Genomic DNA, 57,171 nt, shown 5'->3' with positions numbered 1-57,171 from the left:
CCGTTCAAGGCGGACGCCGCACAACTCGGCGGGCTGGCCGTGGGCGATGCGGTGGAGTTCCGCTTCAGCAACGGCGAAATGGACCCGCAGATCGTCTTCATTCGGCGGCAGTAGCCTCAGCGTCGCTGCTCATGGCAGCAGCCAGCGGGCTCGGAGCGACCGCTCGGGGCAACGCGATCGTCGCTGTCGTAACGGTCATGCAGGCGTACCCAGTCGGTGAGGTTGTGTTGGGGCCCGGTTTCGTTGCGCCCGTTGGGCGTCATGTCCAGCAGCACATAGGTTCCGAGCAGTTCTTCCGCGCCGCGGCCATAGGTCGAGAAGGTGTGGAAGATCTCGCCCTGCGGGTCGCGGTAGAAAACGCTGAAGCCCGACAGCTCCTCGCAGACGAAGGGTTGCCAGGCGTAGTTGTAGAAGACCTTGCCCTCGACGATGTCCTCGGCATCGAAGGACACGTGGAAGTCGCGGTTGAACCTGCTGCCGGCCGACGACAGCCAGCGGAACTGCCAGCCCATGCGCTGGCGAAACGCCTCCAGCCGGTCGAACGGCGCGCGGGAAATGGCGGCGAAGCTGACGTCATGCTGCAGCAGGTGCAGCAGCGCGCCGCCGATATGATCGGCCTCGAACGAACAGCCGACGCAGCCCTCGGTCCAGTCCGGGCCGAACATGAAGTGCTTGATCACCAGCTGGCTGCGACCCTCGAACAGCTCGCTCAGGCGAACCGCGCCACTGGCGTCGTGAAAGCGGTAGTCCTGCGCGAGGCGCCGCCAGGGCAGTCGCCGGCGCTTTTCGCTGAGCGCATCGCGTTGGCGGGTGAGCTGTTTTTCTTCCTGCAGATGGGTGCTGTGGGCGGCCAGCCATTCCTGATCGGATACGACCTTGTGCGTTGCCATGTAGACCTCCGGGGCGCGGATTGGGGAGCGGGATCGGAGCCACCGCCGCGTGGCGATGGCCCTGTGACAGAGTCGATTGGCGCCAGGCGAAATCGACATCGGGCCTGTGAACGCACGGCGGCCGGCGGCGCGGCGGTTGAACTTAGCGACCGCCGCTGGGCTCGTAATTCAGGTAGGGCCAACCGTATGGCCCGATCTGATCCCGTTCGCAGAAGGAATAAACGAGATGTACAACAAGACACTGACCGCCGCCCTCGCCGTTGCCATCCTCGGGTCTGGTGCTGCCTTCGCCGCCGACAAGCCCGGCGCCGACTGGATCAGCCTTGAGCAGGCCGTAGAGAAAGCCAAGGCCGCCGGCTACACCGAACTGCATGGCATCGAAGCCGATGATAATGGCTGGGAAGGCGAGGGCATGAAACAGGACGGCAAGAAGTACGAGTTCAGCATCGACGGCCGCACCGGCGAAGTGACCAAGGAAAAGGCCGACTGAGCGCGGCCAACCGTGCCTGACAGCTGAGCGCAGCACCGGTTCGAACGCGGTGCCGCGCTTGGCGGTTACCTGCCGCGACACGCCCGCAACGGGAGGCAGCGGCCGGTAGAGCGAGTATCATCGACGGCTTTCGTCGCTCCCGTGTCCACGCGCATGTCCGCTTCCAACCCCCGTCCCAGCACCCTGCATCTGCCCCAAGGCGATTGGCCCACGGTACTCGATTGCCTGTGCGCGCACTTCCCGGCGATCAGCCGCGCTACCTGGCTCGACCGTATGGCCCGCGGCCGCGTGCTGGATGCGCAGATGCAGCCGATCGATGCCGCGCAGGCCTATCGGGTCGGCATGCGCATCCATTACTTTCGCGAAGTGCCGAACGAGACCCCGGTGCCGTTCGAAGAACGCATCCTGCACGTCGACGAGCATCTGGTGGTGGCGGACAAGCCGCACTTTCTCTCGGTGATGCCGGCCGGCGAATACGTCAACGAAACCCTGCTGGCGCGGCTCGGCAAACGGCTGGGTAACGCCGATCTGGTGCCGATTCATCGCATCGATCGGCTCACCGCCGGGCTGGTATTGTTCTCGGCCAACCGGGAAAGCCGTGGCGCCTACCAGGCGTTATTCCGTGAGCGGGAGATCAGCAAGCGCTACGAGGCAATCTGCCCGGCGCTGCCGCATCTCGAATTTCCCTTGCACCGGCGCCTGTGCATGGTGCCGGGTGACCCTTTCTTCCTCATGCGCGAAGGGAAGGGCGAGCCGAACAGCGAAACCCTGATCGAGGTGCTCGAGCGGCGCGGCGACTTCTGGCGCTACGGGCTTTCCCCCATCAGCGGCAAAAAGCACCAGCTGCGCCTGCACATGGCTACCCTCGGCGCCGGTATCTGCAACGACCCGTTTTACCCCGAGCTGCTCGAGCGCAGCGAGCGTGAGGCCGATGACTACGCGCGGCCACTTAAGCTGCTGGCGCGTGGATTACGCTTCAGCGATCCGCTGAGCGGAGCGCTGCGCGAATTCGAGAGCACGTTGCAGCTGGACTGGTAACGGCGTTAGGGGCGCTGATGGTCGTGCGATGCAGAGTGTTTTTGTGAGCGGGCTAAGGCAGCGCCACCGCCTCAGCGCAGCAGCGGCCTGAGCGCCTCGGCCAGTTGCGGGGCCATGCTCAGCGCATTGCTTTCATGGGCGATGCAGTCGGTGCTCCAGATATGACCGACGCCGGCGGCGCGGATCACCGCCAGGGCATCGTCGGCGAACAGCGCGTGGGTCACCGCGACGTCCACCGAGGCGGCGCCGGCGGCCAGCAGTTTCTCCGCGGCGTTGGCAAGGGTGCGACCGGAACTGGCGACGTCATCGAGCAGCACCACGTGGCGTCCGGCAAACGCCAGCGCCGGCAGTGCGATGTCGACCTGGCGATCGCCGTGGCGCACCTTGTTGCACACGCCGTGTTCGAAGCCATGTTCGACGGCGGCGGCTTCGATCCATTGCAACGCCTCGGCATCCGGGCCGATCAGCAGGGCGTCGGGATGCCGCTCGGCGATCAGCCGTGCCAGCGTCGGTGCCGCGCATAGCGTGACGGCATCTTCCAGCGGCACGGCTTCCTGCAGGGTGGCGACACGGTGCAAGTGCGGATCGACCGTGATCAGCCCGTCGAACTGGCTGGCCAGCAGCTGGCCGAGCACCCGCTGGCTGACCACTTCACCGGGATTGAAGGCGATGTCCTGGCGCATGTAGGCCAGATAAGGCGTGACCAGGATCAGTCGCCTGGCGCCCAGGCGGCGCGCCTCGCCGGCGATCAGCAGCAGCTCGACCAGCTTCTCGTTGGGATGGTCGAGGCCGCGGTAGATCACCAGTTGCTCGGCGATGGCCTCGCCTTCGCTCAATGGCAGACGCAGGCGCAGTTCGTCATCGGGAAAACGGTGGCGCTCGACTGCCGCGGCGGCCAGCCCAGAGGCTTCGGCCAGTCGCAGGGCGGCGGCGCGCTCGTCATCGAAATACAGCAGCTGGTTTTGCATCGGCACTCCCGAAACGGTTTTGGGCTGTCCGGCGCTGCCGACCTGATCCTCCGGTGATCTCGGCGCGGCAGTCCGCCTGAATGGGATACAGACAGCCTGCGACGCACCGCCGTTCGCCGTGGGTGGCCAGTGGTCGTCAGCGCGCTGCCCAGCCGCCGTCCATGTTCCATGCCGCGCCGCGTACCTGATCGCCGGCCTCGCTGCACAGGAACAGCGCCATGGCACCCAGTTGCGCGGGGGTGACGAAGTCCAGCGAGGGCTGCTTCTCGGCCAGCAGGTCGTGGCGGGCGCGTTGCTCGTCACCGCTCTCCCGCGCGCGCTCGTCGATCTGCTGCTGCACCAAGGGGGTCAGCACCCAGCCGGGGCAGATGGCATTGCAGGTGATCGGCGTGGTGGCGGTTTCCAGCGCGACGACCTTGGTCAGCCCGACCAGTCCGTGCTTGGCGGCGACGTAGGCGGCCTTCTGCTCGGAGCCGACCAGCCCGTGCACCGAGGCGACGTTGATGATCCGTCCCCAGTTGCGCTCGCGCATGCCGGGCAGGGCCAGGCGTGTGGTGTGGAACGCCGAGGACAGGTTGATGGCGATGATGGCGTCCCAGCGCTCCACCGGAAACTGCTCCACCGGCGCGACATGCTGGATGCCGGCGTTGTTGACCAGAATGTCGACGCCGCCGAAGTCGCGCTCGGCATAGGCGAACAGCTCGGCGATCTGTGCCGGATCGGACACGTCCGCCCCGTGGTGCCCGACCTTGCGGCCGTGTCTGCCGACCTCCGCCAGCGCTGCCGAGGCATCGCCGAAACCGTTGAGAATCAGATCGGCGCCGGCCTCGGCCAGCTTCAGCGCAATGCCCAGCCCGATGCCGCTGGTGGAGCCGGTGACCAGTGCGGTCTTGCCTGTGAGGTTCATGGTTTCTCCCGCTTGGTGGCGACCGCACTGGGCGGCGCCTCGTTTTTCTTGTTGTCGGAAGGCAATCGCAGATGTCGTGATGCTCGCCGAAATCGGCGAAGCGCCGCGATCAGACGATGCCGGTAGCGTAGTACACGCCGATCACGAAGAAGGCCGCGGTCGTGGCGATCAGGGTAATGGCGAAGATGTCCTTGTAGGATTCGCGGTGGGTCAGCCCGGTGACCGCCAGCAGGGTGATCACCGCGCCGTTGTGCGGCAGCGTGTCGAGGCCGCCGGAGGCCATCGAGGCGACCCGGTGCAGCACTTCCAGCGGGATCTGCGCGGCGTTGGCGGCGGCGACGAAGCTGTCGGCCATGGCGGCCAGGGCGATACTCATGCCGCCGGAAGCCGACCCGGTGATGCCGGCCAGCAGGTTGACGGTGATCGCTTCGTTGATCAGCGGATTGGGAATCGCCGAGAGGGCATCGGCGACCACGATGAAGCCCGGCAGCGAGGCGATCACCGCGCCGAAGCCGAATTCCGACGCGGTGTTCATCGCCGCCAGCAGCGAACCGCCGACCGCCGTGCGGCTGCCCTCGGCGAGCTTGCCGCGCAGGGTGCCGAAGCTGGCCGCCAGCACCAGCGCGATGCCCAGCAACAGTGCCGCTTCCACCGCCCAGATGGCGGTGAGCTTGCCCACTTCGGTGACCAGCGGGGCGCTCATGCCCGGCAGCTGCAGGCTGTGGCTGGTGCCGTAGAACTCGGGAATCCAGCGGGTGAACAAGAGATTGGCGACCAGCACCAGAATCAGCGGCGACAGCGCCAGCCAGGGGTTGGGCAGGGCGATGTCGGTCGGCGTTTCCGGCTCGTTGCGCAGGTTGGTGCCGTAGCCTTCTCCGGCGGCGATGGCCTTGCCGAGCTGCCACTTGAGATAGAGCATGCCCAGGCCGAACACGAATATCGTGCCGATCAGGCCCAGCCAGGGTGCGGCCCAGGTGGTGGTGTTGAAGAAGGTGGTGGGGATGATGTTCTGGATCTGCGGTGTGCCGGGAATGGCGGTCATGGTGAAGGTGAACGCGCCGAGGGCGATGGTCGCCGGGATCAGCCGCTTGGGCATGTTGCTCTGGCGGAACATCTCGGCGGCGAACGGGTACACCGCGAACACCACGACGAACAGCGACACGCCGCCGTAGGTCAGCAGCGCGCAGACCAGCACGATCACCAGCATCGCCTGGCTGGTGCCGAGCAGGCGGATCGCCGCGGCGACGATGGAGCGCGAGAAGCCGGACATCTCGATCAGCTTGCCGAACACCGCGCCGAGCAGGAACACCGGGAAATAGAGTTTGATGAAGCCGACCATCTTCTCCATGAAGATGCCGGTGAAGGCCGGCGCCACGGCGGACGGGTCGGTCAGCAGTACCGCGCCCATGGCGGCGATGGGGGCGAAGAGGATGACGCTGTAGCCGCGGTAGGCGGCGAGCATCAGCAGGGCCAATGCAGCAAGGGCGATGACGACGCTCATCGGGGATGATCTCCTGGCCCCGTGCGGCACGACCGAACGCTGCCGAAGGCATTCGGGGACTCGCTGCTGCACGGCAGGCGCATTGTTTTTCTTGTTTCGGCTGCGGACAGTGCCGCACAGTGATTTAGCGAGTTCCGTGCCAGATACGCAACTCGCTGATTTCGATAGGGTTTGTCGAGTATGTCCAGAATGGTGGACGGCTTTTGTGTCTGGAGGGCTGGACAGTGCGGTCCAGCATTCCGGACAGCAAGACCGTCCGGAATGACCCTGTGTCTCAGGTCAGGAAATAGAGCCCGCCGGCGATCACCACGCCGGAGAACACCAGGCAGAGCAGGCAGTAGCCCATGATGTCGCGGGCACCTAGCCCGGCGATGCCCAGCAGCGGCAGGGCCCAGAACGGCTGGACCATGTTGGTCCAGGCATCGCCCCAGGCGATCGCCATGGCCGTCACTTCCGGCGCCACGCCCAGCGCCGCGCCGGCCGGCAGCATGATCGGACCCTGCACCGCCCACTGGCCGCCGCCGGAGGGCACGAAGACGTTGACCAGCCCGGCGCTGAGAAAGGCCAGTACCGGGAAGCTCTCGGCCGACGACCAGGCGATGAAGGTATCGGTGACCTGGCGCCCGAGCGATACGCCAGCGGCGTTGGCACCGACCATCATGCCCATGATCCCGGCGTAGAAGGGGAATTGCACGACGATGCCAGCGATGCCGCGAATGCTCTCCTCGATGGCGCGCATGTAGCGCTCCGGTGTGCCATGCATCAGCAGGCCGGCGAAGAGGAAGATCGAGATCACGATGTTCAGGCTCAGCGCCAGGCCGTTCTCGCTGAAGTGCCGGTAGAAGAACAGCACCGCCAGCGCGACCATGATCAGGCCGAGGACGCGGCTGTCGTCCAGGCGCTGGGTGCCGGTCTCGCGCGGGATGTCGCTCGGCTGGGGTTCCTCCAGCAGCGCCGGGTCGACCACTTTCGGTGTCTTCGGCTGCATGGCCCAGTTCAGCAGCGGCAGGCCCACCACCAGCACGGCGATGATGATCAGGTTGTAGGAAGCGAACAGCGTTTGGCCGACGCCGATGGCCTCGGTCAGCGCGCCGCCGGTCATCTTCTCAAGATCGGCGCCGCCGCTGGCCAGCGACAGCGGAATCGAGCCGGAAAAGCCGCCATGCCAGATCAGGAAGCCGGAATAGGCCGAGGCCACCAGCAACGGGTAGTCGACGCCGCGCACCTGGCGTGCCAGCGCGCGGGCGAACACCGCGCCGATCACCAGGCCGAAGCCCCAGTTGATCCAGGAACCGGCTAGCGCTACCAGCGTTACAAGGATGATGGCCTGTCCCGGTGACTGCGGGATACGCGCCATGCGGTCGAGCAGACGATTGATCGCCGGCGCCCGTGCCAGGGCATGGCCGGTGACCAGGATCAGCGACATCTGCATGGTGAAGGCCAGCAGGTTCCAGAAGCCGTTGCCCCAGTGCTGTGCCATCGCCGGCAGGCCCTGGCCGGTGCTGAGCATGGCCGCAATCAGCACGATCAGCGTGAGCAGGATGGCGAAGACGAAGGGCGAGGGGAGGAAGCGTTGCACCAGATAGACGCTGGCGGCGGTTATTCTGTTGAGCACGATGGGGTTCCCCCTTGTTGTCGTTATGTCGCCGCGCAGGTGCGGCACTTCGCTTATGAGTGCAGCGGCGGCCGGCTGTTCCCGCTGCGCTCCGCTTCAGGAGGTTGGTCGATGCGTGTTGCGCTTTTGCTGTCACTGCTGGTGCTTATGGGCGCCGTTGAGGCGGACGAGCCGTTGCGGCTGCGCCTGGATGGACATGAGCTGCACGCCGAATACGCGCAGACCGTCGCCCGGCGCGAACGCGGGCTGATGGGGCGCAGCGAGCTGGCCCGCGACAGCGGCATGCTGTTTCGTTTCGACGAGGTGCGCCGGCACTGCCTGTGGATGAAGGACACGCCGCTGCCGTTGTCGGCGGCGTTCTTCGATGAGGACGGGGCGGTGGTCGATGTGATCGATCTGCAGCCGTTGAACCTGGAAATTCGCTGCTCGAAGCGGCCGGCACGGTATGCGCTGGAGATGGATCAGGGCTGGTTCGCCGAGCGGGGAATCGGTCGGGGTGCGCGGCTGGAAGGGATTCCGGAGGAGTAGGAGTCCAAGCGGTGCGTCGGTGCGTCGGTGCGTAGGGTGGATAACGACGAAGCCTTATCCACCGTAACCAGGCCCGACGCATGCGGATGCTTGGGACGGTGTCGGAGGCGATCTTGGTGGACGCGTGGAAAAGGCTCTGGCCGTTTTCCACCCTACGCTTTCATTCCCTCGTGGCGGCTGCTTCGCCCGTCGGGTGGATAACGGCTCCGCCTTATCCACCGCCTGCTGCGAACCCGGTCTGAAGCCTCAATCCAACGGCAACTCCGTGGTCCGCTTCACCTCGCTCATGGCGATGTGCGAGTGCGCTTCCTGCACGTGTGGGCGCTGCAGCAGCTGGTCACGCAGGAAGCGCTCGTAGCTGTCGATGTCCCGAGCCACCACCTTGAGCAGGTAATCCGATTCACCGGCCATGGTGTGGCACTCCAGCACCTCGGGGTAACCCACCACAGCCCGCTCGAACTCGTCGAGGTTGCTGCGCCCGTGGGCGGAGAGCTTGATGTTGACGAACACCGTCATGTTCAGCCCGAGCTTCTTCGGGTTGAGCAGGGCGACCTTGCGCTCGATCAGCCCTTCCTCCTGCATACGATGGATGCGTCGCCAGCAGGGCGATTGCGACAGCTCAACCTTCTCGGCGATTTCCGCGGCGGAGAGGTCGGCGTTGTGTTGCAGCAGCAGGAGGATCTTGCGATCGATGCTGCTCAATGGCGAAGTCTGCATGGTCGTGCCTGTTTTCTTGTTGTAAGCGAATGGGTCATGCACAGAAGCGCTGTTCTACCGCAAAAGTAGAAAGAAAATCTCTCCGCGTCACGGCCAGACTGTTAATCGACACGCGACGGTGGGGTGATCCCCTGCCGATTGCCGGCGTGAAGAAACAACCGTGCGGTTTCTTCATGACTGCGTCAGGCGGGTAGCGAACAACGCTGCCCTGACTCCGATAACAACAAATTAGGAGCGCCCCATGTCTCTGGCCGAGATCCGTCTGGACGACAAGTACCGGCTTGCAACCGGTCATCTGTACCTCACCGGCACCCAGGCGCTGACCCGCTTGCCGATGCTGCAGCATCAGCGTGATCAGGCCCGTGGTTTGAATACCGGTGGCTTCATCTCCGGCTATCGCGGCTCGCCACTGGGCGGGCTGGACAAGAGCCTCTGGGAAGCCCGCGACTACCTCAAGCAACACGCCATCCATTTCCAGCCGGGCGTCAACGAAGAGCTGGCCGCCACCGCGGTGTGGGGCAGCCAGCAGACCAACCTGTTCCCCGGCGCCAGATACGATGGCGTGTTCGCCATGTGGTACGGCAAGGGCCCGGGCGTCGACCGTGCCGGAGACGTGTTCAAGCATGCCAACGCGGCGGGTGTGTCGCCCCAGGGCGGCGTGCTGCTGCTGGCGGGTGACGACCACGGCTGCAAATCCTCGACGCTGCCGCACCAGAGCGAGCATGCCTTTATCGCCGCTTCCATACCCGTGTTGAATCCGGCCAATGTCCAGGAAATCCTCGACTACGGCATCATCGGCTGGGAGCTGTCGCGCTATTCCGGCTGCTGGGTGGCGCTGAAGACCATCGCCGAGAACGTCGATTCCTCCGCCGTGGTGGAAGTCGATCCGCTGCGCGTGCAGACGCGTATTCCGGAAGATTTCGAGCTGCCCGAGGACGGCGTGCACATTCGCTGGCCGGACCCGCCGCTGGCTCAGGAAAAGCGCCTCAACCTGTTCAAGATCTACGCCGCTCGGGCCTTCGCCCGGGCCAACAGCCTGAACCAGGTGATGCTCGATTCGCCGAATCCGCGCTTAGGCATCATCACCACCGGCAAGTCCTATCTCGACGTGCGTCAGGCGCTGGATGACCTGGGCCTCGACGAAGCGCTGTGCGCCTCGGTCGGCCTGCGCGTGCTGAAGGTCGGCATGAGCTGGCCGCTGGAGCCGGTCTCCGTGCACGAATTCGCCCAGGGGCTGGACGAGATTCTGGTGGTCGAGGAAAAGCGCAGCATCCTCGAGGACCAGCTCACCGGGCAGCTCTACAACTGGCCCGTCAGCAAGCGTCCGCGGGTGGTCGGCGAGTTCGACGAACAGGGCAACTCGCTGCTGCCGAACCTCAGCGAGCTGACCCCGGCGATGATTGCCCGGGTGATCGCCAAGCGCCTCGCGCCGATCTACACCAGCGACAGCATCCAGGCGCGCCTGGCCTTCCTTGCTGCCAAGGAAAAAGCCCTGGCCGCGCGCAGCTACAGCACCGTGCGCACGCCGCACTACTGTTCCGGCTGCCCGCACAACAGCTCGACCAAGGTGCCGGAAGGCAGCCGCGCCTCGGCCGGTATCGGCTGTCACTACATGGTGCAGTGGATGGACCGGCGCACCGAGACCTTTACCCAGATGGGCGGCGAGGGCGTCAACTGGATCGGCCAGGCGCCGTTCACCGACACCCCGCACATGTTCCAGAACCTCGGCGACGGCACCTACTTCCACTCCGGCAGCCTCGCGGTGCGTGCGGCAGTGGCAGCCGGCGTCAACATCACCTTCAAGATTCTCTACAACGATGCCGTGGCCATGACCGGCGGCCAGCCCATCGACGGCGAGCTGCGCGTCGACCAGCTCAGCCGGCAGATCTTCCACGAGGGCGTCAAGCGCATTGCCCTGGTCAGCGACGAGCCGGACAAGTACCCGACCCGCGATACCTTCGCGCCGATCACCAGCTTCCACCATCGCCGCGAACTGGATGCGGTGCAGCGTGAGCTGCGTGAATTCAAGGGCGTCTCGGTGATCATCTACGACCAGACCTGTGCCACCGAGAAGCGTCGTCGGCGCAAGCGCGGCAAGCTGGAAGACCCGGCCAAGCGCGTGTTCATCAATCCCGCCGTGTGCGAGGGTTGCGGCGACTGCGGCGAGAAGTCCAACTGCCTGTCGGTGCTGCCGAAGGAAACCGAGCTGGGCCGCAAGCGCGAGATCGACCAGAACGCCTGCAACAAGGACTACTCCTGCGTCGAGGGCTTCTGTCCGAGCTTCGTCACCGTGCATGGCGGCGGGTTGCGCAAGCCCGAAGCCGTGGCTGGCGGTATCGAGGCGGCGACCTTGCCCGAGCCGCAGCATCCGTCGCTGGAGCGGCCATGGAATGTGCTGATCCCCGGCGTCGGCGGCAGCGGCGTGACCACCCTCGGCGCGCTGCTCGGCATGGCCGCGCACCTGGAAGGCAAGGGCTGCACCGTGCTCGACCAGGCCGGTCTGGCGCAGAAATTCGGCCCGGTGACCACTCACGTGCGCATCGCCGCTAAGCAGAGCGACATCTACGCGGTGCGTATCGCCGCCGGTGAAGCCGACCTGCTGCTGGGCTGCGACCTGATCGTCGCGGCGGGCGATGAATCGCTGACCCGCCTCAACGAGCAGATCAGCAATGCCGTGGTGAACAGCCACGAGTCCGCCACCGCCGAGTTCACTCGCAACCCGGACGCCCAGGTGCCCGGCGCGGCCATGCGCCAGGCGATCAGCGACGCGGTCGGCGCCGAAAAGACCCACTTCGTCGATGCCACCCGCCTGGCCACGCGGCTCTTGGGCGATAGCATCGCCACCAACCTGTTCCTGCTCGGCTTCGCCTATCAGCAGGGGCTGCTGCCGATCAGCGCCGAGGCCATCGAGAAGGCCATCGAGCTCAATGGCGTTGCCGCCAAGCTGAATCTGCAGGCCTTCCGCTGGGGCCGCCGTGCGGTGCTGGAACGCGAGGCCGTGGAGGGGCTGGCGCGCCCAGTCGAGGTCGCCGAACCACTCTGCAAAACCCTGGAAGAGATCGTCGAGTGGCGCGTGGATTTCCTTACCCGCTACCAGAACGCCGGGCTGGCGCGCCGCTATCGCCAGCTGGTCGAGCGCGTGCGCGATGCCGATACGGCGGACGATCTGGCGCTGTCCAAGGCCGTCGCCCGCTACTACTTCAAGCTCCTGGCCTACAAGGACGAGTACGAGGTGGCGCGGCTGTACAGCGAGCCGGAGTTCCGCCAGCAGCTCGAGGCGCAGTTCGAGGGCGACTACCGGCTGCAGTTCCACCTCGCTCCGGCCTGGCTGACCAAGCGTGACCCCGTCACCGGTGAGCCGCGCAAGCGCGAGCTGGGGCCATGGATGCTCAATGTGTTCGGTGTGCTGGCCAAGTTCCGCTTCCTGCGTGGCACGCCCCTGGACCCGTTCGGCTATGGCCACGACCGCCGCGTCGAACGCCAGTTGATCAGCGAGTACGAGAAGACCGTGGACGAGCTGCTGGTCCAGCTCAAGCCGACCAACTACCGCACCGCCGTGGCCATCGCCGCGCTGCCGGAGCAGATCCGCGGCTACGGCCCGGTGAAGGAGCGTTCCATCGCCAAAGCCCGCCAGCAGGAAAAGTTGCTCCGCGAGCAGCTGGCCAAAGGCGACGAGGTGCAGAGCGTACGGCTGTTCCAGCCGGCGGCGTAGCTCGCAGTGCGCTAGCGGGGTGAAATCGGTCGCCCCGCGTGAGCACACCGCCGCAGGCGATACCCGCTAACGAGGCCCTGTCCGTGACAGGCCACCAGACAAACAAGAACGAGGTAACCCAATGTCCGTCTTCGCTCATCCTGACTTCGACCGCCACGAGCAGGTGGTCTTCTGCCATGACCAGGCGTCGGGTCTGAAAGCCATCATCGCCATCCACGACACGCGCCTCGGGCCGGCGCTGGGTGGCTGCCGGATGTTCCCCTATGCCAGTGACGACGAGGCCCTGCGCGATGTGCTGCGGCTGTCGCGCGGGATGACGCTGAAATCCTCGCTGGCCGGGCTCAAGCTCGGCGGCGGCAAGGCGGTGATCATCGGCGACCCGCACACCGGCAAGAGCCAGGCGCTGCTGCACGCCATGGGCGACTTCGTCGACAGCCTCGGCGGGCGCTACATCACCGCCGCCGACTCCGGCACCGGCGATGCCGAAATGCAGGCCTTCGCCCAGCGCACCCGCCATGTGGTCGGCGCCACGCCGCGCACGCTGCTCGACGGCAGCGTCGCCAGCGGCGACCCGTCGCCGTCTACCGCCTACGGCGTCTTCGTCGGCCTCAAGGAAGCGGTGCGCCAGCGCCTCGGTCGCGACGAGCTGACCGGGCTGAAGGTGGCGATCCAGGGCGTCGGCCATGTCGGCCTGGGGCTGGCGCGGCACCTGAAAGCGGCGGGCGCCGAACTGTGGGTGGCGGACATCTTCGATGCCAACGTCAAGCAGGCAATGGACGAGCTGGGAGCCAACGTGGTGCGCCCGCAGGACATCTACGGTCTCGATGTTGACGTCTTCGCGCCCTGCGCCATGGGCGGCATCCTCAACGAGCAGACTCTGGAAGTGCTGCGTGCCCCGGTGATCGCCGGTGCGGCCAACAACCAGCTGGCCAGCGCCGAGATCGGCGTCGAGCTGCAGCGGCGCAGCCAGCTCTACGCGCCGGACTACGCAATCAACGCCGGCGGCATCATCGACGTCTACTACCAGCGCAACGGCGGCAGCGCCGCACAGATCGATGCCCATGTGAACGCCATCGCCGGCACGCTGCGCGAGATTTTCGAGCGGGCCGCCGCCAGTGGCGAGTGCACCTCGGTGATCGCTGACCGCCTGGCGCTCGAGCGTTTGCAGGCCGGCGGCGCGCCTCAGGTCGCGACGCTGCAGCGGCAGGCTTCATGACGGCACATGGCCGGTCGCCCGAGCGCGCCGGCCTTCGCTGAGCGGGGCGGCGGGCTCTGATCGCCAGCGCCGTGCCCGCTCCGTTCGTTCGCACCATCCCTGACAAAAACAACAAGCAGGAATCCGCAATGACCGATAAAACCAGCCTCGCGGCCGGCACCTTCGCCGGCGCACGCGCACGCATCCAAGACAATGCCAGCCGAGGCCTGTGGTCTTCGCGCTGGGTGTTCTTCCTCGCCGCCACCGGTTCGGCGGTGGGCCTGGGCAATATCTGGAAATTCCCCTACGTGACCGGGCAGAACGGCGGCGGCGCCTTCGTGCTGGTCTACCTCGCCTGCATCCTCCTGATCGGCATTCCGCTGCTGATGGCCGAAGTGATGATCGGCCGTCGCGGCCGGGCGAACCCCGATGGCGCCGTGGTGCGGTTGGCGCGCGAAGCCGGGGCCAGTTCACGCTGGCGCGTGGTGGGCTGGCTCGGCGGGCTGACCGGCTTTCTTATCCTGAGTTTCTATCTGGTGGTGGCCGGCTGGGCGCTGGCCTACGTGCCGGCGACCTTCAGCGGCGGTTTCGCCGGGGTCAGCGGCGAGGCCAGTGGCGAGCTGTTCGGCGCGCTATTGGCGGACCCGCTACGCCTGGTGGTCTGTGCCACGCTGGTGCTAGCGGCGACCATGCTGATCGTCGGCTTCGGCGTGCGCGGCGGGCTGGAGCGATCGCTGCGCTTTCTGATGCCCGGGCTGTTCGTGCTGATGCTGGTGCTGGTGGTCTACGCCGCCATCGAAGGCGAGTTCGCCCAGGCGCTGCAGTTCCTCTTCGTGCCGGACTTTTCCGCGCTCACTGCGCAGAGCGTGCTGGTCGCCCTCGGCCATGCCTTCTTCACCCTGAGCCTGGGCTGCGGCGCGATGATGGTTTACGGCTCCTATCTGCCGGAAGGCACCTCGATCGCCAAGACCTCGATTCTGGTGGCGCTGGCCGATACCGCGGTGGCGCTGCTGGCCGGCCTGGCGATCTTCCCGCTGGTGTTCGGCAACGCGCTGGAGCCGGGGGCCGGGCCGGGGTTGATCTTCGTCACCCTGCCGATCGCCTTTGGCCAGATGCCGCTGGGGCAGGTCGTCGGCGGGTTGTTCTTCGTGATGCTGGTGATCGCCGCGCTGACCTCGGCCATCTCGCTCTCGGAGCCGAGCATCGCCTGGCTCACCGAGCGCTTCCGCATCAGCCGGACCAAAGCGGTGCTGGGCAGCGGCCTGGTGCTCTGGCTGCTGAGCCTGGGCAGCGTGTTCTCGTTCAACCACTGGGCGGACTACCAGCTGTTCGGCAAGACCTTCTTCGACACCCTGGACTACCTCACCACCAATTGGCTGATGCCGCTGGGCGGGCTGGGCACGGTGCTGTTCACCGGCTGGGTGCTGCAGCGTCACGTGGTCAGCGAGGCCATCGGCATTCGCAACCCCGGGCTGTTCCAGGCCTGGTGGAAGCTGCTGCGCTACGGCACGCCGGTCGCCATCGTGCTGGTGTTCCTCAACCTGATCGGGTTGATCTGAGCGGTCGATGCAGGCCGCGTGAGCCGCGTGGACAAGGCTGCGCCGTTGTCCACCCTACGCCGCCCTGCACCTGGCCGTAGGGTGGAAAACGCGCAAAGCGCTTTTCCACCATTCCACAGCATGTGTGGCACCAAGACTGCGGCAGCTTGTCGCACCGGATTGTCAGCTTTTCGTTACGCCTGGCAAGCCGCCGGGCCAGGTTTTCCGTCACTGACGGCACTGTAAGGAAATACTGACAGCCGACCCGCCAGCAGCAGCCTTCCGCGCTCGTAAAGCGGGATTGTCCACGGCCACCCGCTGGGGTGTGATGGGCCCAGCCAAGCCGTGCGACGGCAATCCTCACAACAATAATCAGGAGGCGATATGAACGCCGTGAACAAGATCGAGCAGCACAATCCCATCGGCACCGACGGTTTCGAGTTCGTCGAATTCACCGCGCCGAATGCCGAGGGCATCGAGCAGCTGCGCACGCTGTTCACCCAGATGGGCTTTACCGAAACCGCCAAGCACCGCTCCAAGGAGGTCTGGCTGTTCCAGCAGCACGACATCAATATCGTGCTCAATGGCAGTCCTACCGGGCATGTGCGCGAGTTCGGCAAGAAGCACGGCCCGAGCGCCTGCGCCATGGCCTTCCGGGTGAAGAATGCGGCGCAGGCCGCCGCCTACGTCGAATCCCAGGGCGCCAAGCTGGTCGGCAGCCACGCCAACTTCGGCGAGCTGAACATCCCCTGCGTCGAAGGCATCGGTGGCTCGCTGCTGTATCTGGTCGACCGCTATGGCGACAAGAGCATCTACGACGTCGACTTCGAGTACATCGAAGGGCGCACGCCGAACGACAATGCCGTCGGCCTGATGTGCATCGACCACCTGACCCACAACGTCAAGCGCGGGCAGATGGACGTCTGGTCCGGTTTCTACGAGCGCATCGCCAACTTCCGCGAGATTCGCTATTTCGACATCGAGGGCAAGCTCACCGGGCTGTTCTCCCGCGCCATGACCGCGCCCTGCGGCAAGATCCGCATCCCGATCAATGAGTCGGCCGACGACAAGTCGCAAATCGAGGAATTCATCCGCGAGTATCACGGCGAGGGCATCCAGCACATCGCGCTGTCCACCGACGACATCTATGAGACCGTGCGCCGCCTGCGTGCCAACGGCGTGGACTTCATGACCACCCCGGACACCTACTACGAGAAGGTCGATACCCGCGTCGCCGGCCACGGCGAGCCGCTCGACCAGCTGCGCGAGCTGAACCTGCTGATCGACGGCGCGCCGGGCGTCGCTACGTCGGGCGTCGCTACGCCGGGTGATGACGGCATCCTCCTGCAAATATTCACCAACACGGTGATCGGCCCGATCTTCTTCGAAATCATCCAGCGCAAGGGCAACCAAGGCTTCGGCGAAGGCAACTTCAAGGCGCTGTTCGAATCCATCGAGGAAGACCAGGTGCGCCGCGGCGTGATCAAGGCGGGCGAGTAAGTCGAGAGTCAGGGTGGGCTGCGTAGGGTGGATGTCGCGAAGCACATCCACGCGTTCGGTTGGCCCGACACAGGCGCGTGGAACCCGACACAGACGCGTGGAAGATGCTTCGCAGTCTTCCACCCTACGCACCGGCACCCACGGCATTGCCATTGAGATCACGCGGTATCACGAGGAGAGGCACATGAGCCGCAAATGGATCAGTTTCCCCATCCGCGAGGGTGAGAGTTCGCGTCAGGCGCACTGCGATTTTCCGCAGGGCACCTACGAGCGCGAAATGGGCCGCGAAGGCTTCTTCGGCCCGGCTTCGCACCTGCATCACAAGCATCCGCCGACCGGCTGGATCGACTGGGAAGGCCCGCTGCGCCCGCACGCCTTCAACTTCAATCACATCCCCAGCGAAGGTGACTGCCCGCTGCAGGCGCCGTTGGCGCTGCACAACGCCGACGTCAAGTTGCGCCTGTGGAAGACCAACGGCGCCATGCGCCACCTGGTGCGCAACGGTGACGGTGACGAACTGCTATTCATCCACGAGGGCGCCGGGCATTTCTACTGCGACTTCGGCCACCTGGAATTCCGCGACGGCGACTACCTGATGATCCCGCGCGGCACCGCCTGGCGCATCGAGGCGACGCAGCCGGTGTTCATGCTGCTGATCGAGAACACCGATGGCGCCTACCAGCTGCCGGAAAAAGGCCTGGTCGGCCCGCATGCCATCTTCGACGCCGCCGTGCTCGACCATCCGCGGCTGGACGACGCCTTCCGCGCGCAGCAGGACGAGAACCCCTGGCAGATCCGCATCAAGCGGCGCGGCCAGATCACCACCGTGACCTACCCGTACAACCCGCTGGACGTGGTCGGCTGGCACGGCGACAACACCGTGGTACGGCTCAACTGGCGTGACATCCGCCCGCTGATGAGCCATCGCTACCACCTGCCGCCGTCGGCGCACACCACCTTCGTCGCCAACGGTTTCGTGGTCTGCACCTTCACGCCGCGGCCGGTGGAATCCGACCCGGGTGCGCTGAAGGTGCCGTTCTTCCACAACAACGATGACTACGACGAGGTGCTGTTCTACCACCGCGGCAACTTCTTCAGTCGTGACAACATCGAGCAGGGCATGGTGACCTTCCACCCCTGCGGCTTCCCCCACGGGCCGCACCCGAAGGCGCTGAAGAAGGCCAGCACCGACCCGGCGACCTTCGCCGACGAGGTGGCGGTGATGATCGACACCCGTCGTGCGCTGGAAGTCGGCGAGGCTGCCGCAGCCGTCGATGTCCCCGAATACGTCAACTCCTGGCGTGCGCCGGGCAAGGAATCCTGATGAAACTCGCAACCCTCAACCAGGGCCGCGACGGTGTGCTCGTCGTGGTCTCCCGTGATCTCGCCCAGGCGGTGAAAGTGCCGCAGGTCGCCGCCACGCTGCAGGCCGCGCTGGATGACTGGCAGTACTGCAAGCCGAAGCTGGAAGCGGTCTATCAGCGCCTCAACGACGGGCTGGAGGAGGGCGCCTTCGCCTTCGACCAGGCCGCCTGCCACAGCCCGCTGCCACGCGCCTACCACTGGGCCGACGGCAGCGCCTACGTCAATCACGTCGAGTTGGTGCGCAAGGCGCGCGGCGCCGAGATGCCGGAATCCTTCTGGCACGACCCGCTGATGTACCAGGGCGGCGCCGACGCCTTTATCCCGCCGCACAGCCCGATCCGCCTGGCCGACGAGGCCTGGGGCATCGATATGGAAGGCGAACTGGCGGTGATCACCGACGACGTGCCGATGGGCGCGACGCCGGCCGAGGCGGCCTCGCACATCCAGCTGCTGATGCTGGTCAACGACGTCTCGCTGCGCAACCTGATCCCCGGCGAGCTGGCCAAGGGCTTCGGCTTCTACCAGAGCAAGCCGTCATCGAGCTTCTCGCCGGTGGCGGTGACGCCGGACGAGCTGGGCGAGAGCTGGCGTGACGGCAAGGTGCATCGGCCGCTGGTTTCGCAGATCAACGGCGAGCTGTTCGGCCAGCCGGATGCCGGCACTGACATGACCTTCAACTTCCCGACCCTGGTCGCCCACGCCGCGCGCACCCGTCCGCTGGGCGCCGGCAGCATCATCGGCTCGGGCACGGTGTCGAACTACGACCGCAGCGCCGGCTCGTCCTGCCTGGCCGAGAAGCGCATGCTCGAGGTCATCGAGCACGGCGAGGCGAAGACGCCGTTCCTCAAGTTCGGCGACCGGGTGCGCATCGAGATGTTCGACGCCGCCGGGCAGAGCATCTTCGGCGCCATCGATCAGCAGGTCGAGCGCTATGAGCACTGAGCTGACGCTCTACGGCTACTGGCGCTCCAGTGCCGCCTACCGGGTGCGCATCGCGCTGAATCTGAAGGGCCTGGCCTACCGGCAGGTGCCGGTGCATCTGGTCAAGGATGGCGGCCAGCAGCGTGCGGCCGATTACCGCGCCCTCAACCCGCAGCAGCTGGTGCCGTTGCTGGTCGATGAAGCCAACGGTGGCGCGCGCATCAGCCAGTCGCTGGCGATTCTGGAGTACCTCGACGAGGTGTTTCCGGTGCCGGCGCTGCTGCCGGCCGATCCGGTCGAGCGCGCCCGGGTGCGCGCCCTGGCGATGCACATCGCCTGCGAGATTCATCCGCTGAACAACCTGCGCGTGCTGCAGTACCTCAGTGCCGAACTGGGCGTCGACGACGAGGCGAAGAACGCCTGGTACCGGCACTGGGTCGATCAGGGCCTCGCCGCCGTGGAAGCGGGCCTGGAATGTTTCGATGGCAGGCTTTCCCTGAACGATCGGCCAGGTTATCTGGAGGCATGCCTGGTGCCGCAGGTATACAATGCGCGCCGTTTTGCCTGTGACCTCGCGGCGTATCCACGCATTCTCGAGATCGTCGCACGCTGCGAGACGCTTCCGGCCTTCCAGCAGGCCGCGCCGGAGGTGCAGCCCGACGCTCAATGAAAGACTGAATCCGCCTTGCACGCCGCCGCGCCCTGCGCGACGGTCCCGATCCCGTCACAGATAACAACAAACAGGTGACGTATGACTCGTGAAAAACCGAAGAACCTCTGGCTCTCGCGCTGGGGTTTCATCCTCGCGGCAACCGGCTCGGCCGTGGGCCTGGGCAACATCTGGAAATTCCCCTACATCACCGGCGAATTCGGCGGTGGTGCCTTCGTATTGATGTACCTGCTGTGCATCCTCGCCATCGGCGTGCCGGTGATGATGTGCGAGATCGCCATCGGTCGCCGCGGCCGTGGCAGCCCGATCGACGCCATCGGCCGGGTGGTCCGCGAGAACAACGGCAATCCGCTGTGGAAGGCGGTGGGCGGCATGGCCATGACCGCCGGCTTCCTGATCCTCTGCTTCTATGTCGTGGTCGCTGGCTGGGCCTTCGCCTACACGGTGAAGATGCTCGACGGCTCGCTGACCGCGACCAGCGTCGAGGCGCTCGGCGGGGTGTTCGAGGCGCACAACGCCAACCCGTGGGAGCTCGGTGGCTGGAGCCTGCTGGTGGCATTGCTGACGCTGTGGATCGTCGCCAAGGGCGTGCAGAAGGGCATCGAGAATGCGGTGCGCTGGATGATGCCGGGCCTGGCCGTGCTGCTGCTGATCCTCGTGGGTTACGCGGTCACCAGCGGCGGCTTCGATCAGGGCTTCGCCTTCCTGTTCAGCTTCGACACCTCGAAGATCACCGGCGAAGCGCTGCTGGCCGCGCTCGGCCACGCGTTCTTCACCCTCAGCCTGGCGTCCGGCGCGATCCTCACCTACGGCTCGTATATTCCGGATGACCAGTCCATCGCCCGCACCACCTTCATGGTCGCCATCGCCGATACCTGCGTGGCGCTGCTGGCGGGCCTGGCGATCTTCCCGATCATCTTCGCCAATGGTATGGACCCGACCGCCGGCCCCGGCCTGATCTTCATGAGCCTGCCGCTGGCCTTCCAGCAGATGCCGTTCGGTACCGCCTTCGGCGTGCTGTTCTTCGCCATGGTGTCGATCGCCGCGCTGACTTCGGCGATCTCCATGATCGAGGCCACCGTCGCCTACCTCAACGAGAAGCACGGCATTTCGCGGATGAAGGCGGCAATGGGTTCCGGCGTGGTGCTGCTGGTGATCAGCCTGCTGGCGATGCTCTCGTTCAACCTGCTGTCGGGCTGGACGCCGATGGGCAAGAACTTCTTCGACTGGCTGGATTACCTGACCTCGCGCTGGATGATGCCGCTGGGCGGGATCTTCACCGTGCTGCTGGCCGGCTACGCGCTGCGCAGCGAAATCATGCGCGACGAGCTGAACCTGCCGCCGCTGGGCTACGCGTTGTGGCTGTTCATGGTGCGCTACGTCTGCCCGGTGCTGATCCTCATGGTCTTCCTGCATGCCCTTGGCTGGCTGGGCTTCGACCCGCTGCAGCGCTGGTACTGGATCGCCGGAGCGATCGGTGCGCTGGCGGTGCTGGGCGAGATGTTGCGCCCGCGGGTGATGCCGGCGCTGGCCGGGCGCTGAGGCCGCGTCAAGGCCGTGCGTGGTGCTCCGTTGGGGTGCCACGCAAGCCGCTGGTCGGAAAGACGGTCCCCCGCTTGATCGTCGTCAACTGGTCGTAAAGTTCCGCTGGACGAGGCCGACAATCCTGAATGACAGCCAGGGAGGCGCACGGGACAAGGATGCTCGCCCGCCCGAACCGTTCCGGACTCGCTGCCATGACCAACAGCCTCAAATTCAGCCACAAGATCCTGCTGGCCGCCTCCCTGGTGGTGATCGCGACCTTCGCGCTTTTCACGCTCTACAACGACTATCTGCAGCGCAACGCCATCCGCACCAACCTCGAGAGCTACCTCGACGAGATGGGTGAGGTCACCGCGCACAACATTCAGAACTGGCTGTCTGGCCGCATCCTGCTGGTGGAAAGCGCTGCGCAGAGCATCGGTAGCGACAGTGCCGAAGCGCGCGTGGCCACGCTGCTCGAGCAAAAGGCGCTGGCCTCGACCTTCATGTTCAGCTACCTCGGTGGGCAGGATGGCAGCTTCCTCATGCGTCCTGCCGAAGAGATGCCTGCCGACTACGATCCGCGCGCGCGTCCCTGGTACAAGGACGCCATCGCCGCGGGCGGCTCGACGCTGACCGAGCCCTATGTGGATGCGGCGAGCGGCGAGCTGGTCATCTCCATCGCGACCCCTGCGCAGCAGAGCGGCCGAAACATTGGTGTCGTTGGCGGCGATCTGGGGCTCAAGGCGCTGGTGGAAATCATCAACGCGCTGGACTTCAACGGCATGGGCTATGCCTTCCTGGTCAGCGGCGACGGCAAGATCCTGGTGCACCCGGACAGCTCCAGGGTGATGAAGTCGCTCGGTGAGCTGTTCCCCGGTCACGCGCCGTCGCTCGACGCCAACTATGCCGAAGTCGATCTCGACGGCCAGACCCGCATCCTCAGCTTCAGCCGCGTTCAGGGCCTGCCATCGGTGACCTGGTACGTCGGCATCTCGCTGGACAAGGATGCGGCCTATGCCAGCCTCGCCAGTTTTCGCACCACCGCGCTGGTCGCCACGGTTGCCGCCGTGGCGTTCATCCTGGTGTTGCTGGGCATGCTGATTCGGGTACTGATGCGTCCGCTCACCGACATGGGCCGCGCCATGGCCAATATCGCCGAAGGCGAGGGTGATCTGACCCGGCGCCTGGCCGTGCAGTCGCGGGACGAATTCGGCGAGCTGGCGACCGCCTTCAACCGTTTCGTCGAGCGTATTCACGAGTCGATCCGCGAGGTGTCTTCGGCCACGTTGCAGGTCAACGAAGTGGCGCAACGCGTGCTCAGCGCTTCGAACGCCTTGATGGCCAATTCCGACGAGCAGGCCAGCCGCACCAACAGCGTGGCCGCGGCGATCAACGAGCTGGGCGCCGCCGCCCAGGAGATCGCCCGCAACGCGGCGGACGCCTCGCAGCAGGCCAGCGGCGCCCGCCATCAGGCCGAGGATGGTCGTCAGGTGGTGGAGCAGAACATCGCCGCGATGCGCGAACTGTCGGCGAAGATCAGCGCGTCCTGCGGGCAGATCGAGGCGCTCAATGCCAAGACCGTGGACATCGGCCAGATTCTCGAGGTGATCAAAGGCATTTCCGAGCAGACCAACCTGCTCGCGCTCAACGCCGCCATCGAGGCGGCGCGGGCCGGCGAGGCGGGCCGCGGCTTTGCCGTGGTCGCCGACGAGGTGCGCAACCTGGCGCATCGCACGCAGAGCTCGGCGCAGGAAATCCAGCAGATGATCGAGCAGCTGCAGGTCGGTGCCAGCGCTTCGGTGCAGACCATGACCGAAAGCCAGCGGCAGAGCGAATCCAGCGTTTCCATCGCCGACCGCGCCGGCGAGCGCCTTGGTGAGGTGACCCAGCGCATCGGCGAGATCGACGGCATGAACCAGTCGGTAGCCACCGCCACCGAGGAACAGACCGCGGTGATCGAGTCGCTGAACATGGACATCACCGAGATCAACACGCTGAACCAGCAAGGTGTGGAGAACCTGCAGTCGACGCTGCGGGCCTGCGGCGACCTGGATCAGCAGGCGCGCCGGCTTAAGCAACTGGTGGACAGCTTCCGTATCTGACCGGAACGGGTTTTTAGAGGGCGCTTCGGCGCCCTTTTTCATGGATGTGATCTGGCAGCGGAGCAATGTGCCCGCGGCGGCAGTCTCACTTGTTCACGTCGCGCTTCAACCAGGAGGCTCCATGAAAATTCTCATCGTGCTCACTTCCCACGAGCAGTTGGGCGACACCGGCAAAAAGACCGGCTTCTGGCTGGAGGAATTCGCCGCGCCGTACTACGTGTTCATGGATGCCGGGGTGCAGGTGGTGCTCGCGTCGCCCGAGGGTGGCGAGCCGCCGCTCGACCCGAAGAGCGACCAGCCCGACGCCCAGACCGAGGCCACCGAGCGTTTCAACGGTGATGGCGAGGCACAAACCTTATTGGCCAACACCTACCGTCTGGATCAGGTCTCGGCCGAGGATTTCGACGCGGTGTTCTATCCCGGTGGCCACGGTCCGCTGTGGGATTTGGTGAACAACCCCACGTCCATCGCCCTGATCGAGTCCTTCGTCAAGGCCGACAAGCCGATAGGCGCGGTCTGCCATGCACCGGCGGCGTTGACCGAGGTGCGCGGCAAGGATGGCGAGTATCTGGTCAAGGGCAAGCGCGTCACCGGTTTCACCAATGGCGAGGAAGCCGCGGTGGATTTGACCGAGGTGGTGCCGTTCCTGCTCGAGGATCGCCTGCGCGAGCGTGGCGGCCAGTACAGCAAGGGCGCCGATTGGACGGCTTATATCCAAGTCGACGGGCTACTGGTGACCGGGCAGAACCCGGCGTCATCCGAGGCGGCGGCGCAGGAACTGCTCAAGCTGCTGCGCGGCTGATACTCACTGCGGCCAGGCGAGTTGTTCCGCCTGGCCACAGGCCTCGAACAGCGGTCGGCTGAACAGGTAGCCCTGCATCAGATGGATGCCCAGATCGAAGAGGGCGCTGCATTCGTCGGCGGTCTCGACGCCTTCGCCGATCACCCGGATGCCCAGTTCTTCGCACATCGACACGGTGCCGCGGACGATGGCTTGGCGCGTGCGGCTCTGGTCGATGCCGCGGATCAGGTCCATATCCAGCTTGATGATGTCCGGCTGGAAATCGGCCAGCAGGTTGAGTCCGGCGAAGCCCGCACCGAAGTCGTCGATGGCGGTGAGAAAGCCGATGCGTTGGTACTCGCGGAACACTTCGGTCAGCCACTTGCCGTCGCTGACGCGCTCGCCCTCGACGGTCTCGAAGATGATCTGCTCGACCGGAAAGCCGTGAACGCGCGCCGCTTCCAGCGTCGAGCGGATGCACAGCTCGGGACGGTAGATGGCATTGGGCATGAAGTTGATCGACAGCTTGCTCTGCATGCCGAGTTTGGCGGCGGTCTTGATCGCCTTGACCCGGCCGGCCTGGTCGAAGCGAAAACGGTTCTGCTCGGTGACTTGCGACAGCACGGTGGGTGCCGGCTCGCCGCCGACGCCGCGAACCAGCGCCTCATGGGCGAAGATCTGCCGGTCGTGCAGGTCGATGATTGGCTGGAAGGCGTAGCTGAAGCCGAAGCCCAGGCGTTCGCCGCTGGCGCAGCTGGGGCACGCGCCGTGCTCGCTGGCGCCGTGGCAGGAATAGGCGTCAGGTGCCGGATTGAAGCTGGCGTTGCTCGAATACATGGACGCGCTCTTCTGCAGGTTGAGACAGGTTAGCGGCCGAGCAGCGCCTGACTGAAGGTCACCCGTCCGCGGCCGGCCCCACTGCAGTCTTGGCGCGGTGGTGCGATGGGGCGCCCAGTTCGTCGATCAGACTGCGCGCGGCGAAGTCCGCCGCATCCGTGAAGGGGTTCAATACGCGGGCGACGCCCGCCGCGTCCAGCGCCTTGCCATGCTGATCGTCACGCACGACGCCGGCGATCTTGCCCTCGAAACCGGCATGCTTGAGCGCATGCAGAAAGGCACGATTGGCCTCCCATTGCGGAAAGCTGGTGACCACCCATTCGGCATGCTGCAGCGGCAGCGACTCGAGAAAGCTTGGGTCCTCGCCATCGCCGAAGCGCACCGGCAGCCGGCTGCGGCGCAACGTGCGCACCGCCTCGGGGTCGAAATCCACGCCGAGCACCGGCAATCGCGCGGCGGCCAGTTGCTGCAGCAGCCGCGAACCATAACGGCCCAGACCGAAGATGATGACGCGTGGTTGGCCCTGCGGTCTGCTCTGGGCCTCTACTGCCAGCTCGCGGTAGGGACGCTTGCGTTCGAACAGGCCGAGCCAGGGTGCCAGGCGTTCATAGAGCGGCTGCGAGAACAGGATCATGTAGGTCGAGAGCATGATGGTCGCCAAGCCGACCAGCGTGGTGAGGCCCAGCGCCTCCGGCCCGACATGGCCGAGGGTGATGCCCATGGCGACGAAGACGATGGAGAACTCGCTGATCTGCGCCACGGTCAGCCCGGCGAGAAAGCCGGTGCGCTTGCGATAGCCCATGTAGCCCATGATCGCCATGACGATCAGCGGGTTGCCGATCAGCACGAACAGCGCCAGCACGATGGCCGGCAGGATCTCGTTGCCGAGCGTGGAGAAGTCCAGCCTGCCACCGAGGTCGATGAAGAAGAACAGCAGCATGAAGTCGCGAATGCCGGTCAGACGCGCGTTCATCGCCTCGCGGTAGACCGTCGAGGCCAGTGAGAAACCGGCGACGAAGGCCCCGGCCTCCTTGCTGAAGCCGATGTAGTCGCCCAGCGCGGCGAGCCCGGTGCCCCAGGAAATGGCGAAGATCAGCAGCAGCTCCTGCGAGCGCGCCATGCGGCTGACCAGCGGCGGCAGCACGTAGCGCATCAGCACGTACATCAGGATGGCCGCACCAGCCAGACGCAGCAGCAGCGAGCCGGAGACCTCGGCCCAGCCGGCATCGCCGGCACCACGCAGGGCGCTCATGGTCATCATCGCCAGCACCACGGCGAGGTCCTGGACGATCAGGAAGCCAACGGCGATGCGCCCGTGCAGCGAGTCCAGTTCGTGTTTGTCCGAGAGCAGCTTGACGATGATGATGGTGCTGGAAAAGGTCAGCGCCACGGCGATGTAGAGCGCTTCCATCGCGCTCTTGCCCATCAGCAGGGTGAGCGCGAAGCCGAAGACGATGGTGAAGGTCAGCTGCCCGAGCCCCGTGGCCAGCGCCACCGGGCCGATATTGCGGATATGCGCGAGGTCCAGCTTGAGCCCGACCACGAACAGCAGCACGGCGACGCCGATCTCGGCCAGCAGGTGGATCTGCTCGGCGGCGTTGACCGGGCCGAATGCCGCCGGGCCAAGCAGGATGCCGACCACGATGTAGGAAATCAGCAGCGGCTGGCGCAGGCTCACGGCAATCGCCCCGACCACCGCGGAAACGATCAGCAGCAGGGCGAATTCGGCGAAGGGGCCGTGGGCGAGCAGCGCTTCCATCAGAGTCTCCGTGCGGTTGATGTGCCGGCGCCGCGGCGCTGTGCCTATCCTGCGGCAGACCCTGGCCCGCCGCCAGCGCGGCAGCGTATGAAACTGTGACAGCAAAGCATCCCGGCGTGCGTCTGCAATCGGCTGGCGAGCCGATAGGCTCGGCCTGCTGCTAGAATTCGCCCTTTTTTCACCCCGCCGAATCGGCGCTGCGAGCCTGCCATGACCTTCGCCTCCCTGGGCCTGATCGAACCGCTGCTGCGGACCCTGGACACCCTCGACTACCGCACGCCGACGCCGGTCCAGGCCAAGGCCATTCCTGTCGTGCTCAAGGGCCGCGACCTGATGGCGGCGGCGCAGACCGGCACTGGCAAGACTGCCGGTTTCGCCCTGCCATTGCTGCAACGCCTGACCATGGAGGGTGCCAAGGTGGCGAGCAATTCGGTGCGCGCGCTGGTGCTGGTGCCGACCCGCGAGCTGGCCGAGCAGGTCCACGAGAGCTTTCGTGTCTATGGTCAGAACCTGCCGCTGCGTACCTACGCGGTATACGGCGGGGTCAGCATCAATCCGCAGATGATGGCGCTGCGCAAGGGCATCGACGTGCTGGTGGCGACCCCCGGTCGCCTGCTCGATCTCTACCGGCAGAACGCCGTGGGCTTCGCCCAGCTGCAGGCGCTGGTGCTCGACGAGGCCGACCGCATGCTCGACCTTGGCTTCGCCGACGAGCTGGACCAGCTGTTCGCGGCCCTGCCGAAGAAGCGCCAGACCCTGCTGTTCTCCGCGACCTTTTCCGAGCCGATCCGGCAGATGGCCCGCGAGCTGCTGCGTGACCCGCTGTCGGTCGAGGTCAGCCCGCGCAACGCCGCGGCGAAGACGGTCAAGCAGTGGCTGGTGCCGGTGGACAAGAAGCGCAAGGGTGAGCTGTTCCTGCATCTGTTGGCGGAGCGGCGCTGGGGCCAGGTGCTGGTGTTCGTCAAGACACGCAAGGGTGTCGATCAGCTGGTGGACGAGCTGCAGGCGCAGGGTATCGCCAGCGACGCAATCCATGGCGACAAGCCGCAGGCCTCGCGCCTGCGTGCGCTGGAACGCTTCAAGGCCGGCGAGGTGCAGGTGCTGGTGGCGACCGATGTCGCCGCGCGCGGGCTGGATATCCACGACCTGCCGCAGGTGGTCAACTTCGACCTGCCGATCGTCGCCGAGGACTACGTGCACCGCATCGGTCGTACCGGCCGCGCCGGCGCTACGGGTGAGGCGGTTTCGCTGGTCAGTGCCGATGAGGTCGATCAGCTCGCCGCCATCGAAACCCTGATCAACCAGGTGCTGCCGCGCCACGACGAACTGGGTTTCGTGCCGGACCATCGCGTGCCGACCACCACCCTGGGCGGGCAGATCATCAAGAAGCCGAAGAAACCCAAGAAGCCCAAGGACGCTGGCAAGGGCAAGATCCACCTCGGCAACTGGTTCGACGAGAACGAGAAACCCAACGCCAGGCCGATCCGCAAGGTGCCGAGCCTGGGCGGTGGCAAACCGGCGAAGAAGCGCTGATCGCTGCGGAGGTGGAAAGCGGCGCAGCCTTTTCCACCCTTGCGCCTCTCACAGGCTCGCTAGTGCCGACACCACCAAGAGCAGCGCCATGGCGTAGTTGAACCGGCGCATATGCGCTGCCGAGTGCAGCAGCTTCGCAGCCCCGGCACCGAGCAGTGCCCAGGCTGCCAGGCAGGGCAGGGCGATCAGAAAGAACAGCAGGGCGTGAATGGCGTAACGCCCGGCGTCGGCAGCGGCGCCGCTGAACACGCCGACCACCGCCAGCGCCATCATCCACACCTTCGGGTTGACCAGTTGCAGGCCGGCGGCGCCCAGCGCGCCGAGCCGACGCGGCGCGGCGGCGGCCTCGACCGGTTCGGCCGGGCTGCGGGCGATCTGCCAGGCCAGGTAGAGCAGCCAGGTCAGGCCGAACCAGGTCATGAGCTGCTGCAGTTGCGGATGGCGCAGCAACCATTCGCCGGCGCCCAGGCCCACCAGCAGCACGATGAGGGCTGCCGCCGAGCAGGCGCCGAGAATGATCGGCACGGCTGCGCCCAGGCCGAAGCGCGTGCTGTTGCTGAGCAGCAGAATGTTGGTCGGCCCGGGGGTGATCGAGGCGACGAAGGCGAACAGCATGAAGGGAAGCAGCTGGCTCATGACGGCTGCTCCGCGATGTGCGTGGCGAGTGCTCCGGGGGTGGCGGTGAGGTGAGGCATGGTTTTCGGCTCCGGGGTGGCGGACGACCGAATACTCGCGCCTGTCGGCTCAGTGGTCTGGAAGATTCGAGCAGCGTTTGCGGTAGTGCGCCGGTGTCAGCCCGTAGGCGCGGCGGAACCAGCGGCCCATGTGGCTCTGGTCGGCGAAACCGAGGCTCATCGCCACCAGCGCCGGTGGCTGGCCCGCTGCGAGCAGGCGCCGGGCCTTGGCCAGGCGCAGCTGGACCAGATAGGCATGCGGCGCCAGGCCGAACGCCGCCTTGAACGCCCGTGACAGCCTGAAGCGATCGACGCCGGTGGCCCGCGCCAGATCATCCAGCCCGAGATCCTGATCCATGTGTGCATGCAGATAGTCCCGCGCCCGCAGCGCCACGGCCGGCAGGCGCGGGTCGGCAGTCAGCCGCGGTCGCCATGACAGGTGCCGCGCCAGTTTGCCCAGCAGGGCGTCCAGCGCGGCCTGGCGAACGATGCGCAGGTCCTGGCTTTGCAAGGCCTGGCAGGCATCGGCAATCACCGTCACCAGCGCCGGCTCGTTTTCCAGCGTCTTGGCGAACGCCGGCTGGCACTGGTTGGGCGCATCCTCGAACAGTGCGCGCAGTTCGCGCTCGAGCCAGTGCGGGTCGAGGTACAGCATCGAATAGGTGAAGCCGCCGGCCGTCGGCGCGTGGCCGTCGTGCAGCTCGCCGGGTTCGAGCAGAAACACCTGCCCCGGCGTGCTGCTGTGCAGCGTCCGGCGGCAGTGAAACTGCTGAACGCCCTGTTCGGTGAAGCCGATCAGGTAGCTGTCATGGAAATGCGGGTCGTAGGCGTGCCCTTCGAAATGCGCACGGATCGTCTCGATGCCGGTTTCGGCATCCTTCTTCAGATCGATCCAGTCATCGGTACCCATGGTGGCTCCATGAACTCGGCGTCGCGGCTTGGCCCGGCTCAGTATCGCTCGCTGCCGGCAGGCCGTCTGGAACATTCGTGCAGCGCCGCTCACGGCCGGACGAACGCGATGCGCGCGACGGACGGTCTCTGACTGCCTGCTGTAATTGATCTGGGTCTAGGCTTGATCCGGTCCATGTTGTGCAGACTCGAATGTCCCGACTCAAGGAGCAAGTCCATGACCCAGACCATGAAAGCGGCAGTGGTACACGCCTTCGGCGAGCCGCTGCGCCTCGAGGAAGTCAAGGTGCCAATGCCCGGCCCTGGCCAGATCCTGGTGAAGATCGCCGCCTCCGGCGTCTGCCACACCGACCTGCATGCGGCCGAGGGCGACTGGCCGGTGAAACCGTCCCTGCCGTTCATTCCCGGTCACGAAGGCGTCGGCCACGTCGCTGCGGTGGGTGCCGGCGTGACCCGGGTGAAGGAGGGCGATCGGGTCGGCGTACCCTGGCTGTACACCGCCTGCGGCTGCTGCGAGCACTGCCTGACCGGCTGGGAAACCCTCTGCGAAGGCCAGCAGAACACCGGCTACTCGGTCAACGGTGCCTATGCCGAGTACGTGCTGGCGGACCCGAATTACGTGGGCATCCTGCCGAAGAACGTCGAGTTCGACGAGATCGCGCCGATCCTCTGTGCCGGGGTCACCGTCTACAAGGGTCTCAAGGTCACCGAAGCGCGGCCCGGTCAGTGGGTGGCGATCTCCGGTATTGGCGGCCTCGGCCACGTCGCGGTGCAGTACGCCAAGGCGATGGGCCTGCACGTGGTGGCGGTGGATGTGGATGACGCCAAGCTGGAACTGGCCAAGCGCCTGGGCGCCGACCTGACCGTCAATGCGCGCACGGAGAGCCCCGTGGAAGTGGTGCAGCGCGATATCGGTGGCGCTCACGGCGTGCTGGTGACGGCGGTGTCCAACAGCGCCTTCGGTCAGGCCATCGGCATGGCCCGGCGGCGCGGTACCGTGGCGCTGGTCGGTCTGCCGCCGGGAGATTTCCCGACGCCGATCTTCGATGTGGTGCTCAAGGCGATCAGCATCACCGGCTCCATCGTCGGTACCCGTGCCGACCTGCAGGAGGCGCTGGACTTCGCTGGCGAGGGGCTGGTCAAGGCGACCATCCATACCGACAAGCTCGACAACATCAACCATATACTCGACGACATGCGTGCCGGGCGCATCGAGGGCCGTATCGTGATGAAGATGTAGAACGCTGGGTGCGGCCGGCTCATCCGGCCGCTGCTCACCCGTCGATCAGGCCTGTGCGATTGTGGGCCGTTCGGTCCGCAGCCAGCGCAGCATTCCCTCGGCCGCCGCCCGGCCACTGGCAAAGCAGGCGGTCAGCAGATAACCGCCGGTCGCTGCCTCCCAGTCGAGCATCTCCCCGGCGCAGAACACACCGGGCAGCTGTCGCAGCATCAGGTTGGCATCCAGCGCTTCGAACGGCACGCCGCCGGCACTGCTGATGGCTTCGTCCAGCGGACGCGGGCGGACCAGGCGGATGGGTAGCGCCTTGATCGCCGTGGCCAGGGCTTGCGGCTCCTGAAAGATCGCGGCATCGGTCAGCTCGCGCAGCAGCGCCGCCTTGACTCCATCGAGCTTCAGCTGGCGGTGCAGGTGCTTGGCCATCGACTGCGCGCCCCGTGGTCTGGCCAGGGCGCTGGCGACCTGCGCCAGGGTGCGATCCGGCAGCAGGTCGAGCAGCACGGTGGCGGCGCCGTCACGGTTGATCGTGTTGCGGATCGGCGCCGAGAGCGCGTAGACCAGGCTGCCCTCGATGCCGGTCGCGGTAAGTACGAACTCGCCCTTGCGCGGCGCGGTGTCGGGAAGGGCGAGGCTGACCGTCTTCAGCGGCGCGCCGGCGAACTTGTCCCGCAGGTGCTCGCTCCAGGCTTGCACCTCGAAGCCGCAGTTGGCCGGCTGCAACGGTGCGATGGCAATGCCGCGAGCTGTGAGCAGCGGCACCCAGGCGCCATCCGAGCCCAGTCGCGCCCAGCTGCCGCCGCCGAGGGCGAGCAGGGTGGCGTCGGCCTCGATCAGGCTTTCGCCGTCCGCCCCGGCGATGCGCAGCACACCCTGTGCGTCCCAGCCCAGCCAGCGCTGGCGGGTATGAATGCGCACGCCACTCTCGCGCAGGCGCTTGAGCCAGGCGCGCAGCAATGGCGCGGCTTTCATGTCGGTGGGAAATACCCGGCCGGAACTGCCGACGAAGGTGTCGATGCCCAGCCCGTGAATCCAGTCACGCAGCGCGCTCGGAGTAAAGGCGTCCAGCAGCGGGCGCAGCTGCTCTGAGCGTGCGCCGTAGCGGCTGACGAAGGTGGAGTAGTGCTCGGCATGGGTGATGTTCATGCCACCGACCCCGGCCAGCAGGAATTTGCGGCCCACCGACGGCATGGCGTCGTACAGATCGACGCTGATGCCCGCCTGGCCGAGTACTTCGGCGGCCATCAGGCCGGCAGGGCCGCCGCCGATGATGGCGACACGAGAGGAGGGGGCGGGCGGGGTCATGGCAGAAGCCTGAAGAACATCACGGGGCGGGCATTGTAGCCGCTGACGGATGCTCAGCCGAGTCCGTGGCGCTGCCAGGCGGCTGCCGCGCTGACATGCAAGGTGGCGTGGCGCCGTGCGAGCAGGGCGCGGTCCTTGTCGTAGCCGCCGCCGATCAGGCCGACCACCGGAATGTCGCGGCCCAGGCAGTGGTCGAGCACGGCGCTGTCGCGGGCGGCGAGCCCGGCGTCGGTCAGCGAGAGCAGGCCCAGGGCGTCGTCGCGATGAACATCCACGCCGGCGTCATAGAGCACCAGGTCCGGCTGATAGATCGGCAGCAGGTAGTTCAGGGTGTCGTGTACCACCTTCAGATACGCGTCATCGCCCATGCCGGGTGGCAGCGGGATATCCCAGTCGCTATGGGCCTTGCGCGCGGGGAAGTTCTTTTCGCAGTGCAGCGAGACGGTTACCGCGTCCGCCACGTTTTCCAGGATGCGCGCGGTGCCGTCGCCCTGATGCACGTCGCAATCGAAGATCAGCACGCGGCCGACACGTCCGCTCTCCAGCAGGTACAGGGCGATTACCGCCAGGTCATTGAAAATGCAGAAGCCGGAAGCGTGGTCGTGATGGGCATGGTGGGTACCGCCGGCCAGGTGACAGGCCAGGCCATGTTGCAGTGCCTGCTCGGCGGCCAGTAGCGAGCCGCCCACCGCGCGCACGGTGCGCTGCGCGAGCTCCGGGCTCCAGGGCAGGCCGAGGCGGCGCAGTTCGTCGCGACCCATCGCGCCGCTGCAGTAACGCTCGACGTAGTTGCGGTCGTGCGCCAGCGTCAGAATGTCATGACTGCACAGCGCGGGGCGCAATAGCGCTGCCTCTGTGGTCAAACCCAAGGCGACCAGATGGTCGCGCAGCAGACGAAACTTCTCCATGGGAAAACGATGGCCCGGCGGCAATGGCGGGCTGTAATCGTCGTGAAATACCAGGGGAAGCGACATGAACCACGCGTGTTCGATGGATGTGCACCGCAGTATGCAGGCTGGCCGTCGGAGCGCTCAAGGAGCAGGGATGGTCGAACGACTCGCACTCGAAAGCACGCGCCTACGGCTGCGCAACTGGCATGACGAAGACCTCGATCCGCTGGCGCGGCTCTGCGCCGACCCGGAGGTGATGCGCTACAACCCGGCGCTGTGGTCCCGCGACGAATGCGCTGCGCTGATGGTGCGCAGCAGGCTGCATCTGCTGCGCAATGGTTTCGGCCTGTGGGCACTGGAGCGTAAGGACAATGGTGCCTTCATCGGCTATTGCGGACTGGTCTGGTCCGCCTCTCTGCTGCCGAACCCGGCCGTCGAACTGCGCTGGGCGGTGGCCTGCGAGCATTGGGGGCAGGGCCTGGCCCACGAGGCTGCTGAAACGGTGCTGAAATGTGCGTTTGGCGCGCTGGGGCTGGATGAGGTCGTGGCCTGGGCGTCGCGGATAAACGAGCCGGGCAGGCAACTGCTGGAAGGGCTCGGCATGCGCCCTGAGCAGACCACCGCGTACGGCCATCCGGACGTTTCGCCCGAACATCCGTTGCACGCCCAGCTGCTCTACCGGCTGCGGCGGGACGATTGGCGACAATAAGCCCTGTTGCTGGAGCGATGCCGGCGAAATCCGTAACATGGCGTGCCTGTCCGCCTGCCCTTATCAAGGATGCCGAAATGACCCAGATACTCGACGCCCTGGTCAACCTGCTGACCCTGGAACGCATCGAGGAAAACCTGTTCCGTGGCGCGAGCCAGGACCTCGGCTTTCCCCAGCTGTTCGGCGGGCAGGTGCTCGGCCAGGTGATCTCCGCCGCCAGTCAGACGGTGTCGCCGGAGCGCCATGTGCATTCGCTGCACGGCTATTTCCTGCGCCCCGGCGATTCGCACCAACCGGTGGTCTACGACGTCGATCGCGTACGCGACGGCGGCAGTTTCACCACGCGGCGGGTCAGTGCGATCCAGAAGGGCCAGACCATCTTCACCGGCATCGCCTCGTTCCAGGCCGCGGAAACGGGCTACGAGCATCAGCTGCCGATGCCGGACGTGGTCGGGCCGGACGATCTGCCCAACGAGTGGGAGCTGTTGCACAAGCTGTCACCGATGGTGCCTGAGCGGGTGATGGAAAAGCTGCGCCGACCCAAACCCATCGAGATCCGCCCGGTCACGCTGGTCGACCCGGCCAACCCGCAGCCCATCGAGCCGGTCCGCCACCTTTGGTTCCGTGCCGACGGCTCGCTGCCCGACAGCCCGGCACTGCACAAGTACCTGCTGGCCTACGCCTCGGACTTCAGCTTTATCGGCACGGCGTTGCAGCCGCACGGCGTCAGCTCGTGGAGCAAGTTCATCCAGCTGGCCAGCCTCGACCACGCCATCTGGTTCCATCGCGAGGTGAAGCTGGACGACTGGCTGCTGTATTCCATCGACAGCCCCTGGGCCGGCAATGCCCGCGGCTTCGCCCGCGGCAGCATCTTCAACCGCCAGGGCCAACTGGTCGCTTCCGTGGCGCAGGAAGGGCTGATCCGCGTGCGTGAGGACTGGATGTGAAGATTGCCGACGTTCGTCACTGGGTGTTCGACATGGACGGCACCCTGACGATCGCCGTGCACGATTTCGCCGCCATCCGCCGCGCGCTGGCGATTCCCGAGGAGGACGACATCCTCCATCATCTGGCGGCGCTACCTGCCGAGGAGGCCGCCGCCAAACACGCCTGGCTGCTGGAGCACGAGCGCGAGCTGGCCTACGCTGCGCGTCCGGCAGAAGGCGCGCGCGAGCTGTTGCACGCCTTGCGCGAGCGCGGCTGCCGGCTCGGCGTGCTGACCCGCAATGCCCAGGAACTGGCCAGGGTGACGCTGGAAGCGGTCGGCATGGGGGACTGCTTTCTGCCCGAGGACATCCTCGGCCGCGACGAAGCGCCGCCCAAGCCGCATCCGGGAGGGCTGCTGCACCTGGCGGAGCGCTGGCGCGTGGCGCCGGCGTCGATGCTGATGGTCGGCGACTACCGCTTCGACCTGGAATGCGCCCGGGCCGCCGGCGCGCGCGGCGTACTGGTCAACGTGCCGCACAACGAATGGCCGGAGCTGGCCGATCTCTATGCCCCGGATTGCCGGATGCTGCACGGGCTGCTGTCTTCGGGCGAGGTCTGAGCGCGGTGTGTGCACAAAACCGGCTGTTATCTGGTGTTGCCCAGCACCACTGCCCGCACTACGGTTTGAACCCCGCATGACCCTGCAAGCGGCCTGCCCGCGAAGCTCCACTTCCCGCCATTGCCCATCTGTTAAAGCCGCGTCGCCTTGAAAGTGTCGCAGCGCACCGGATCGCCATGCTCGAAGCCATCGCGGAACCAGCGTACCCGTTGCGCCGAGGTGCCGTGGGTGAAGGCATCGGGCACCACGCGGCCCTGACTGCGTTGCTGCAGGTTGTCGTCGCCGATGGCATTGGCGGCGTTCAGGGCTTCTTCCAGATCGCCTTCTTCCAGCCAGTCGTGACGTCGCTGCGCGTGGTAGGCCCAGACCCCGGCGAAGCAATCGGCCTGTAGCTCCTGACGGACCAGCAGGCCATTGTCACCTTCCATCTTCGCACCGCGCTGACGGGCGCTCTGTATCTGCTGGGAAACGCCGAGCAAAGTCTGCACATGATGGCCGACCTCATGGGCGATCACATAGGCCTGGGCGAAGTCGCCAGCGGCGGAGAAGCGCCGGGCCATCTCGTCGAAGAACTGCAGATCGAGATAGACCTGCTGATCGCCCGGGCAGTAGAACGGGCCCACCGCCGAACTGGCGAAGCCGCAGGCCGAGTTCACACCGCCGCGAAACAGCACCAGGGTCGGATCGCGGTATTCGGCGCCGGCTTGCCGAAACAGCGCGCGCCAGGTGTCCTCGGTGTCGCCGAGGATCGCCCGGACGAATTCCGTCTGCGGGTCATCGCCGGCCGGCCGCTGGCTTTGCTGGGAGACGGCCGGCCCGCCCTGGTTGGCCAGCTGGCCGAGGATCTGCAGCGGGTCCTGGCCGGAGAGCAGGCCAATGATCACCACGATGGCGATGCCGCCCAGGCCCAGTCCGCCGCCAAGGCGCATGCCGCTGCGGCCTCTGGCGTCCACTACGTTGTCGCTGCGTCGGGCTCGATTCCAGCGCATGGGGTGTCCCTCTGAACGGTTGACGGGTTGAGCGCGCAGCACCGAAGCGGTTACTGCCTCCCGTTAAGACCCGCCTGGCGCGAAAAAGCTGCAGCGGGGACCGCACTGCATTCGCCGATGCACGATGGCTCAGTCGCCGGGGTATTCGGAGAGCACGCGTTCCTCGCCGTGCTTGCTGACGCCGATCACCTTGAAGGCGTCCTTGTGCTCGCCCATCTCCATGCCTGGCGAGCCGATCGGCATGCCGGGTACGGCCGCGCCAATCAGGTCCGGTTGCTCACGCAGCTTGAGGATGTCGGCGACAGGAACGTGGCCTTCGACGAACTTGCCGTCGATCACGGCGGTATGACAGGAACCGAGGCGGTGCGGGATGCCGTGTTCCATCTTTACCGAGGTCATGTCGTTGACCACGTGATCGGCCACGGTAAAACCGTTGTCCTGCAGGTGATCGATCCAGGCCTCGCAACAGCCGCAGCTCGGGTCGCGATAGACGTCGATGGCGAGGGGCTCGGCGGCCTGGGCGAACCCGGCGAGCAGGACGGGAAGCGGCAACAGAAGACGGCGCATGGGAACCTCCTACGAGCGAGAGGCCCAGAATACGCCGGGTTGCGCCCATACCCAAGGTGCCGCGGGCGGGTAATCGTCACCACCGACGTCGCGCGGGAGTGTCGCCCTAAGTACCGGGCGCAGAACAAACGGCCGCCTGACAGTCCCATGCCAATCGGAATAGCGAGTCGCACATCAGGAGAGTTTTCGATGCGTTTTGCCCGTTTCGTTCTGCTCGCGCAGGCGCTGGTGATGGCCAGTCTGAGCCTGGCCTACTGGTTCCGCCCCTACGAGATGGCCAATCTGAACGGCATGCTGCTGATGGAGGGCGCCTCGGTCAGCCACATGCGGGTCTACTACGGGGGCCTGCAACTGGGGTTGGCGCTGTTCCTGATCTGGGCCGCGCGTGCCCCCGAGCGAGCGCGCCCGGCCTTGATGATGCTGATGATCACCATGACCGCGCTGGTGCTCGGTCGCCTGGTGTCGCTGTGGCTGGATGGCGGCGAGCTGGTCGGTTTCGACCTGGCATCGCTGTTCTATCGTGTGCTGGCCGTCGCCCTTGCCGCAGCTGCCTGGCAGCTTATCCGCGAGCGTCCGGAGCCTGAGCCGGAGCGCCTCGAACCGGCCACGCGGAGGCTGGCCAGCGAGCCGCCGAAACCTTTCAAGCTTGGCGATGGTCCGCCGCCGGTCGAGCCGGCACCGGTTGAAGTCGCCCCACAGCCGTTCCGCCGCGGTGATCCCGGCGCCCAGGGCTGATCAGGCCGCCGCTTCGAGGTAGGCCGAGAGGCTATGTTGGTCGAGGATTTCGATGCGCCGCCGCTGCACGGCGATCAACCCTGCGTCGGTCAGACGATGCAGGATGCGCGACAGCGTTTCCGGTTGGATACCCAGTTGCGAGGCGATCAGGCGCTTGGGTAGGTCGAGGTCGATCACACCGCTGCGCGCTGCCTGCAGCTCCTGGAACAGATAGCGCACCACGCGCTGGCAGACGTTGGATGAGGTCAGGTTGTCGATCTGGTGCAGACGTTGGTTGAGTCGGTCGCTGAGGCTGCTGAGCAGCTGCATGCATAGCTGTGGCTGGGTCTCGAGCAAGCGCAGGTAGTGGGCGTTCTGCACGTTGAGCACCAGGCTCTCCTTGAGCGTGGTGGCGCTCAGCGGATGCTCGGGCAGCTTGTTGAAGAGCAGCGTCTCGGCAAAGGCCTCGCCCGGTCGGACCACCTCGATGACCTTCTCCTGACCATCGCAGGTGACCCGGTGCAGCTTGACCTGGCCGTTGATCAGCACATGAAAGTGCTCGGCGGCATCGCCCTGATGGAACAGCGTGCAACCGACTGGTAGACGCTTGACGGTGGTATGCGTGGCTATGTCCTGCAAGGCCGTTTCGGCCAGCCCACTGAACAGATGATGACGGCGCAACGTATTGAGCACTGCAGAGCCGGTCAGCATGGCCATCTCCCTTCCTTTCGATTGAAGGCATGCTAGGTCGCGTATTGCGAGCAGGCCATACCTCTTTCTGGGCAGGGGAGGTAGTCGATCAGCGGCTGCTGCCGGCCAGGCGCTCGTAATCCAGCGTCAGCTGTTCGATCTTGCGCAGCAGCGAATCGCTGGTGGTGACGATCACCGTCGGGACGAAACGCGAGTCGTCGGCGAGGCTGAAACCCGCCCGGGCGAAACGCCATTGCGCGCCGATCTGATCGAGTTGGCGGTTGATCTGCTCGGTGTTCTGCGGCGCCTTGTTCAGCTCGTCCAGGCCGCGTTCGAACTCCACCACTGCCGCGTCGAAGTCACCACGCAGGCGCTGCTCCGGCAGTTTCCAGGTCATCGCCAGGTAGAGCATGGCAATGCGCTGGCTGAGCATGCGCTGGCGCCCGCTGCGGTTGACCAGGCGCGCCGCCTGACTGCCGCTGTGGCGTTCGATCTCCTGCACCAGCGCTTCGCTCTGACCGAGGAAGCGTTCGGCCAGGCGCAGCAGCTCGGCGGACTGTTCGCGATCCGGCTGGGTCAGGGCCAGCTGGCGATACTGATGCCAGGTCTGCGTGGCGTCTTCGAGCGCCTTGCGGATGGCCTCGTTGGCGGCGTATTCGTCGAGCAGCTGGGCGTTCTCCTCGACACTGGCGATGCTGCTGTCGAGCTGGCTGGCGGCAAGATCGACGCGGGTGTCGGTGCCGATCATCAGATAACTCTTGGCGATGCGCTGGCCAAGCATGCGCTGCATGCCGGCGCGGTTGACCGCCTCGGCGTCGCTGATGGCGGCTTGGCAGGGAAGGCTGGCGGCCAACAGGCCGAGCAGCAGGGAAGTGGGCAGCAGAATCTTGAACATGGAGCGCTCCTTACGTCCGGATGGGCGCGATGCTGACCACTCGGTCAGGTCGGTTGGGGACGAAAAGATAGAGCGCTTGGCAGTGATGGCATTGATGATCGTCAAGGGGGCGGCAGCGATTTCGCGAGTTGAGCGATCACGCACAAAACTGCCGCCGGCATCGGTCAGCCCTTCGCTTCGTTCTCCAGCACCCAGACGGCCGCCTCGACCCGCGAACGCAGGCCCAGCTTGTGCAGCAGGTTCTTCACGTGGACTTTCACGGTGCCTTCGGTGATGCCGAGCTTGCGCGCGATCATCTTGTTGCTCTGGCCCTTGGCGATCAGTCGCAGGACTTCCTTCTCGCGCTTGGTCAGGCTGGAAAACTGCACCTGGCCGGTGGGCTTGGGACGCACCCGGATGGCCTCGGCGAGCACCTGGGTCAGCTCGGGGCTGAGGGCCATGCGACCGGTGGCAGCGATGCGGATCTGCTCGATCAGCTGTTCGGCGTCCATGTCCTTGAGCAGGTAGCCGTCGGCGCCGTTGCGCAGCGCCTCGAGGACATGGCTCTGCTCGTCGGAAACGGTGAACATGATGATCCGTGCATCGATGTCCGCGTCGCGCATGCGCCGCGTGGTCTCCAGCCCGTCGATGCCCGGCATGTTCAGGTCCATCAGGATCAGATCGGGCTCGACCGCCTGGGCCAGGCGGATGGCGTCCTCGCCGTTGCCGGCCTCGCCGACCATCTCCAGGTCGTCTTCCAGCTCCAGCAGGTCACGCAGGCCCCGACGCATCATGGGATGGTCGTCGACCAGCAGGATTCGTGTGGTTGTCCCTTCGTTCATGCGTGACAGGCTCCTGTGTAAGGGGGATGTGGCGATAGGCGGGCGGGAAGCGCAGGTGGACCAGGGTGCCGCCGCCGGGACGCAGGCCGATGCTGATGCTGCCGTTCAGGCTGCTGGCGCGTTCGTGCAGGATGATCAGGCCGTAGTGGCCGGCGCGTTGCTCTTCGGGGCGGATGCCGATGCCGTCGTCCTCGATCCTGACGCGAATGGTGCCGTTGCCGTCCTGGGTCAGGCTCAGCCAGCAGCGGTCGGCCTCGGCGTGCTTGACCACGTTGCTCAGCGCCTCGCGGATGATCTGCAGGCAGTGCACTTCCTCGTTGGGCGTTAGCGGGCAGTGGTCGAGACGGTAGTCGCTCAGGATCTGCAGGCCGGAGTTGGCGCCGAACTCCTCGATGGTCGCCTGCACCGCCGGTCGTAGCCCGGGTTCGTTGACCTTGATGCGGAAGGTCGTCAGCAGTTCGCGCAGCTGGCGGTAGGCCGCGTTCAGGCCCTGGTCGATCTGCTGCACGCTGTCGTCCAACTGCGCCTGGCTGCTTTCCTTCTGCATCAGGCGTTTTAGACGGGCCAGCTGCAGCTTCTGCGCGGACAACGCCTGCGCCAGGGAATCGTGCAGCTCGCGGGCGATCACCGCGCGCTCCTCCATGAGCGCCAGGCGCGCCTGTTTCTGGCCCAGCTGCGCGAGGCTCAGCGAGGCGGCGAAGAGGTCGGCCAAGGTGGTCAGCAGCAGGGTCTGCCAGGAGGCCAGCGTATCGCCGGCGGGATAGGCGACGCGTAGCGAGCCGAGATCGTCATGGCCGGAGCGCAACTCGAAGGTCATCAGTTCTTCGCCACTGGGTAGCCGCCCCGACTGGTTGACCGGACAGCTGCCGCATTGCGGCAGCTGGCAGTACTCCGGCGGTTGCAGGCTGCGGGAAGTCATGGCGGTGTGGCTGCCGGCGGCTGCCGAGCGGTTCAGGCACAGCGTGATGGAGCCGGTGCCGAGGATCTGCTGCACCTTGTTCAGCAGCGAGCCCATCATCTGGCTCGGGTCGTCGGGTTGGCTGTAGAGCATGCGCGCGCTGTTGAACAGCAGTTGCAAGGTGGCATTGCTGCGGGTCAGCGCGGCGGTCTTGTCATCGACCTTCTGCTCCATTTCCGCGTAGAGGCTGGCCAGTTCCTGGCTCATCTGGTTGAGCGTGCGGGCCAGCAGACTCAGTTCGGTGTCGCCGGGAATCTGCACCTGGCCGCTGAAGTCGCCCTTGCCGATGTCGCGGGCCATCTTGGTCAGGCTGCGCAGCGGTGTCGCCAGGTTGTTGTGCAGGCCGTAGATCAGCACGAAGGCGATCAGCACGATGACGAACAGCGTCCCGGCCTGTAGCGCGCGGATCACGCCGAGCTTGCCTTCGGAGGCCTCCTGCAGCGTCCGCACGAAGACATTCAGCTCGCTGACGAACTCCGGGGCTTCCTGGCGATACTCCTCCAGCCGCGGCGGCTGCGTGTCCAGCAGTGGGCGCATGCGCTGCTGCCAGTGGCGCAGCACACCGGCATGCAGCGCGGGCAGTTCGGTCGCGCCGTGGCGGTGCAGGGCCGAGCGCAGGGAGGCGGAAAGCAGGGTGCGTTCGAGCGTGACGATGCGTTCTTCGAGCACGGCCTGCGGGCCCTGCTCGGCGGTGAACGCCAGGCGATAGGCCTGCATGCGCAGGCTGCCGGCCTGGTTGATCGCTTCGGCGTCGCCTTCCAGGGCATCGGCCAGGTACAGGCTGGCGAGCATGCTGATCAGCGAAAAACCGATGATGACCACGAACGCCACCAGGGTGTTGAACACGATCGAATGGCGGGTGGAGAGCTGCTCGCTTTCGGTTGGGGACATGGTCGGATCATCGCTCTGGCGGTGGCTCATTCTGCGCTCTGTCATCGGCGCTGGCCATGGTGTGGGAAGTACTCCCATTGCATTCGGGCCCAATCGACGCTTCCTGGTCGAGGGCGATGGCTAAAGTTAACCAATTGATATTGTTGAATTTATTTCAATGAATACGGAGTACCCCGTTGGAGGTAGAAACGGCGCGTCAAGCAAAATGCCATTAGAAGTGTATTGATCTCAGTCAAATTCCGATCGATCCGTCCCGCTTAGCGTGCGAGCCATTCCTGATCCCGCTGCGTATGCCAGCGGGGCCCTGGCGCCAAGAGGATCGACCATGAGCAATATCGAAAAGTGGGACGTGGAGGACCAGATCTTCTGGGACACCACTGGCAAGCGGGTCGCCAATCGCAATCTGTGGATATCCATCCCGAGCCTGCTGATGGGCTTCGCCATCTGGCTGATGTGGGGCATCGTCACGGTGCAGATGCTCAACCTGGGCTTTCCCTTCGCGCCGGCCGAGCTGTTCACCCTGACCGCCATCGCCGGTCTCACCGGCGCCACCCTGCGCATCCCGGCATCGTTCATGATTCGCATCGCCGGTGGGCGCAACACCATCTTCCTCACCACCGCGCTGCTGATGATCCCGGCGGCCGGTGCCGGCTTCGCCCTGCAGAGCCAGGACACGCCGCTGTGGGTATTCCAGCTGCTGGCCTTTCTCTCCGGCATCGGCGGCGGCAATTTCGCCTGCTCGATGAGCAACATCAGCACCTTCTTCCCGAAGAACCAGCAAGGCCTGGCACTGGGCCTGAACGCGGGCCTGGGCAACTTCGGCGTGACCACCATGCAGATCCTGATTCCGCTGGTGATGACCGCCGGGGTGTTCGGTGCGGCGGCTGGCGCGCCGATGGAGCTGATCAAGGACAGCGGCACGCTGATCGGCAAGATCGCTGCCGGCACCGACACCTGGATCCAGAACGCCGGTTGGGTCTGGCTGTTGTTCCTGGTGCCGCTGGCCTTTGCCGGCTGGTTCGGCATGAACAACCTGCTGGTGATCTCGCCGACCCCAGGCTACCCGCTGAACGCCTTCGGCAAGATCCTCGGCCTCTATGCCGTGGCCTTCGCCGCCGCCGCGGTCGGTCTGTACCTCTACCTGCCTGCGCCGACCGGCCTCGGTGTGCTGAACATGTGGGGCGTGATGCTGCTGACCATCGGCGCGACGCTCGGCATGCTGCGCCTGCTGCCGGGCAGCATCAGCCCGAACATCAAGCGCCAGTTCGCGATCTTCCGCGACAAGCACACCTGGTCGATGAGCATTCTCTACATCCTGACCTTCGGCTCCTTCATCGGCTTCTCCATGGCACTGCCGCTGTCGATCACGGTGATCTTCGGCTTCATCAACGAAGTCGGTGCCGACGGTGTGGTGACCCGCGTCGCCAACCCCAACGCGCCGAGTGCGCTGACCTACGCCTGGATCGGCCCCTTCATCGGCGCCCTGATCCGTCCGCTGGGCGGCTGGATCTCCGACAAGGTCGGCGGCTCCATCGTCACCCAGGTGATCTCGGTGGTGATGGTCATCGCCTCGGTCGCCGCCGGCTATGTGATGCACCAGGCCTACGGCTCGGCCCAGCCCGAGGAGTACTTCTTCCTCTTCCTGGTGCTGTTCCTGGTGCTGTTCGCCGCCAGCGGCATCGGCAACGGCTCGACCTTCCGCACCATCGGCGTGATCTACGACCGCGAGAAGGCCGGCCCGGTACTCGGCTGGACCTCCGCTGTCGCCGCCTACGGCTCCTTCGTCGCGCCGATCGTGATCGGCGAACAGGTCAAGGCCGGCACCCCGGAAGTGGCCATGTACGGCTTCGCGGTGTTCTACGCGCTGTGCCTGATCCTCAACTGGTGGTTCTACCTGCGCCCCAACGCCTACGTGAAGAACCCCTGAGTCCGGAGAGCTGCCATGAACATCATGATTGCCTACGACAACTCGCGTAACGCCCGCAAAGCCCTGGACGCCACGCTCGAGATGTTCGGTCTGTTGAAGCCGCTGATCATGCTGATCGGCGTGGTGGAAGAAACCCGCGACACCAGCGATTCGGCGGTCGAGCTGTACGAGCGCGAGCGTCGCGAATTCCAGGCCTTCCTGCAGGAGGCGGCGGCCAAGGTCAGCGCCTTCGGCCTCGATGTCGACGTGATGCTCGCCGAAGGCGACGCCCGCAAGATGATTCTCAAGGCCGCCGAGCACAAGAAGCCCGACCTGCTGGTCATCGCGCGGCATTCCAACGAACCGGACGGCGGCTTCATCTCCCGCTCGCTGAATCTCCTGGTCGACGAACTCGACTACATGACCTTCGGCAGCGTCAGCGCCTTCCTGGCCCGCCGGGCGCCTTGCCCGGTCCTGATTCAAGCCTGCCCCTGAGTGAGGAGCTCATCATGAGAGTTTCTACGCTGTTCGAATGGAAGCGCCCCGAGATCCGGGCCCTGCACCTGACCTGGATCGCCTTCTACATCTGTTTCTTCGTCTGGTTCGGCATGGCGCCGCTGGCCTCGAGCATGCTGAAAAGCGTGAACTGGCTGACGCCCGAAGACCTCAAGCTGTTCGCCATCGCCAACGTGGCGCTGACCATCCCGGCGCGCATCCTGGTCGGCATGGCACTCGACCACTGGGGCCCGCGCCGGGTGTTCTCGGTACTGCTGGTGGTGATGGCGGCGCCCGCGCTGTTCTTCGCCTTTGGTGACAGCCGCACCCAGCTGCTGGTGTCGCGGCTGATCCTCAGCTCCATCGGCGCCAGCTTCGTGGTCGGCATCCACATGACCGCCATGTGGTTCAAGCCCAAGGACATCGGTTTCGCCGAAGGCTTCTACGCCGGTTGGGGCAACTTCGGTTCCGCCGCCGCCGCCATGAGCCTGCCGGCCATCGCCATCCATGCCTTCGGTGGTCCGGAAGGCTGGCGCTGGGCGATCGCCAGCTCGGCGATCATCATGGCCGTCTACGGTGTGTACTACTGGTTCGCCCTCACCGACGGTCCGGCCGGCACCGTGCACCGCAAGCCACACAAGGCCAGCGCGCTGGAAGTCAGCACCTGGGCCGACATGATCAAGCTGATCATCTGGACCATTCCCATGGTCGGCGTGCTCGGCATCCTGGTCTGGCGCATCGAGGGGCTGGGCTACCTGGGCGCCACCGGCGCGCTGATCTGCTACGCGGTGATCGCCCTGGTGGTGATCTTCCAGGTGGTACAGATCCTGCGGGTCAACGTGCCGATCCTGAAAAAGGGCGTACCGGAAGACGACAAGTACCCCTTCAACACCGTGGCCGCGTTGAACTCCACCTACTTCGCCAACTTCGGGGCGGAGCTGGCCGTGGTCTCGATGCTGCCGATGTTCTTCGAGCAGACCTGGGGCCTGACCCCGACCACCGCCGGCATCATCGCCGCCTCGTTCGCCTTCGTGAATCTGGTGGCGCGGCCCATGGGCGGGCTGGTCTCCGATCGCTTCGGCAACCGCCGCTTCGTCATGCTGGCCTACATGCTGGGCATCGCCATCGGCTTCCTGCTGATGGGCCTGATGAACTCCAAGTGGCCGCTGATCGTGGCCGTGGCGATCACCGTGCTCTGCTCGGTGTTCGTCCAGGGCGCGGAGGGCGCGACCTTCGGGATCATCCCGTCGATCAAGCGCCGCGTCACCGGGCAGATCTCCGGCATGGCCGGGGCCTACGGCAACGTCGGCGCCGTCTGCTACCTGACCCTGTTCACCTTCGTGACCCCCTCGCAGTTCTTCATGGTGATCGCCGCCGGTGCCTTCGTCAGCTTCGGGCTCTGCCTGCTCTGGCTGAAGGAGCCCGAGGGCGCGTTCTCCGACGAGTACTACGTATCCAGCGTCGACCGCGAGCTGGAGGCCCGCCAGAAGCTCGCGTCCTGACGTTGCACCGAATGAATGCGCCAGCCATCCCGGCTGGCGCAAGCCGAGATTGATAAGCCGACCGGTCGGGCCAGTGGTTCGCAACCGGAGTGAGGAGAGAAACCAATGAGCCACTTGCTCGATCAACTGCGCTTCTTCAACAGGAAGCAAGGCGAGTTCGCCGATGGTCATGGCGAAACCCGCATCGAATCCCGCGACTGGGAGAACGTCTACCGCTCGCGCTGGCAGTACGACAAGATCGTGCGCTCGACCCACGGGGTGAACTGCACCGGTTCCTGCTCCTGGAAGATCTACGTGAAGAACGGCCTGATCACCTGGGAAACCCAGCAGACCGACTACCCGCGCACCCGCAACGACCTGCCCAACCACGAGCCACGCGGCTGCCCGCGCGGCGCCAGCTACAGCTGGTACATCTATAGCGCCAACCGCCTGAAGTACCCCAAGGTGCGCAAGCCGCTGCTGAAACTCTGGCGTGAAGCGCGGCGCAACATGACCCCGGTGGACGCCTGGGCCAGCATCGTCGAGGACAAGGCCAAGGCCGAGTCCTACAAGAGCAAGCGCGGCATGGGCGGCTTCATCCGCTCCAGCTGGGACGAAGTCAACGAGATCATCGCCGCGGCCAACGTCTATACCGTGAAGCAGTACGGCCCGGACCGCGTCATCGGCTTCTCGCCGATCCCGGCCATGTCGATGGTTTCCTACGCGGCCGGTAGCCGCTACCTGTCGCTGATCGGCGGCGTCTGCCTGAGCTTCTACGACTGGTACTGCGACCTGCCGCCGGCCTCGCCGCAGATCTGGGGCGAGCAGACCGACGTTCCGGAATCGGCCGACTGGTACAACTCCAACTACATCATCGCCTGGGGCTCCAACGTCCCGCAGACCCGTACGCCGGATGCGCACTTCTTCACCGAGGTCCGCTACAAGGGCACCAAGACCGTCGCCATCACCCCGGACTACGCCGAAGTCGCCAAGCTCACCGACCTCTGGCTCAACCCGAAGCAGGGTACCGACGCCGCGCTGGCCCAGGCCTTCGCCCACGTCATCTTCAAGGAATTCCACCTCGAGAAGCCGAGCGAGTACTTCCGCGACTACGCCAAGCGCTACACCGACCTGCCGGTGCTGGTGCGCCTGAACGAGAAGGACGGCAGCTACATCGCCGATCGCTTCCTGCGCGCGTCGGACCTGGCCGACAACCTCGGCCAGGAAAACAACCCCGAGTGGAAGACCATCGCCGTCGACGGCAGCACCGGCGAGCTGGTCTCGCCGCTGGGCTCCATCGGCTACCGCTGGGGCGAGAAGGGCAAGTGGAACATCGAGGCCCGCGAAGGCAAGGACGGTCGTGATGTCGACCTGTCGCTGACCCAGATCGAGGGCGGCGAGACGGCCGAGGTCGCCTTCCCATACTTCGGCGGCATCCTCCACGAGCACTTCCAGCACGCCGAAGGCGAAAGCATCCAGCTGCGCCGCGTGCCGGTCCGCAGCATCACCCTGGCCGACGGCAGCACCACCAAGGTCGCCACCGTGTTCGACCTGATGGCCGCCAACCTGGGTATCGACCGTGGTCTGGGCGGCGCCAATGTCGCGTCGAGCTACGACGATGCCAGCGTGCCCGGCACTCCGGCCTGGCAGGAAGTCATCACTGGCGTATCCCGTGAGAAGGCCATCCAGATCGCCCGCGAGTTCGCCGACAACGCCGACAAGACCCATGGCCGTTCCATGATCATCGTCGGCGCGGCGATGAACCACTGGTACCACATGGACATGAACTACCGCGGCCTGATCAACATGCTGATGTTGTGCGGTTGCGTCGGTCAGACCGGTGGCGGCTGGGCGCACTACGTGGGTCAGGAGAAGCTGCGTCCGCAGTGCGGCTGGCTGCCGCTGGCCTTCGGCCTCGACTGGAGCCGTCCGCCGCGCCAGATGAACGGCACCAGCTTCTTCTACAACCACTCATCCCAATGGCGTCATGAAAAAATGAGCATCCACGAGGTGCTCTCGCCGCTGGCGGACAAATCCGCGTATCCCGAGCATATGCTCGACTACAACATCCGCGCCGAACGCGCCGGCTGGCTGCCGAGCGCACCGCAGCTCAACCGCAACCCGCTGCAGATCTGCCGTGATGCCGAAGCGGCCGGCATGTCGCCGGTGGATTACGTCACCCAGTCGCTGAAGGACGGCTCGCTGAAGTTCGCCTGCGAACAGCCGGACAATCCGGATAACTTCCCGCGCAACATGTTCGTCTGGCGCTCCAACCTCCTGGGCAGCTCGGGCAAGGGCCACGAGTACATGCTCAAGTACCTCCTGGGCACCAAGAACGGCGTGATGAACGAGGACCTCGGCAAGCGCGACGGCTTCAAGCCGCTCGAGGCCGAATGGCAGGACGAGGGCGCCATCGGCAAGCTCGACCTGGTCACCACCCTCGACTTCCGCATGTCCTCGACCTGCGTGTACTCCGACATCGTCCTGCCGACCGCGACCTGGTACGAGAAGGACGACATGAACACCTCGGACATGCACCCCTTCATCCACCCGCTGTCGGCAGCGATCGATCCGGCCTGGGAAGCCAAGTCCGACTGGGAGATCTACAAGGGCATCGCCAAGGCGTTCTCGAAGATGGCCGAAGGTCAGCTGGGCGTGGAAAAGGACCTGGTCACCGTGCCGCTCCTGCACGACAGCCCCGGCGAACTGGCGCAGCCGTTCGGCGGTACCGACTGGAAGACCGCTGGCGTCGATCCGCAGCCTGGCAAGAACTGCCCGAACATGGCGGTGGTCGAGCGCGACTATCCGAACACCTACAAGAAGTTCACCTCTCTCGGCCCGCTGCTGGACAAGCTCGGCAACGGCGGCAAGGGCATCAACTGGAACACCCAGCATGAGGTCGATTTCCTCGGCGAGCTGAACTACAAGGTGCGCGATGAGGGCGTCAGCCAGGGCCGGCCGCAGATCGAGTCGGCCATCGATGCCGCCGAGGTCATCCTCAGCCTGGCACCTGAAACCAACGGTCACGTGGCCGTGAAGGCCTGGGCTGCGCTGTCGGAATTCACCGGCCGCGACCACAGCCACCTGGCGCTGCCCAAGGAGCACGAGGCGATCCGCTTCCGTGACATCCAGGCGCAGCCGCGCAAGATCATCTCCAGTCCGACCTGGTCGGGTCTCGAAGACGAGCACGTGAGCTACAACGCCGGCTACACCAACGTCCACGAGTACATCCCGTGGCGCACCATCACCGGTCGCCAGCAGTTCTTCCAGGATCACCCCTGGATGCAGGCCTTCGGCGAACAGCTGATGAGCTACCGGCCGCCGATCAACACCCGCACCATCGATTACGTGAAGGGCAAGAAGAGCAACGGCAACCCCGAGATCGTCCTGAACTGGATCACCCCGCACCAGAAGTGGGGCATCCACAGCACCTACTCGGACAACCTGATCATGCTCACCTTGAGCCGCGGCGGCCCGATCGTGTGGATGTCCGAAATCGACGCCAAGAAGGCCGGCATCGAGGACAACGACTGGATCGAGTGCTTCAACGCCAACGGCGCCCTGACCGCCCGTGCGGTGGTCAGCCAGCGGGTGATGGAAGGCATGGTGATGATGTACCACGCCCAGGAACGCATCGTGAACGTGCCCGGCGCCGAGAGCACCAGGACCCGCGGCGGCCACCACAACTCGGTGACCCGCGTGGTGCTCAAGCCCACTCACATGATCGGCGGCTACGCCCAGCAGGCGTACGGCTTCAACTACTACGGCACCGTGGGTTGCAACCGCGACGAGTTCGTCGTGGTGCGCAAGATGGCCAAGGTCGACTGGCTCGACGGCCCGAACGGCAACGATCTGCCGCAACCCCTGCCGCAAGACATCTGAGGAATAAGGCCATGAAGATTCGTTCACCCAAGGTGGCAGCGCATGGTCCCCGGACCATCCCCGCTCTGAAGATCAAGGCGCCGGTTGTGGAGGTCGCACAATGAAAATTCGTTCACAAGTAGGCATGGTCCTGAACCTGGACAAGTGCATCGGCTGCCACACCTGCTCGATCACCTGCAAGAACGTCTGGACCAGCCGCGAAGGCATGGAATACGCCTGGTTCAACAACGTCGAGACCAAGCCCGGCATCGGCTACCCGAAGGAGTGGGAGAACCAGGACAAGTGGAAGGGCGGCTGGGTGCGCAACGGCGACGGCACCATCAACCCGAAGATCGGCGGCAAGTTCCGCGTACTGGCGAACATCTTCGCCAACCCGGACCTGCCGACCATCGACGACTACTACGAGCCGTTCGACTTCGACTACCAGAACCTGCACACCGCGCCGATCTCCGAGCACCAGCCGGTGGCACGTCCGCGCTCGCTGATCTCCGGTCAGCGCATGGAGAAGATCGAGTGGGGCCCGAACTGGGAAGAGATTCTCGGTACCGAGTTCGCCAAGCGCCGCAAGGACAAGAACTTCGACAAGGTCCAGGCCGACATCTACGGCCAGTACGAAAACACCTTCATGATGTACCTGCCGCGCCTGTGCGAGCACTGCCTGAACCCGGCCTGCGCCGCGTCCTGCCCGAGCGGTGCGATCTACAAGCGCGAGGAGGATGGCATCGTCCTCATCGACCAGGAGAAGTGCCGCGGCTGGCGCATGTGCATCAGCGGCTGCCCGTACAAGAAGATCTACTTCAACTGGAAGAGCGGCAAATCCGAGAAGTGCATCTTCTGCTTCCCGCGCATCGAGGCCGGCATGCCGACCGTCTGTGCCGAGACCTGCGTGGGCCGCATCCGCTACCTCGGCGTGCTGCTCTACGACGCCGACCGCATCCATGAAGTGGCCAGCACCGTCAACGAGCAGGACCTGTACGCCAAGCAGCTGGAGATCTTCCTCGATCCGTTCGACCCGAAGGTCATCGAGCAGGCGCTCAACGACGGCGTTCCGATGTCGGTGATCGAAGCCGCGCAGAAGTCGCCGGTATACAAGATGGCGGTGGACTGGAAGCTGGCCCTGCCGCTGCACCCGGAATACCGCACGCTGCCGATGGTCTGGTACGTGCCGCCGCTGTCGCCGATCCAGAACGCCGCCAGCGCCGGTCACGTCAGCATGGACGGCGTGCTGCCGGACGTCGACAGCCTGCGCATCCCGCTGCGTTACCTGGCCAACCTGCTCACCGCAGGCGACGAGGAGCCGGTCAAGCTGGCGCTCAAGCGCATGCTCGCCATGCGCGCCTACAAGCGTGCCGAGCAGGTCGACGGCGTGCAGGACCTCAAGGTGCTGGAGAGCGTCGGGCTGTCGGTGGCCCAGGTCGAGGACATGTACCGCTACCTGGCCATCGCCAACTACGAGGACCGCTACGTGATTCCGACCGCGTACCGCGAAGAGGCCATGAGCGACGCCTTCGCCGAGCGTTCCGGTTGCGGCTTCAGCTTCGGCAGCGGCTGCTCGGGCGCCTCGGACACCAATATGTTCGGCGCCAGGAAGGCCAACCGCCGCGACATCATCAAGACCGTCCAGCTGTGGGAGGACTGAGCCATGCGCATCCTTAAAGTGATTTCCCTGCTGCTGGACTACCCCGACCAGCACCTGCGCGACGGCCATGCCGAACTGGCCCAGGCCATCGGCTCGGCCCGCGAGATCAGCCCGGAGCAGCGCATCGCGCTGCGCCGCCTGCTCGACGAGCTGAGCGAAGGCGACCTGATGGACGTGCAGGAGCGCTACACCGATCTGTTCGACAAGGGCCGCGCGCTGTCGCTGCTGCTGTTCGAGCACGTGCATGGCGAGTCCCGCGACCGCGGCCAGGCCATGGTCGACCTGATGGCGCAGTACACCGAGGCCGGTTTCGACATCGGTGTACGCGAGCTGCCGGACTACATCCCGCTGTACCTCGAGTACCTCGCCACCCGCGAGGACCTCGAGGCCCGCGAGGGGCTGGCCGATGTCGCCCATCTGCTGGCCCTGCTGGCGGCCCGTCTGCAGGAGCGCGAGAGCCCGCATGCCGCGTGCTTCGCCGCCCTGTTGCAGATCGCCGGCGAGCCGGTGCTGGAAACCCTCGCCGGTCTGCAGGAGCAGGTCGCCGCCGAGGAACGCGACGACTCGCTGGAGGCGCTGGACAAGGTCTGGGAGGAGGAGCAGGTCAACTTCCTCCAGGCCGAGCAGCAGGACCGCTGCCCATCCATGCCGAGCGGACCGGGCAAGGCCCGCGAGGAAAGCCCGGTGCCGCTGCACTGGACCGATTTCAAGCATGACGGGCAGGCCGCCGCGCTCGCCCAGGAGGTGCGCAATGTCTAACTTCAATTTCCTGCTGTTCGGGGTGTACCCCTACATCGCCCTGGCCATCTGCCTGATCGGCAGCTGGGCGCGCTTCGACCTGTCGCAATACAGCTGGAAGGCCAGCTCGAGCCAGATGCTGTCGAACAACCGCATGCGCCTGGCGAGCAACCTGTTCCACGTCGGCATCATCTTCATCCTGGCCGGTCACTTCGTCGGCCTGCTGATGCCCGAGGCGCTGTATCACCACTTCATCACCAGCGGTCAGAAGCAGATCGTGGCGATGGTCTCCGGTGGTTTCTTCGGCATCCTCTGCCTGATCGGTCTGGTGATGCTGATTCATCGCCGGCTGACCGACGCCCGCGTGCGGGCCACCTCCAACGGCAGCGACGTGATGATCCTGTTCGTGCTGCTGGCGCAGCTGGTGCTGGGTCTGCTGACCATCGTCGCCTCCACCGGCCACCTGGACGGTTCGGTGATGGTGCTGCTGGGTACCTGGGCACAGAGCCTGGTCACCCTGCAGCCGGTCAAGGCCGCAGGCGCCATCGAGTCGGTCAGCGTCATCTACAAGCTGCACGTGTTCCTGGGCATGACCCTGTTCGTGCTGTTCCCCTTCACCCGTCTGGTGCACATCGTTAGCGCGCCGGTGTGGTACCTGGGCCGGCGCTACCAGATCGTCCGCCAGAAGGGCGTCAAGCCGGTCGTGCCGCGTCCGCAGCGCCCGCGTACCTACGAAGCACCGGCCCGCGAAATCGCAGTGCCGACCGCTGTGCCTGCCACGGCAAAGAGCAAGACCCCGGTATGACCCTCGTCGGCTGACGCCCCGTGCGTCAGCCAGCCTGGCCGATCGGATCGAAGGTTCACGCGTCTTATCGAGGTAATCATCATGGGTTGTGGATGTGGTGGAAGCACGGGTGGCGGCGGCTGCGGTGGCGGCGCCCGCCCGGAAATCGAAGTGCCGGCCGAGGCCCCTCTGTTCGAGGAGCTGCCGCACGAGGAAGACAGCGAGCCGGCAGCCGAGCAGGCATCCGCTGAACCGCTGCTGATCGCCAGCAGCGAACAGGAGTGGCCGCGGGTGCGGGTCAACGGGGTGGCGATCGCGCCCCAGGCCATCGCCCAGGAATTGCAGTATCACCCCGCCGAGAGCCGCGACGAGGCGGTCTTTCTGGCGACCCAGGCACTGGTGGTGCGCGAGCTGTTGCAGCAGCGCATCGCCGAGCTGGGCCTGGTGGTGCGTGCTGAATCCGGTGAAAGCGAGGAAGAAGCGGCCACGCGGACCCTGATCGAACAGGAAGTGCCGCTGCCGCTGGCCGACGAGGCGGCCTGCCAGCAGTACTACAGCGGCAACCGTCAGCGCTTCTTCAGCGCGCCACTGCTGGCCGCGCGGCACATTCTGCTGGCCTGCCCGGCGGATGACGCCGAGGCGCGCAGCCTGGCGCGGGAGCAGGCGCTGGGCCTGTTGCAGCAACTGCAGGCGGCGCCGCAACGCTTCGCCGAGCTCGCGCTGCAACATTCGGCCTGTCCGTCCAAGGAGCAGGGCGGGGCGCTGGGCCAGATCAGCAAGGGTCAGACCGTACCGGAGTTCGAGCGCCAGCTGTTCCGCCTGCCGGTCGGCCTCTGCCAGCAGCCGCTGGAAAGCCGCTATGGCTACCACCTGGTGTTCGTCGACCAGCGTATCGAGGGCGAGCAATTGCCCTACGAGATCGTCGCCGGAACGATTCGCGCCGAGCTCAACCAGCGGGTCTGGCAGATCGGCGTCAGCCAGTACCTGCAGAACCTGGTGGGGGCGGCGAACATCGAAGGCATCCACCTGCAGGGCGCGGAAACGCCGTTGATGCAATAACGGCGGCTTGGTCCTGCGCCGGGTGGATGGTGTTTCACCACCCACCGCGCGGGCCCACGGTGGATGAAAAAGCGTCATCCACCCTACGAGGCTTCAGAGGTGTTATCGATGACTCAACTACGCGATGCCCACAACCGCCAGATCGACTACCTGCGCATGTCGGTCACCGACCGCTGCGACTTCCGCTGCGTCTACTGCATGGCCGAGGACATGACCTTCCTGCCGCGCCAGCAGGTGCTCGGCCTGGAGGAGCTGGAGCGCGTCGCGCGGATCTTCGTCGGTCTGGGCGTGAAGAAGATCCGCCTCACCGGCGGCGAGCCGCTGGTGCGCCAGGGCATCGTCGGTCTCTGCGAGCGCATCGCCGCGCTGCCCGGCCTGCGCGAACTGGTGATGACCACCAATGGTTCGCAGCTGGTCAGGCTCACCGAGCCGCTGGCACGGGCCGGGGTCAAGCGGCTGAACATCAGCCTGGATAGCCTGGATGCGGCGAAATTCCACGCCATCACCCGCACCGGCCAGCTGCAGCAGGTGCTCGACGGCATCGCTGCGGCACGTGACGCCGGCTTCGAGCGAATCAAGCTCAATGCCGTGGTGATGAAGGGCCGCAACGCCGAGGAAGTCGCCGACCTGGTGGACTTCGCCATCGCCGGCGGGCTGGATCTGAGCTTCATCGAGGAAATGCCGCTGGGCGATGTCGGCCGTTCGCGCGGCGAGAGCTTCTGCTCCAGCGACGAGGTCAAGGCGCTGATCGCCGAGCGTCACGCGCTGATCGATTCGGCCGAGCAGAGCGGCGGCCCGGCGCGCTACGTGCGCCTGCCGGAGCATCCGCAGACGCGCATCGGCTTCATCTCGCCGCATTCACACAACTTCTGCGCCACCTGCAACCGCGTGCGGCTGACGGTGGAAGGTCGCCTGCTGCTGTGCCTGGGCCATGAGAACTCCATCGATCTGCGCGCGCTGTTGCGCCGCCATCCGACCAGCGACCAGCCGCTGATCGACGCCATTCACGCCGCGCTGCAACGCAAACCGCTGCGCCACGAATTCTCCAGCAGCGGCGAGGTCCAGGTATTGCGCTTCATGAATGCCAGTGGTGGTTGAGGCGGGCGCCTGCACGGGCTTCGAGTCGACCGCTTAATTCGCTACCATCGACCGGCATCGCCGGTTTGACCCACATGCCCGGCTGCCGCAGCCGGGCCTTGTTGCAGGGCCAGGTCGCGCAAACGCCTGCAGCGTTGTCAGACCCCATGGCACCCACGCCGCGCGGACATACCTCCAATGGGGAATGGGTTCGCGTACGACACGGGTGCAGCCTGCGCACACATCTTCAAGGGAGTTTCGAGCCATGGCTCACCTGTCCAACAGCGAATTCCAGCCCCTGAGCATTGCGGTGCTCACGGTGAGCGACACCCGCAACATCGATTCCGACACCTCCGGCCAGGCGCTGATCGACGGCCTGCAGAGCGCTGGCCATAGCCTGGCCGAGCGGGCCATCGTCAAGGACGACATCTGGCAGATTCGCGCCCGCGTCTGCAGTTGGATCGCCAGCGAGAACGTGCAGGTCGTGCTGATCACCGGCGGCACCGGTTTCACCACCCGCGACAACACTCCGCAGGCGGTGCAGCCGCTGCTGGACAAGGCCGTCGATGGCTTCGGCGAGCTGTTCCGCCATGTATCGCTGGGCGAGATCGGCACCTCCACCGTGCAGTCCCGCGCCCTGGCCGGTATGAGCAACGGCACGCTGGTCTGCTGCCTGCCCGGTTCGACCAACGCCTGCCGCACCGCCTGGAACAAGATTCTCGTCGAGCAGCTGGACAGCCGCACCAAGCCGTGCAACTTCGTGCCGCACCTCAAGGCCAGCGCGGTCGAATACTGCGGGCCACGCTCATGAGCGCCTGTGGCTGCGACACCAGTGGCCTGAAACCGGTCGACGAAGCCATCGCCGAGCTGCTGGCACGGGTGCCGGCGCTGCCGCCGGTGGAACAGGTCGCGCTGTCCGATGCCCTTGGCCGAGTGCTGGCGCAATCGCTCGACGCACCCTTCCCGGTGCCAGCCTGGGACAACAGTGCAATGGACGGCTATGCCCTGCGCGCGGCCGACCTGCCGGCCGAAGGCGGCTGGCTGCCGCTGGCCGGGCGCATCGCCGCCGGTGATGCCGCGGATCAGCAACTGCCTGCCGGCTGCGCCGTGCGTATCTTCACCGGCGCGCCGCTGCCGCCGGGCGCCGACACCGTGGTGGCGCAGGAGGATTGCCAGGTCGACGCCGATCGCGTGCATTTCCCCGGTGTCACCCAGGGCGCCCATGTGCGTCGTCAGGGCGAAGAGCTGCAGGCCGGCGCCCCGGTACTGCAGGCCGGCAAGCGCCTGCGGCCCCAGGAGATCGGCTTGCTGGCGAGCTTCGGCGTCGCCCGCGTGACGGTCTATCGGCGCCTGCGCATCGGCCTGCTGTCCAGCGGTAGCGAACTGCGTGAACCCGGCGAGCCGCTGGCACCGGGGCAGATCTACAACTCCAACCGCTACTGTCTGCTCAGCGTGCTGCGCAGCCTTGGGATGGAGGTGCACGACTACGAAATCCTCGTCGATGAGCTGGCGGCCAGCCGTGATGCCCTGGCGCTGGCTGCCTCCGAATGGGACATGCTGATCACTTCCGGCGGTGTCTCGGTCGGCGAAGAGGATCACCTCAAGCAGGCCATTCGCGAACTGGGCGAGCTGCATATGTGGCGTCTGGCGATTCAGCCCGGCAAGCCGCTGGCCTTTGGCGAGGTCAATGGCAAGCCGTGGATCGGCGTACCGGGCAATCCGGCGGCGGCGCTGATCACCTCGCTGGTGGTGGCGCGGCCGTTCCTGCTCAGTGCCCAGGGCTGCACCGAGGTGCTGCCCAAGCCGCTGCGTCTGACCGCCGGCTTTGCCTGGCGCAAGCCGAACAACCGCCGCCAGTACCTGCGCGCGCGGCTGGAGCAGGTCGACGGCGAGATGCGCGTGTGCCTGCACCCGCGTCAGGGCTCGGCGATGCTGACCTCGGCGACCTGGGCCGAAGGCCTGGCCATCGTCGAGCGCAACCGCACGTTGGAAGAGGGTGAGACGGTGGAGTACCTGCCGTTCAGCGAACTGCTCGGCTGACACATGAAAACGCCCGGTCGATGACGAGTCGACCGGGCGTTTTCATGTCTGCGCGTCAGGCCTGGCGGCGCTGCGGCAGCATCCGCAACAGGGTGCCGTCGCGACGCACGTACTGGTGGAACAAGGCCGCCGCCGCATGCAGGGCTATCAGCCAGTAGCCAGCCACTGCCAGCGTTTCATGCAGCTC

50 protein-coding genes (2 of these 50 cut by a window edge) are annotated in these 57,171 nt (G+C 65.8%); 31 read left to right on the top strand and 19 right to left on the bottom strand.

Features of this window, described 5'->3' with window-relative positions:
- Nucleotides 1-114 carry the 3' portion of a copper-binding protein gene (locus tag P5704_009295; protein WOF80652.1) on the top strand. The gene continues 243 nt to the left of window position 1, outside the view, so 114 of the gene's 357 nt are visible here — the last part of the coding sequence; its start codon lies beyond the left edge, outside the window; its stop codon occupies nucleotides 112-114.
- 2 nt (nucleotides 115-116) lie between these two features.
- Here P5704_009295 and P5704_009290 read toward each other — a convergent pair whose 3' ends face one another.
- Nucleotides 117-890, bottom strand: coding sequence for a thioredoxin family protein (locus tag P5704_009290; GenBank protein ID WOF80651.1), 774 nt, complete (start codon nucleotides 888-890; stop codon nucleotides 117-119).
- Nucleotides 891-1,116: 226 nt separating this feature from the next.
- Here P5704_009290 and P5704_009285 point away from each other — a divergent pair, with 226 nt between their 5' ends.
- The gene (locus P5704_009285) at nucleotides 1,117-1,380 is read left to right on the top strand and encodes a PepSY domain-containing protein (protein ID WOF80650.1); all 264 of its coding nucleotides are present in this window, start codon (nucleotides 1,117-1,119) and stop codon (nucleotides 1,378-1,380) included.
- A 153-nt stretch (nucleotides 1,381-1,533) separates the two neighbouring features.
- Nucleotides 1,534-2,418, top strand: coding sequence for an RluA family pseudouridine synthase (locus tag P5704_009280; protein WOF80649.1), 885 nt, complete (start codon nucleotides 1,534-1,536; stop codon nucleotides 2,416-2,418).
- A gap of 71 nt (nucleotides 2,419-2,489) precedes the next feature.
- Here the strand turns inward: P5704_009280 and P5704_009275 are convergent, their stop codons facing one another.
- The 4 genes from P5704_009275 to P5704_009260 form a co-directional block, all read right to left on the bottom strand.
- The gene (locus tag P5704_009275) at nucleotides 2,490-3,386 is read right to left on the bottom strand and encodes a ribose-phosphate diphosphokinase (protein WOF80648.1); all 897 of its coding nucleotides are present in this window, start codon (nucleotides 3,384-3,386) and stop codon (nucleotides 2,490-2,492) included.
- Between the two features lie 136 nt (nucleotides 3,387-3,522).
- Nucleotides 3,523-4,293: a 3-hydroxybutyrate dehydrogenase gene (locus P5704_009270; protein ID WOF80647.1), complete on the bottom strand. Its 771-nt coding sequence runs from the start codon at nucleotides 4,291-4,293 to the stop codon at nucleotides 3,523-3,525.
- A 109-nt stretch (nucleotides 4,294-4,402) separates the two neighbouring features.
- Nucleotides 4,403-5,794, bottom strand: coding sequence for a GntP family permease (locus P5704_009265; protein ID WOF80646.1), 1,392 nt, complete (start codon nucleotides 5,792-5,794; stop codon nucleotides 4,403-4,405).
- Nucleotides 5,795-6,068: 274 nt separating this feature from the next.
- Nucleotides 6,069-7,409, bottom strand: a complete 1,341-nt coding sequence (locus P5704_009260; protein WOF80645.1) for a short-chain fatty acid transporter — start codon at nucleotides 7,407-7,409, stop codon at nucleotides 6,069-6,071.
- Between the two features lie 111 nt (nucleotides 7,410-7,520).
- On the opposite strand from P5704_009260, the gene P5704_009255 reads away from it, so the two are divergent.
- Nucleotides 7,521-7,937, top strand: coding sequence for a DUF192 domain-containing protein (locus P5704_009255; GenBank protein WOF80644.1), 417 nt, complete (start codon nucleotides 7,521-7,523; stop codon nucleotides 7,935-7,937).
- A 246-nt stretch (nucleotides 7,938-8,183) separates the two neighbouring features.
- On the opposite strand, the gene P5704_009250 is transcribed toward P5704_009255, so the two are convergent.
- On the bottom strand, nucleotides 8,184-8,654 hold the full coding sequence (locus tag P5704_009250; GenBank protein WOF80643.1) for an Lrp/AsnC family transcriptional regulator: 471 nt from the start codon (nucleotides 8,652-8,654) through the stop codon (nucleotides 8,184-8,186).
- Between the two features lie 241 nt (nucleotides 8,655-8,895).
- On the opposite strand from P5704_009250, the gene P5704_009245 reads away from it, so the two are divergent.
- The 10 genes from P5704_009245 (at nucleotide 8,896) to P5704_009200 (ending at nucleotide 23,983) form a co-directional block, all read left to right on the top strand.
- The gene (locus P5704_009245) at nucleotides 8,896-12,366 is read left to right on the top strand and encodes an indolepyruvate ferredoxin oxidoreductase family protein (GenBank protein ID WOF80642.1); all 3,471 of its coding nucleotides are present in this window, start codon (nucleotides 8,896-8,898) and stop codon (nucleotides 12,364-12,366) included.
- 121 nt (nucleotides 12,367-12,487) lie between these two features.
- Nucleotides 12,488-13,582: a Glu/Leu/Phe/Val dehydrogenase dimerization domain-containing protein gene (locus P5704_009240; protein WOF80641.1), complete on the top strand. Its 1,095-nt coding sequence runs from the start codon at nucleotides 12,488-12,490 to the stop codon at nucleotides 13,580-13,582.
- 128 nt (nucleotides 13,583-13,710) lie between these two features.
- Entirely contained in the window at nucleotides 13,711-15,120 is a 1,410-nt protein-coding gene (locus P5704_009235) for a sodium-dependent transporter (GenBank protein WOF80640.1), read from the top strand.
- A 363-nt stretch (nucleotides 15,121-15,483) separates the two neighbouring features.
- A complete protein-coding gene (gene hppD / locus P5704_009230; GenBank protein ID WOF80639.1) occupies nucleotides 15,484-16,599 on the top strand; it encodes a 4-hydroxyphenylpyruvate dioxygenase in 1,116 nt (371 codons plus the stop codon).
- Between the two features lie 184 nt (nucleotides 16,600-16,783).
- Nucleotides 16,784-17,923 (top strand): homogentisate 1,2-dioxygenase, encoded by a 1,140-nt coding sequence (locus P5704_009225; protein WOF80638.1) that lies wholly within the window; start codon nucleotides 16,784-16,786, stop codon nucleotides 17,921-17,923.
- A complete protein-coding gene (locus P5704_009220; GenBank protein WOF80637.1) occupies nucleotides 17,923-18,906 on the top strand; it encodes a fumarylacetoacetate hydrolase family protein in 984 nt (327 codons plus the stop codon). The genes P5704_009225 and P5704_009220 overlap by 1 nt, the downstream gene beginning before the upstream one ends.
- Nucleotides 18,896-19,555, top strand: coding sequence for a maleylacetoacetate isomerase (gene maiA / locus P5704_009215; GenBank protein ID WOF80636.1), 660 nt, complete (start codon nucleotides 18,896-18,898; stop codon nucleotides 19,553-19,555). The genes P5704_009220 and maiA overlap by 11 nt, the downstream gene beginning before the upstream one ends.
- Before the next feature lie 81 nt (nucleotides 19,556-19,636).
- Nucleotides 19,637-21,097 carry a sodium-dependent transporter gene (locus P5704_009210; GenBank protein WOF80635.1) on the top strand — a complete coding sequence of 487 codons (1,461 nt, stop codon included), beginning with the start codon at nucleotides 19,637-19,639 and terminating at the stop codon, nucleotides 21,095-21,097.
- A 194-nt stretch (nucleotides 21,098-21,291) separates the two neighbouring features.
- Complete coding sequence (locus P5704_009205) at nucleotides 21,292-23,181, top strand: methyl-accepting chemotaxis protein (protein WOF80634.1); 1,890 nt, start codon at nucleotides 21,292-21,294, stop codon at nucleotides 23,179-23,181.
- Between the two features lie 121 nt (nucleotides 23,182-23,302).
- Nucleotides 23,303-23,983, top strand: coding sequence for a type 1 glutamine amidotransferase domain-containing protein (locus P5704_009200; GenBank protein ID WOF80633.1), 681 nt, complete (start codon nucleotides 23,303-23,305; stop codon nucleotides 23,981-23,983).
- Nucleotides 23,984-23,986: 3 nt separating this feature from the next.
- Here the strand turns inward: P5704_009200 and P5704_009195 are convergent, their stop codons facing one another.
- Both P5704_009195 and P5704_009190 read right to left on the bottom strand, forming a co-directional pair.
- Complete coding sequence (locus P5704_009195) at nucleotides 23,987-24,799, bottom strand: EAL domain-containing protein (protein ID WOF80632.1); 813 nt, start codon at nucleotides 24,797-24,799, stop codon at nucleotides 23,987-23,989.
- A gap of 58 nt (nucleotides 24,800-24,857) precedes the next feature.
- A complete protein-coding gene (locus tag P5704_009190) occupies nucleotides 24,858-26,558 on the bottom strand; it encodes a cation:proton antiporter family protein (protein WOF80631.1) in 1,701 nt (566 codons plus the stop codon).
- A 210-nt stretch (nucleotides 26,559-26,768) separates the two neighbouring features.
- Here P5704_009190 and P5704_009185 point away from each other — a divergent pair, with 210 nt between their 5' ends.
- Nucleotides 26,769-28,091 carry a DEAD/DEAH box helicase gene (locus tag P5704_009185; protein ID WOF80630.1) on the top strand — a complete coding sequence of 441 codons (1,323 nt, stop codon included), beginning with the start codon at nucleotides 26,769-26,771 and terminating at the stop codon, nucleotides 28,089-28,091.
- A 48-nt stretch (nucleotides 28,092-28,139) separates the two neighbouring features.
- On the opposite strand, the gene P5704_009180 is transcribed toward P5704_009185, so the two are convergent.
- Both P5704_009180 and P5704_009175 read right to left on the bottom strand, forming a co-directional pair.
- A complete protein-coding gene (locus tag P5704_009180) occupies nucleotides 28,140-28,727 on the bottom strand; it encodes a LysE family translocator (protein ID WOF80629.1) in 588 nt (195 codons plus the stop codon).
- 108 nt (nucleotides 28,728-28,835) lie between these two features.
- Nucleotides 28,836-29,675 (bottom strand): AraC family transcriptional regulator, encoded by an 840-nt coding sequence (locus P5704_009175; GenBank protein ID WOF80628.1) that lies wholly within the window; start codon nucleotides 29,673-29,675, stop codon nucleotides 28,836-28,838.
- Nucleotides 29,676-29,891: 216 nt separating this feature from the next.
- On the opposite strand from P5704_009175, the gene adhP reads away from it, so the two are divergent.
- The gene (gene adhP / locus P5704_009170; GenBank protein ID WOF80627.1) at nucleotides 29,892-30,914 is read left to right on the top strand and encodes an alcohol dehydrogenase AdhP; all 1,023 of its coding nucleotides are present in this window, start codon (nucleotides 29,892-29,894) and stop codon (nucleotides 30,912-30,914) included.
- A gap of 45 nt (nucleotides 30,915-30,959) precedes the next feature.
- Here the strand turns inward: adhP and P5704_009165 are convergent, their stop codons facing one another.
- Nucleotides 30,960-32,213, bottom strand: coding sequence for a TIGR03862 family flavoprotein (locus P5704_009165; GenBank protein WOF80626.1), 1,254 nt, complete (start codon nucleotides 32,211-32,213; stop codon nucleotides 30,960-30,962).
- Between the two features lie 53 nt (nucleotides 32,214-32,266).
- Nucleotides 32,267-33,187 (bottom strand): histone deacetylase, encoded by a 921-nt coding sequence (locus P5704_009160; protein WOF80625.1) that lies wholly within the window; start codon nucleotides 33,185-33,187, stop codon nucleotides 32,267-32,269.
- A gap of 70 nt (nucleotides 33,188-33,257) precedes the next feature.
- Between P5704_009160 and P5704_009155 the strand changes: the two genes are divergently transcribed.
- The 3 genes from P5704_009155 to P5704_009145 all read left to right on the top strand — a co-directional run bounded on the left by P5704_009155 (nucleotide 33,258) and on the right by P5704_009145 (nucleotide 35,358).
- A complete protein-coding gene (locus P5704_009155; GenBank protein ID WOF80624.1) occupies nucleotides 33,258-33,812 on the top strand; it encodes a GNAT family N-acetyltransferase in 555 nt (184 codons plus the stop codon).
- Nucleotides 33,813-33,889: 77 nt separating this feature from the next.
- A complete protein-coding gene (tesB, locus tag P5704_009150; GenBank protein WOF80623.1) occupies nucleotides 33,890-34,759 on the top strand; it encodes an acyl-CoA thioesterase II in 870 nt (289 codons plus the stop codon).
- A complete protein-coding gene (locus P5704_009145) occupies nucleotides 34,756-35,358 on the top strand; it encodes an HAD family hydrolase (GenBank protein ID WOF80622.1) in 603 nt (200 codons plus the stop codon). Before tesB ends, P5704_009145 begins: the two co-directional genes overlap by 4 nt.
- A 131-nt stretch (nucleotides 35,359-35,489) precedes the next feature.
- Here the strand turns inward: P5704_009145 and P5704_009140 are convergent, their stop codons facing one another.
- Nucleotides 35,490-36,347 carry a neutral zinc metallopeptidase gene (locus P5704_009140; GenBank protein ID WOF80621.1) on the bottom strand — a complete coding sequence of 286 codons (858 nt, stop codon included), beginning with the start codon at nucleotides 36,345-36,347 and terminating at the stop codon, nucleotides 35,490-35,492.
- 129 nt (nucleotides 36,348-36,476) lie between these two features.
- Nucleotides 36,477-36,914: a DUF411 domain-containing protein gene (locus P5704_009135; protein ID WOF80620.1), complete on the bottom strand. Its 438-nt coding sequence runs from the start codon at nucleotides 36,912-36,914 to the stop codon at nucleotides 36,477-36,479.
- A 189-nt stretch (nucleotides 36,915-37,103) separates the two neighbouring features.
- Between P5704_009135 and P5704_009130 the strand changes: the two genes are divergently transcribed.
- A complete protein-coding gene (locus P5704_009130) occupies nucleotides 37,104-37,649 on the top strand; it encodes a DUF4345 domain-containing protein (GenBank protein ID WOF80619.1) in 546 nt (181 codons plus the stop codon).
- On the opposite strand, the gene P5704_009125 is transcribed toward P5704_009130, so the two are convergent.
- From P5704_009125 to P5704_009110, 4 genes are all read right to left on the bottom strand, one after another.
- Nucleotides 37,650-38,345, bottom strand: coding sequence for a Crp/Fnr family transcriptional regulator (locus tag P5704_009125; protein WOF80618.1), 696 nt, complete (start codon nucleotides 38,343-38,345; stop codon nucleotides 37,650-37,652).
- 82 nt (nucleotides 38,346-38,427) lie between these two features.
- Nucleotides 38,428-39,213, bottom strand: coding sequence for a type IV pili methyl-accepting chemotaxis transducer N-terminal domain-containing protein (locus tag P5704_009120; protein WOF80617.1), 786 nt, complete (start codon nucleotides 39,211-39,213; stop codon nucleotides 38,428-38,430).
- A gap of 164 nt (nucleotides 39,214-39,377) precedes the next feature.
- Nucleotides 39,378-39,986 carry a two-component system response regulator NarL gene (gene narL, locus P5704_009115; protein WOF81196.1) on the bottom strand — a complete coding sequence of 203 codons (609 nt, stop codon included), beginning with the start codon at nucleotides 39,984-39,986 and terminating at the stop codon, nucleotides 39,378-39,380.
- Nucleotides 39,964-41,913, bottom strand: coding sequence for a histidine kinase (locus P5704_009110; GenBank protein ID WOF80616.1), 1,950 nt, complete (start codon nucleotides 41,911-41,913; stop codon nucleotides 39,964-39,966). Before P5704_009110 ends, narL begins: the two co-directional genes overlap by 23 nt.
- 295 nt (nucleotides 41,914-42,208) lie before the next feature.
- Between P5704_009110 and P5704_009105 the strand changes: the two genes are divergently transcribed.
- From P5704_009105 to P5704_009055, 11 genes are all read left to right on the top strand, one after another.
- The gene (locus P5704_009105; GenBank protein ID WOF80615.1) at nucleotides 42,209-43,810 is read left to right on the top strand and encodes a NarK/NasA family nitrate transporter; all 1,602 of its coding nucleotides are present in this window, start codon (nucleotides 42,209-42,211) and stop codon (nucleotides 43,808-43,810) included.
- Nucleotides 43,811-43,825: 15 nt separating this feature from the next.
- On the top strand, nucleotides 43,826-44,284 hold the full coding sequence (locus P5704_009100) for a universal stress protein (GenBank protein ID WOF80614.1): 459 nt from the start codon (nucleotides 43,826-43,828) through the stop codon (nucleotides 44,282-44,284).
- Nucleotides 44,285-44,298: 14 nt separating this feature from the next.
- Entirely contained in the window at nucleotides 44,299-45,786 is a 1,488-nt protein-coding gene (locus P5704_009095) for an MFS transporter (protein WOF80613.1), read from the top strand.
- A gap of 105 nt (nucleotides 45,787-45,891) precedes the next feature.
- Complete coding sequence (locus P5704_009090; protein WOF80612.1) at nucleotides 45,892-49,647, top strand: nitrate reductase subunit alpha; 3,756 nt, start codon at nucleotides 45,892-45,894, stop codon at nucleotides 49,645-49,647.
- 100 nt (nucleotides 49,648-49,747) lie between these two features.
- Nucleotides 49,748-51,286: a nitrate reductase subunit beta gene (gene narH, locus P5704_009085; GenBank protein ID WOF80611.1), complete on the top strand. Its 1,539-nt coding sequence runs from the start codon at nucleotides 49,748-49,750 to the stop codon at nucleotides 51,284-51,286.
- Nucleotides 51,287-51,289: 3 nt separating this feature from the next.
- Nucleotides 51,290-52,045: a nitrate reductase molybdenum cofactor assembly chaperone gene (gene narJ, locus P5704_009080; GenBank protein WOF80610.1), complete on the top strand. Its 756-nt coding sequence runs from the start codon at nucleotides 51,290-51,292 to the stop codon at nucleotides 52,043-52,045.
- Nucleotides 52,038-52,829 (top strand): respiratory nitrate reductase subunit gamma, encoded by a 792-nt coding sequence (gene narI, locus P5704_009075; GenBank protein ID WOF80609.1) that lies wholly within the window; start codon nucleotides 52,038-52,040, stop codon nucleotides 52,827-52,829. Before narJ ends, narI begins: the two co-directional genes overlap by 8 nt.
- A gap of 81 nt (nucleotides 52,830-52,910) precedes the next feature.
- The gene (locus P5704_009070) at nucleotides 52,911-53,867 is read left to right on the top strand and encodes a peptidylprolyl isomerase (GenBank protein ID WOF80608.1); all 957 of its coding nucleotides are present in this window, start codon (nucleotides 52,911-52,913) and stop codon (nucleotides 53,865-53,867) included.
- Between the two features lie 108 nt (nucleotides 53,868-53,975).
- Entirely contained in the window at nucleotides 53,976-54,965 is a 990-nt protein-coding gene (gene moaA / locus P5704_009065; GenBank protein WOF80607.1) for a GTP 3',8-cyclase MoaA, read from the top strand.
- A 244-nt stretch (nucleotides 54,966-55,209) separates the two neighbouring features.
- Nucleotides 55,210-55,755 carry a molybdenum cofactor biosynthesis protein B gene (gene moaB / locus P5704_009060; protein WOF80606.1) on the top strand — a complete coding sequence of 182 codons (546 nt, stop codon included), beginning with the start codon at nucleotides 55,210-55,212 and terminating at the stop codon, nucleotides 55,753-55,755.
- Complete coding sequence (locus P5704_009055; protein ID WOF80605.1) at nucleotides 55,752-56,984, top strand: molybdopterin molybdotransferase MoeA; 1,233 nt, start codon at nucleotides 55,752-55,754, stop codon at nucleotides 56,982-56,984. Before moaB ends, P5704_009055 begins: the two co-directional genes overlap by 4 nt.
- 55 nt (nucleotides 56,985-57,039) lie before the next feature.
- Here the strand turns inward: P5704_009055 and P5704_009050 are convergent, their stop codons facing one another.
- A protein-coding gene (locus P5704_009050) for a cytochrome b (protein WOF80604.1) crosses the window boundary here: on the bottom strand, nucleotides 57,040-57,171 show its 3' end. It continues 420 nt past the right edge of the window; the window shows 132 of its 552 coding nt (coding positions 421-552); the start codon falls outside the window, past its right edge; the stop codon is at nucleotides 57,040-57,042.

The sequence above is a fragment of the Pseudomonas sp. FeN3W genome (assembly GCA_030263805.2).
GTDB lineage: Bacteria > Pseudomonadota > Gammaproteobacteria > Pseudomonadales > Pseudomonadaceae > Stutzerimonas > Stutzerimonas stutzeri_G.
Note: the sequence above shows the minus strand (reverse complement) of the source record. Positions and strands in the feature narration are given on the sequence as shown.

Coding starts and splice junctions, on each gene's coding strand:
- P5704_009290 (WOF80651.1), bottom strand. CDS start 890: ATGGCAACGCACAAGGTCGTATCCGATCAGGAATGGCTGGCCGCCCAC.
- P5704_009285 (WOF80650.1), top strand. CDS start 1,117: ATGTACAACAAGACACTGACCGCCGCCCTCGCCGTTGCCATCCTCGGG.
- P5704_009280 (WOF80649.1), top strand. CDS start 1,534: ATGTCCGCTTCCAACCCCCGTCCCAGCACCCTGCATCTGCCCCAAGGC.
- P5704_009275 (WOF80648.1), bottom strand. CDS start 3,386: ATGCAAAACCAGCTGCTGTATTTCGATGACGAGCGCGCCGCCGCCCTG.
- P5704_009270 (WOF80647.1), bottom strand. CDS start 4,293: ATGAACCTCACAGGCAAGACCGCACTGGTCACCGGCTCCACCAGCGGC.
- P5704_009265 (WOF80646.1), bottom strand. CDS start 5,794: ATGAGCGTCGTCATCGCCCTTGCTGCATTGGCCCTGCTGATGCTCGCC.
- P5704_009255 (WOF80644.1), top strand. CDS start 7,521: ATGCGTGTTGCGCTTTTGCTGTCACTGCTGGTGCTTATGGGCGCCGTT.
- P5704_009250 (WOF80643.1), bottom strand. CDS start 8,654: ATGCAGACTTCGCCATTGAGCAGCATCGATCGCAAGATCCTCCTGCTG.
- P5704_009245 (WOF80642.1), top strand. CDS start 8,896: ATGTCTCTGGCCGAGATCCGTCTGGACGACAAGTACCGGCTTGCAACC.
- P5704_009240 (WOF80641.1), top strand. CDS start 12,488: ATGTCCGTCTTCGCTCATCCTGACTTCGACCGCCACGAGCAGGTGGTC.
- P5704_009235 (WOF80640.1), top strand. CDS start 13,711: ATGACCGATAAAACCAGCCTCGCGGCCGGCACCTTCGCCGGCGCACGC.
- hppD (WOF80639.1), top strand. CDS start 15,484: ATGAACGCCGTGAACAAGATCGAGCAGCACAATCCCATCGGCACCGAC.
- P5704_009225 (WOF80638.1), top strand. CDS start 16,784: ATGAGCCGCAAATGGATCAGTTTCCCCATCCGCGAGGGTGAGAGTTCG.
- P5704_009220 (WOF80637.1), top strand. CDS start 17,923: ATGAAACTCGCAACCCTCAACCAGGGCCGCGACGGTGTGCTCGTCGTG.
- maiA (WOF80636.1), top strand. CDS start 18,896: ATGAGCACTGAGCTGACGCTCTACGGCTACTGGCGCTCCAGTGCCGCC.
- P5704_009210 (WOF80635.1), top strand. CDS start 19,637: ATGACTCGTGAAAAACCGAAGAACCTCTGGCTCTCGCGCTGGGGTTTC.
- P5704_009205 (WOF80634.1), top strand. CDS start 21,292: ATGACCAACAGCCTCAAATTCAGCCACAAGATCCTGCTGGCCGCCTCC.
- P5704_009200 (WOF80633.1), top strand. CDS start 23,303: ATGAAAATTCTCATCGTGCTCACTTCCCACGAGCAGTTGGGCGACACC.
- P5704_009195 (WOF80632.1), bottom strand. CDS start 24,799: ATGTATTCGAGCAACGCCAGCTTCAATCCGGCACCTGACGCCTATTCC.
- P5704_009190 (WOF80631.1), bottom strand. CDS start 26,558: ATGGAAGCGCTGCTCGCCCACGGCCCCTTCGCCGAATTCGCCCTGCTG.
- P5704_009185 (WOF80630.1), top strand. CDS start 26,769: ATGACCTTCGCCTCCCTGGGCCTGATCGAACCGCTGCTGCGGACCCTG.
- P5704_009180 (WOF80629.1), bottom strand. CDS start 28,727: ATGAGCCAGCTGCTTCCCTTCATGCTGTTCGCCTTCGTCGCCTCGATC.
- P5704_009175 (WOF80628.1), bottom strand. CDS start 29,675: ATGGGTACCGATGACTGGATCGATCTGAAGAAGGATGCCGAAACCGGC.
- adhP (WOF80627.1), top strand. CDS start 29,892: ATGACCCAGACCATGAAAGCGGCAGTGGTACACGCCTTCGGCGAGCCG.
- P5704_009165 (WOF80626.1), bottom strand. CDS start 32,213: ATGACCCCGCCCGCCCCCTCCTCTCGTGTCGCCATCATCGGCGGCGGC.
- P5704_009160 (WOF80625.1), bottom strand. CDS start 33,187: ATGTCGCTTCCCCTGGTATTTCACGACGATTACAGCCCGCCATTGCCG.
- P5704_009155 (WOF80624.1), top strand. CDS start 33,258: ATGGTCGAACGACTCGCACTCGAAAGCACGCGCCTACGGCTGCGCAAC.
- tesB (WOF80623.1), top strand. CDS start 33,890: ATGACCCAGATACTCGACGCCCTGGTCAACCTGCTGACCCTGGAACGC.
- P5704_009140 (WOF80621.1), bottom strand. CDS start 36,347: ATGCGCTGGAATCGAGCCCGACGCAGCGACAACGTAGTGGACGCCAGA.
- P5704_009135 (WOF80620.1), bottom strand. CDS start 36,914: ATGCGCCGTCTTCTGTTGCCGCTTCCCGTCCTGCTCGCCGGGTTCGCC.
- P5704_009130 (WOF80619.1), top strand. CDS start 37,104: ATGCGTTTTGCCCGTTTCGTTCTGCTCGCGCAGGCGCTGGTGATGGCC.
- P5704_009125 (WOF80618.1), bottom strand. CDS start 38,345: ATGGCCATGCTGACCGGCTCTGCAGTGCTCAATACGTTGCGCCGTCAT.
- P5704_009120 (WOF80617.1), bottom strand. CDS start 39,213: ATGTTCAAGATTCTGCTGCCCACTTCCCTGCTGCTCGGCCTGTTGGCC.
- narL (WOF81196.1), bottom strand. CDS start 39,986: ATGATGCGTCGGGGCCTGCGTGACCTGCTGGAGCTGGAAGACGACCTG.
- P5704_009110 (WOF80616.1), bottom strand. CDS start 41,913: ATGAGCCACCGCCAGAGCGATGATCCGACCATGTCCCCAACCGAAAGC.
- P5704_009105 (WOF80615.1), top strand. CDS start 42,209: ATGAGCAATATCGAAAAGTGGGACGTGGAGGACCAGATCTTCTGGGAC.
- P5704_009100 (WOF80614.1), top strand. CDS start 43,826: ATGAACATCATGATTGCCTACGACAACTCGCGTAACGCCCGCAAAGCC.
- P5704_009095 (WOF80613.1), top strand. CDS start 44,299: ATGAGAGTTTCTACGCTGTTCGAATGGAAGCGCCCCGAGATCCGGGCC.
- P5704_009090 (WOF80612.1), top strand. CDS start 45,892: ATGAGCCACTTGCTCGATCAACTGCGCTTCTTCAACAGGAAGCAAGGC.
- narH (WOF80611.1), top strand. CDS start 49,748: ATGAAAATTCGTTCACAAGTAGGCATGGTCCTGAACCTGGACAAGTGC.
- narJ (WOF80610.1), top strand. CDS start 51,290: ATGCGCATCCTTAAAGTGATTTCCCTGCTGCTGGACTACCCCGACCAG.
- narI (WOF80609.1), top strand. CDS start 52,038: ATGTCTAACTTCAATTTCCTGCTGTTCGGGGTGTACCCCTACATCGCC.
- P5704_009070 (WOF80608.1), top strand. CDS start 52,911: ATGGGTTGTGGATGTGGTGGAAGCACGGGTGGCGGCGGCTGCGGTGGC.
- moaA (WOF80607.1), top strand. CDS start 53,976: ATGACTCAACTACGCGATGCCCACAACCGCCAGATCGACTACCTGCGC.
- moaB (WOF80606.1), top strand. CDS start 55,210: ATGGCTCACCTGTCCAACAGCGAATTCCAGCCCCTGAGCATTGCGGTG.
- P5704_009055 (WOF80605.1), top strand. CDS start 55,752: ATGAGCGCCTGTGGCTGCGACACCAGTGGCCTGAAACCGGTCGACGAA.